Genomic DNA, 57059 nt, shown 5'->3' with positions numbered 1-57059 from the left:
ATAGCGAAGATTGGCAGCAATCCTTTATTGCAACTAATCTGCTGGTGTTAGGCTATAACGCTTGGGTTGGCTATCTGAATGGTGAACGAGGCGCAGTAATTTGTAGTCTTAATAACCCATTGATGGGAGTTACTGGTGAAACATTCCAATCGCATTTTGTTCCCCGCAGTCGTTTGGCTCCCTTTCTCAATGCTTGGTTATTGGCTCCCGACACCGCCATCCTGCAAAATCACCACATGAACGGTCATATTTTGCAAGCTGCAGATACCTATAACCCAAGTAAAGACATCATTCTGCTGCTGGAATCCGGTCGGGAAGTCACGTTCTTTTATCTGCGAAATCTACCGATTTCGCCCTCGCAATGTTACGAGCAAATCTGCAAAGGATGGGAAGAATTCCAACCTCAGTCCACCCGTTTGAACGAAGAAAATCTCCGATGCAATTGATTCAATACAAAGTTGCGATGGAACCAGTTCCAGAACGGAAGCTAGAGGGTTTTTTAGCGTTGGGGTTTCGGTTGGCGATCGGTTTGGCTAGCGGTGCATTGTTTGTCCCAATAGCAATAGTGCGATCGCAAATAGCAAAGCTGCATCTTCCTAAACAGGATTCTCTACCTAAACGATCTGACTAATTCAGGACTGACACATCAAGACCAAAGAAACCGGGTTTTTTAGCTAATCTGTTGCGCTCTTCTCACGGCTGGAAATACTGTCGCTTTTGATTTTATGCTACTAATTTAGTACCGCAAAACACTAACAAAAGCATCGCAGAAACCGGGTTTCTTGGATGTGCGCGGGGTGTCAGAAACCCGGTTTCTTCCTCAATTTTGGTGGGGATGCGTAAATTATTGCAGAAACCGGGTTTCTTGGATGTGCGCGGGTGTCAGAAACCCGATTTCTGGCGATCGGTGCATCCAGGACTATATCGATCGCCCTACTGGTACAATAGAATGTACAAGATCAGCAAATTCAACCGCTACTCGAAATCATGTCCGCAAATACCGCGCTACCCGCAGCCCTAGCTAAAATCGTCCAGCGCTTCCAGCGACACTCCGATCCGAAACAGCGCTACGAACAACTGCTGTGGTATGCAAAGCGACTCCCAGCATTTACCGAAAGCGATAAACTCCCAGAAAACAAAGTTTCTGGCTGCGTATCGCAAGTTTATATTACCGCCAATTTGACTGACGGAAAAGTTTTGTATCAAGGCGATTCTGACGCTCAGTTAGTCAAAGGATTAGTTGGCTTGCTCGTGGAAGGTTTGAGCGGATTGACCCCTGCTGAAATAGTTAGCATTACCCCAGATTTTATTCAAGATACGGGATTGAATGTGAGCCTGACACCTTCCCGCGCTAACGGATTTTATAACATCTTTCAAATGATGAAAAATAAAGCAGTGGCTTGCGAATTGAGCGCGCAAGCAGAAGCAAACTAACCGGAAAAACAGCCATGATTCAGACTGCCGATTTAACCAAATCTAATTCTAGCAACTATCCCGCGACAGTTCAGAAATATCTCTGGAACTGGAAAGAAACACAGATTGAAGTTATTTACGAAATCAGAGGAGAAGGAAAACCCGTATTGTTGCTGCCGGCTTTCAGTACGGTTTCAACGCGGGAAGAAATGCGTCCTTTAGCAGAGTTTTTAGCTCCAAATTTTCAAGTTGTGAGTGTAGATTGGCCTGGTTTCGGCGAATCTTCGCGCCCGCGCACCGACTACGAACCGCAATTATACCATCAGTTTTTGAAGGATTTTGTAGAGTCAGTTTTTAACAGTCCTGTGGCTGTAGTTGCGGCCGGTCACGCTGCGGGTTATGCGATGCAATTAGCGCAATCAAAGCCGAATGTTTGGTCGAAGATTGTGTTAGCTGCACCGACTTGGCGCGGGCCTTTGCCGACAATGAGCAAACAGCCAAGGGGTTGGCACGGAATGGTGAGAGAATTAGTACGATCGCCCTTAATCGGTCAATTCCTGTACAAACTGAACACTGCGCCGTCATTCCTGAGTTTGATGTACCGCCGCCACGTCTACGCCGATGACGCCAAAGTCACAGCGGATTTCATTCAAAATAAGCGGAAAGTCACTCAAAAACCGGGGGCGAGGTTTGGTTCGGCGGCTTTTGTGACTGGTGGTTTAGATCCGGCAAAAACGCGGGAAGAATTTGTCGCCAACTTCCAAGGATTAACAGTACCGGTGATGGTTGTAGTTGCTGAAAAAGCGCCGCCAAAATCTAAGGCGGAAATGGAAGTATTAGCTCAATTACCGGGAGTGGAATCGCGAGTTATTCCGGGAACTTTGGGTTTGCATGAAGAGTTTGCAGAAGATTTGGCAAATGCGGTTAAGTCTTTTATTTAAGAGGTAATGAACCGCAGAGGACGCTGAGGGCGCAGAGGAGAGAAGCAAAGAGGGGATGAATGCAGGCTGTTTTTTTACGTTAGTTTTAATTTTTTGCTATTGGTTTTGTCTGCCAGTTTATGCTGTCGGACAGTTGCAGCCGATGGACTCACAAAAAAGTATCATTGAAGGTGCGATCGACTTTCACATCCATTCTTCTCCTGATGTGATTCCCCGCAGGTTGGATGATTTTGAGGTAGCTAAATTTGCCGCCAGCGCGCACATGAAAGCAGTTGTCTTAAAAAATCACTATGGCAGCACGGCAGCGCGGGCAGTTTTGGTTAATAAAATTGTACCGCAAATCGAAGTTTTCGGGGGAATTGTTCTCAATCATTCCGTAGGCGGGATTAATCCCCAAGCTGTAGAAGCAATGCACCGCATCGGCGGCAAATACGGTAAAGTAGTGTGGCTGCCAACCGTTGATTCCGAGCATCATTTAAAGGTTTTTCACAAATCGGGAATCGGGATTAAAGTAGCAGAAAACGGCCAACTTTTACCAGAAACAGCAGCGGTACTCAAGATAGTAGCTAGAGATAATTTAGTATTGGAAACCGGACACATTTCCTCAGCAGAAGTTATGGCAGTTGTCCGGCAAGCCAGACTTCTCAACATTAAAAACATCCTGATTACCCACGCAATGGCCGATGTACCCGGTTTGTCCCTAGAAAATATGCAAACAGCAGCTCAGATGGGAGCGTTTCTAGAATTAGCATTTGTCAACGATTTGATGGGAGAAAATGCCGCCGATGACGGACACAAAAACTGGCATCACGTTTCGATTAATCAGATGGTAGCAGCCATTAAACTCATCGGAGCCGAGCATTTTGTTCTGAGCACAGATTTGGGAAGAAAACCGGATCCTTTACCTGCCGAAGGTTACAAATTATTTGTAAAAAAGTTGATGGATGAAGGCATTTCTCAACCTGAAATTGATTTAATGATGAAAGAAAATCCCGCTCGCTTGTTAGGAATTTAGAATTGTTAGCTGTTAGCTGTTGACTGTTGACTGTTGACTGTTAGCTGTTAGCTGTTAGCTGTTAGCTGTTGACTGTTGACTGTTGACTAATGACTAATGACTAAGGACTAATGACTATTGCCAACTCCCAACTGCCAATTACCAACTACCAACTACCAACTACCAACTACCAACTACCAACTGCCAATTACCAACTGCCAACTACCAACTACCAACTGCCAACTGCCAACTGCCAACTGCCAACTGACTACTGCCTTCTTCTATTCTTGATTATTTTTACCGCGCACGTATCCGTTATCTGCAATCCGCCAAGCACCGCCAGTATTACCCGTTAAATCGCAATCATCTACTGTAGCAATGCCATCTCTGTAAACTACAATCGCCTCACCTTCATTACTATTAATCCGACAGCGGCGCACGATCAATTTTCCTCCCAATCCGACACCGATTCCCAGACTGCCGTTATTATAAATATTGCAATCTTCCACCGTTGCTTTCCCATTATCCGAGATAAAAATCCCGTTCCATATTGCATCGTGAATTTGACAGCGGCGGATTACCGAACTCGCCTCGGAGCCACAAATTACCACCACAGAATAGTTGGCAGAAGTGATGTCGCTGTCTTCTAAAATTAACTCGCCTCTACGAATATCTACAGCATAATATTTCCCCGTGGCGATCAGTGTCAAACTTCGGACTAAAGCGCTGTCGGTTTGCATTTGAATGCAGTTTGAGTCGGTGCTTTCCACAGTGACGCTACCCGCTTCTGTGCTGCCGATAATTTCCACAGATTTGTCGATGATTAAACTTTCTCGATACAAACCGGGCTGTACGTAAATGCGCGTACCAGAAGCCGCATTTTTTACCGCTTCGCTAATAGTAGTATAATCGCCTTGACCTTTTTGGCAAACGACAAGGCCTTGACTTTTATCAACTATTGGTTGTGAGGTGGATTCTTCAATTTGGTCTGCTAATTCAGCCTGGGGAATTTCTCGATCGCCCTTTTCGACAATTGGCGATTGTAACTCCAAGCTTTCTTGATTGACTGTTCCTAACTGATGTTCTAACTCAGATTCTTGACGTTGCAATTGAGCTTGATTCTCGTTGGCTGTCTCGATTTGACTTTGAAGTTCTGAGACTTGAGCATCAAGTTGCGATCGTTCTCTGTTAGCAGTTTCTAACTGAGATTCCAATCGTGAGCGAATTTGAGTCACACTTTCTAACTGACTTTCTAACTCGGATATTTGAGATTGTAGTTGATTTTGATTTTGGTTGGCCGTGTCAATTTGAGTTTGAAATTCCAACTGTTGAGCTGCAATCTGAGATGCCAATTCTGAGCGAATTTGACTCGGGCTTTCTAACTGACTTTCTAACTGGGATATTTGAGACTGTAGTTGATTTTGGTTTTGCTTGGCTGTGTCAATTTCAGTTTGGAATTTCGACTGTTGAGCTGCAAGCTGTGATTCCAATGCTGAGCGAATTTGACTTACACTTTCTAACTGAGTTTCTAGCTTGGATATCTGAGATTGCTGTTGATTTTCGTTTTGGTTAGCTTGCTCGACTTGAGTTTGGAATTCCGACTGTTGAGCTGCAAGCTGTGATTGCAATTCTGAGCGAATTTGAGTCACACTTTCTAACTGAGTTTTTAACTCGGATATTTGAACTTGCAGTTGATTTTGATTTTTGTTGGCTGTGTCAATTTTAGTTTGGAATTCCGATTGTTGAGCCGCAAGCTGTGATTCCAATTCTGAGCGAATTTCCGTCACGCTTTCTAACTGAGTTTCTAACTTAGATATCTGAGATTGCAGTTGATTTTGGTTTTGGTTGGCTTGCGCGACTTGAGTTTGGAATTCCGACTGTTGAGCCGCAAGCTGCGATTCCAATTCTGAGCGAATTTGATTCGGGCTTTCTAACTGACTTTCTAACTGGGATATTTGAGATTGCAGTTGATTTTGGTTTTGGTTGGCTTGCGCGACTTGAGTTTGAAATTCCGAGAGTTGAGCCGCAAGCTGCGATTCTAATTCTAAGCGAATTTGATGCGCGCTTTCTAACTGGGTTTCTAACTCGGATATTTGAGATTGTAATTGATTTTGATTGTGGTTTGCTTGCTCGACTTGACTTTGGAACTCCGAGAGTTGAGCCGCAAGCTGTGATTCCAATTCTGAGCGAATTTGATGCGCGCTTTCTAACTGGGTTTCTAACTCGGATATTTGAGATTGCAGTTGATTTTGGTTTTGGTTTGCTTGCTCAATTTGACTTTGGAATTCCGAGAGTTGAGCCGCAAGCTGCGATTGCTCAGTGTTAGCAGTTTCTAATTGAGCTTGCAGTTCCGATAATTGAGACAGAAGTTGGGAGTTATCTCCCTCGCTGGGATTTACTTGAGCCTGCAATTCTGACAACTGCAAAAGCAGTTGTTCTCGCTCTCCAATAACTGTCTGTGATTGATTTTGTAGCTCAGATAATTGAGAGTTTAACTGCATTTTATCTCGATTGGCAGCTTCTAACTGTGTTTCCAACTCTAATAATTCAGATAGAGGTTGTTCTGCTTGTTGGCGGGCGGTTTCCAATTGAGAATTGAGTATTTCTTGTTCTTGTTCTGCACTTTCCAATTGAGCTTGCAAATTCGACAGTTGAGAATGCAGTTGCTCCCGTTCTTGAATTGAGCGCTCGAACTTAATTTGAATTTCCGACAACTGGTACTGTAGCTGCAATTTACCTTGACTGGCTGTTTCTAACTGACTGCCAAATTCCGACAGCCGATCGCGAAATAGAGCACTCTCTGCATCCAGCGCCTCTCGCTCTGCTTGCATTTCCAGGATTTGAGCTACAAGTTGCGATCGCTCCAGATCCGCAACTTCTAGCTGATTTTGAAGTTCCGCCAATTCCGGTAACTGCGACTGAGCTTGCCCTGCGCTTTCTAACTGAAACTGCAAATCAGCAATCAAAGCATCAACTTGCGATCGCTCTTCAGCAATTTGGGCCATAAACCCTTCCAATTCCGACACCTGATTATTTAATAAATCCTGCTCGCTAGTGACACTTTCCAAGCGATTTTGCAACTGAGACAATTCAGAATTAAGCTGATTTTCCATCTCGGTTTTTTGGCGCAATTCCGAAGTTCTGGCATCCAACTGCGACGCTAACTTCGATATAGCCTCCTGCGAGCCGTGCATCCGCACCAAATTTCGTGAATTTCGCTTATTCAAAATTAGCCAGCAGACTAATGCCCCGCCTCCAAATCCTATTAATAAAAGTAATGCTTCCATTTGGTTTATCTAATCTATATAAATTGAATTGCCCTGATGCTTGCCCAAAAAATGGACATCCACAAATCGTGTTCTTGCTCAAAGCTATCACAACTTGCGCGCATTTTTTTTACTTGGCTCGGCAATTTATATTTATTTACATAAATGCAACAGGTAAGGTGTCTGTTGCATTGCTGTCAAGTCAACCCTAAAAACCTTTGTATTTCTCGTTGATACGCGCGTCTCGCTCCCCCTCCCATACCCCCCTACTCCCCCGGATAGTCTGGGAGTAGGGGTTGACTTTGATATTTTCCGCTCCCCTTTTCGATGCGGGGGCACCGGGGGAGCGAAGGCATAATCCTCCAACAGTAGATTGGCAATAAATTTGAATGCAACGGCGTACAATGCACGCCCTACAAGATGTTTTGTCAAAGTTCAATTAGCGAAGTAAATCCACAATATGAGGAATAATCGCGATATGTTGAGTCAACAAATAATCCAACCGATCCGCCAGCAAACTAAAAATTAAATCGTTATAACTCATCGCGTATTCCGCCAAGCCCAAAGTAACCAAACTTGTCACATTTTCGTCTGGATGTTTTAGATCCGGCTTCGGATTTGCTTCCAAAACATAAAGTGAACCCTCAGCATCACTCCTGACATCAATCCGCACCAAACTGTTCAAACTAAACTCCCAATATATTTTGCAAGCTAACTCAATTAACCTTTGTTTGAGTTCTGGTTCTTCCTCCCCCATCAACCGCCCGCGATCTGCCGTAATCGCCTTTTGATCCATAGAAGTAAAGATGCGTTCCTCCGGTTCAAAAACTCGTTCTACCGTGGAAAAGGCAAAGGGTTTTGGATTTTTGGTAAAACAGCCTTTAGCATGAGTTACATAACCACAAACCGCTACACAAAATTCTCTTCCTGGCAAATATTTTTCAATTAAAGCCGTATTATGAGTTTCTCGATGAACTTCTGAAACCGCCTGAGATAAACCCTCAATTTTGTCAATAAAATGAACCTGCAGCGAAGCCCGGCCGGATACTGGTTTAACAATAAAAGGCCCTCGATAATCACCGAAGACTATGGCAAAACGCTCGTGCAAATTAGGTTTAAAAATTCCTTGGGAAGGGTGCCAAGTCATAAACGGAGCAGTTTTTATTCCGACTGATTGCAGTTCCCGTTTAAAAGCGTGTTTGTTGTCTAAAGTAGAACTGTTTAAAGGATTGTGACCGACATAGGGCATTCCCAACATTTCTAACAAGGCGGGAGTGTGACAAACAGGATTGTAGCCCTGCACTCCGCCCGTATTTAGCCAGACTAAATGGATTTTTTGTTCTTTTAGTTGTGCGGGCAAGTTCATGTCATCAGGGATGACAAAGACTTGTTGAAAGCCAATTTCGGTTAATGCTCTGGCAATCTCGCGGGCGACGATTTCGTAGCTTTTCCAAGAACGGGGATTGTGCGTTTTGTAAATTACGGCTCCCTGGCGATCGCAGTTACCGCCGAACACCACAGCAATCCGCAGTTTGGCAAACAGCTTTTCTAAGTATTGAGGGAGCAAACTCAATTCGTAATGCCAGGAATTTATGCTGGTTGATGTTGCTACCATTTAAGTTGTTTCCTTTTTTGTTTTATTTGCGATCGGCATATTTGCTCGATTTGGCTAAATATATTCCAGCCAAAACTACAGAGAAAGCAAACCAATTAAACAAGCTCAAACTTTCCGAAAATAGCATCCAGGCAATAATCGCCGTAATTACTGGTTCTAGCAGCAGAAAAAGGGCGACAAATCCCGATGACAAAGTGCCGAGACTGTGGATGAGAAGTCCTTGGCCAAAAGCTTGACAAATCACGGCTAAGGCAATTACAGCCAGCCATCCTTCCCAAGAATAAGGGAAAATTCGATCGCCCTCCAGCAAAACCAAGGGCAAAATCAAGAGGCTACCAATCAAACAGCGCCACATCAATATAGTTGTCGCCGGGAACTTGGTTCGCAAATCTTCCGCAATCAGCAGATTTGCTGCATAAAACATTGCGGATAACAAAGCAGCAATGTCCCCGGTAAAATTGTCTCCCGCGATTTGTAAGTCGGTAGTGCCGATCGCAATTGCGCCTGACAAAGCCACTACCAATCCCAGCAAAAACCTGCTGTCAAAATGCCGTCCCAACAGCAGCCATCCCCCCAAAGTAGTAAATAAAGGAGTTAAGTTGCGAAGTACGGTAGAATTAGCGACATTAGTTTGAGTTAGCGACCAGGCCCAGAAACCGAGAGAAGCAGAAGAAACCACGCCGACGGCTGTTAATAACATCACATCCTTCAGAGTGTAGTTCGATCGCGCTTCAACTACATTCCCAGACATTCGGCGGCGCGCTTCCCCCGCCCCGTTCCAAATTCCAAATACCGCAGTTGCTATCCACAAGCGGTTAAAAACCGTAGCATTCGGACTGATTTCCCGTTCGCTCAACCGAATAAAAATGGCCGCCAGGGACACCGCCAGCAGCGCCGCAGACAGCGAGACGATCGCCCAAATTTTACTTTGACTGTCGTCAGCTAATTCACCGTTGTTTAAATTGTCCGGGTTTCCAGAAACAATCGTTGTTTCTTCTGCTATTGACGCAGGTATTAACTGATTATTTGCCAAAATATTGTGCTGTATGTCAATATTTTCTTCGGCTAATTCCAAGTTTTTTGACATTATTGAAAAGTCCCACCAAGGCTGAAAGTATAAATTAGAAGAATGCCAAAACCCGGTCAGGAATTACGCACTCCTTACTTAAGAAACCGGGTTTTTTGTTGGCATCAAGGGCTACAACCAAATTTTTGGCAAAAAACCCAGTTTCTGGCGACCCGTGCAGGACTATATTTTTGGTAGTTAACAGCAGCTTAGGTTGAAGGTTTAACAGAAAGTTTTGTCAAAGCTTCCTTGAGCGCCGGCGGCAATTGGCGGATAATCTTGCCCTTGTCCCGATCGACACCAACCAAAGTTACCTGCGCCGTCACGTATAATTCCTGCGTATCGGGCGATCGAATTTCGTAATCCCAAAGCAGCCGCACACCCTCACTCGCCGCCACCCGCGTTCTGACAGCCACCAATTGACCCATTTGCACAGAGCGGTGGTAGCGCAGCGAAAGCTCCACCACGGGCAATTCCAAACCCTGCGCCACCCACTCCGCATACTCAATACCGAGAGAGCGCAAACTTTCCACCCGCGCTTCCTCCATCCAAGCCAGATAAGTCCCGTGCCAAACCATACCCGAATAGTCAGTATGGTGAGGGTAGACTCGCACCAAATATTCAAACCAGCCCTCAGAGTCCATACCGGGTCGATTTTGAATAGCACCAGTCGGTGCGAGTTCTGGTTGAGTTCGATCGTTCTCTAACACGTTACAAATTGTTCCAAAACGCTACATTTCTACAAATCATAAAGCAAACTTCAGGCCTATGCTTGACATTGACCCCCTAGAGTACCAACGCTCTAGTGAGAGAGTCGCACAAGAAAACTCAACTGTTTTTACTGCAAAAAACAACCATGATAGAAAAAATTTTAGTAGCCGTTGCCGGTCGTGGCTTGTGCGAAGAGATGTTTAATATGTTGATGGACATCCCTTCCTTGCAACAAAGCTCTGTCACCGTATTGCACGTCGTGCCGCCCCAAGTGACATCCGACGGCATGGCCCAAAAGTTGGAAGAAGGAGGCAAGATTTTAGCACAAGCAGTCCAGTCCTTAAAAATCGATCCCAACAAAGTCAATCCCCGGCTGAAACAGGGAGACCCAAAAACCACAGTTTGCCAAGTCGCAGAAGAAGAACAATCCGACTTAGTGATTATGGGTTCTCGGGGATTGGGACGGCTGCAATCGATTTTGGAAAACTCAGTCAGCCAGTACGTTTTCCAGCTAACATCCAGACCGATGCTGTTGGTCAAAGACGACATCTACGTCAAAAAAATCCGGCGAGTCATGGTGGCCATAGACCCATCTGAATCCGCCAAACAATCCTTAGAACTAGCCCTATCTTTTGTCAAAGAAGTCAGCGGCGGACAGATAATTTTAGTGCACGTCACCAAAGATTTGACTGGAAAATCCACCGAAGATGTAACAGCAAATGCTGAAAAAGACCCAGTATTAGCTTCCGCAGTAGCCCTCGCGAAACAACTGGGAGTTAGCTACCGCTGCGTGAGTGCCACAGGTAAGCCCGGGGAAGAAATTTGTCGGATTGCAGACGAAGTGAATGCCGATTTATTAGTAATCGGTTCCCCGGATCGGCGGCCCAATGTTGCCAAAAACTTTTTGGATCTCGATCGACTCCTAGGAAATTCTCTCTCGGACTACGTGAGAGTCTACGCCAACTGTCCCGTCTTGCTAGCCCGCACAGTCGTCGGCTAGACTCTCATCGCCAGCGGTGGGGTGCGGCGAGTGCGAGTAATTCTCGATCGTCCGCGAGCAATCTCAAAACCTCAGCACCATTTATTCCCGGCGTGCGTCAGTTTTGAGATTGTCAAGAAAGTAGCTAAAATCTTCCTAGGAATGCCAAGCAAATCGCTTAAGCGATTTGCTTGTTTTGATTGTTAGCGACAAAAGTCTGGTAACGAGCAATTACTAAATTGTATTCCTAAGTAATATCGTTTCCGGCTGCATTGTCAGGTGATAACTTAGAGAGAAATTCATGAATGATTTTTATAAGTCACCACCTATCTCGGTGCAATTTTCAGTTGTTCGATTCACAGTCAACAGTCAACAGTCAACAGTCAACAGTCAACAGTCAACAGTCAACAGTTAACAGTCAACAGTTAACATCATGAGGAGTGCAACCGGAATTGATATAATTAAATTTTCGTTTCCAAACAGTTCACAAAAAAAGCGCCCCAGAAAAAAACTGTTGGCGCTTTTTTTTTACAACTAGCTTTTGCCAGACAAAAATAGCAGCAATTGCTATTCTTTTCCACCTTGACGGCTAGCCGTTTGAATGTACAGAATGATGAGAAAAACGCTGGGAACCAATACAAACAGAATGGTTGCCACAAAACCTAAATCATTAACTTCCATGAAGACCCCCGCCTCTATCAAAAAAATAGGAAAACACACACTACTAGGATACCACTCAAAGGCCAAAGGAAAACTCGAAGACAGAAGGAGCCTCGGAGCCTCGGAGAACCCGAGAACCCGAGAACCCCAGAAGTCTACAGCTTCTTCCCTCTTCCCTCTTCCCTCTTCCGTCTTCCTCCTTCCTTCTTCCTTCTTCGTCTTCCCTAGAACTTGGCAAACCCTAGCTACGGCTTAGTCTTCACGCTCACCGGGCCGTTGACGGTAGTTTGACAAGCCAACCGATAGTTTTCGGGCTTTTTCTTGAGCTTGCGGTTCTCAAAATCAGTACGGGGCGAGAGGTTTTCACTTCCCTCGACAATTTCCACAATGCAGGTGCCGCATTGACCGTAGCCCCCGCAATTCATCATCTTTCCCGAAAACGTGTACAAGTCGATGCGGTTTTCTAGAGCTTTGAGCCTCAAATTGGCTCCATCTGCTGCGATGACTTCCTGATTTTCCTTCACAAACTTGATATTGGCCATTACCGATTCCTTAACGCAGTTGACATGGAGCTCTCTAACCAAATATTAACTAATGTGTCGGACGTTTCATACCCGATGTCTCATCCTTAACGATTAAAGGTCGATCGCCCCAACCCAACCCAAGCCAACCCAACCCAATCTCATAGCATTTGAGATTTGAGATTTGAAAATTGGGAATGACCGATCGGATATGGGTTTGGAGTTAACCTACAGTGGCATTTTTTGGGGCAAACTCCTATCAAGGAGCATCCGAGAGGTTATTACTGGGAAGATTGCTCACAGCCCGCTGGAGAGACGAAAGCCCCAGGTTGTAGGTGACAATTGCCGACAATCGGTTTCTCTCAGCCCTAGTCAAATCAGTTTCTGCCTGAATCACATCCGTCTGAGTACCCACACCAGCTTGAAACCGCAGTCTCGCCAGACGCAGAGCTTCCCTCGACTGCAAAACTCCCGCCTCAGAAGTTTCGATATTCTCAAAACTCGACTCCAAGCCAAAATACGCTTGTTCCACTTCCCGGCGCACTTGGTTGCGGATTTGGTCAAATCGAGTTTCGGCGATCGCAATATCAGCATCCCGCTGTTTGATCCTCGACCTCACCGCACCCCCATCAAAGATATTCCAAGTCAAATTCGCTTGCAGCGCATAGCCGCTCCCCCAGCCGCGAGTTGAAAACGGGTCTGGATTGTCAGAAGTGACCCCCTGGAAGTTGTAGGAACCGCTGACACTGACTTGAGGCAGTCCCCCCGCCCGAATCGATCGCCTTTGCTGCTTGCTGATATCCCTCTGTACCAACTGCTGTTCCAACTCGGGGCGATTCTTAATAGCCTGCACAATACTCTCTTCCAAAGACAGCCGCCAAGAGCCAGCTTGCTCCACCGGGTCAGCCGCCGTCAAGTTTGCTGACTGGCTGATATTCAAAAGCTCAGCCAGCCGGCGCTGGGCCACTCGCTGGTCGCGGCGGGCCACCGAGAGTTGCTGCTGTTCGTTAGCCAAATTTGCCTGAGCTTGCAATACCGCAAACCTGGTTCCTACCCCGGCCCGTTCCAAAGCTTCAGCATCCCGCAAACTTTGCTGGGCATTTCTCACAGAAGCTTGGCGGATAGCAACTTGTCCGTCGGAGTTTTGCAAATTGTAATAAGCCTCAGAAGTGTCGAAGCGGAGTTGCTCGGCTTGGCGCTCGAAATCCAGTTCCCGAAAGCGCAACTGTTCCCTAGCCGCGCGGATGTTAGCGTTGCGGCGGCCGAAAATGTCGAGGTCGTAGCTCAACTGCAAACTGTTGTTGAGACTGATGCTGCCGAAATTGTCGAACTCGGGAGAATTCGCCGGTAGTTGTTGGTTGGCCGGCAAAGTCTCATTGCGACGCAGCCGGGACTGCACTCCAATCTGTCCGCTGGCGCTGACTTGGCGACTCGCGTTCATTTGAAAAGTCAGGTCTGGAAATAAAGCAGCTTGTTGTTCGCGCACGACCGATCGACTTTGTTCGACTTGCTTCTCGGCGATTTGCAAAGTTTGGCTGTTGCGGCGGGCGATGTCTATAGCCTGCTGCAAGGTAATTGACTCTGTTTGCTCGATTCTGACATCCTCCGGCTTGGTCGGAAACTGCAGCGGATTCGGGTTGGGTTCTAGGGAAGCCGGAGGGTTGGTTTCTAAAATGCCCTTCGGGGTGACTGGGGGGAAACTTTCGATGGGAGTGCCGCGGGGAGTTAGTGCTGGCAAATTGGGCGCCGGAACACTGTTTGGGCCGCTCGGAATTGGCTGCTGAGAGACTGTATTTGCGGGCGTTCCAGACTGCGCCTTCTGTGCAGGCGCATTGGAAGGGGAAGCCGGAGCAGCCTGTTGGGGCTTTGATGCTTGCTCGGGCTTGGTTGGCTCAGTTGCTGCGATATTTGCTTCCCCTTGCGGAGCCGCCTCGGAGGTTGGGGGGTTAAGGGCGATCGACTCTTCGGGCTCTGATGCTGGTTCTGACGCTGTGTTCGAGGTCGATCGAATATTCGGGCCTAATTCGAGCTGATTTAAGCTGGCAGAGCTGTCGAGAGATTGAGCCGGGGGCTGGGCCGAAGCAGTTTGTGCGGCGTTGCTGAAAGTAATTGCAGCGCCCACTCCGACCACGACGATTTGACGAAAAACACGCATAATTTTTTAATTACTGCAATTCTAGAGACAATTTTAGAGCAAGATTGAGTTCTCAATTTTCGAGTCTGTAGCCGGGACTAAACATTTACAAGTCACAATTACCTACTCATCTTAAACTTTTGAATGCTTGATTCAAAATTTAGAATTGAACTTCAGCAGTTGCCAGACCGATCGCCCCTGAGATTAGTTCCTCTACTCCGCTCACCGGCAAAATCCGGGTTTTCAGCGAGCTAGCTAGCTGTTCTACGGTCATGTCATCGAGAAAACGAGGTTCACCCTGTTTTAGCATAACCGAAGGCAGCAAGATGCCATCTCCCAAGTCTCGCCCCTGCAAAGCTTCCAGCAAATCTTGCCCAGTGAGCAAACCCGTGACGGTGATACTTTGTCCCCAGTAGCGGCTGGAGAGTGCGGCCATGTTGACCGACAAGCCGGGAATTTGGTTTAGTTGTTGTACGATCGGCTCAAAAGCCTTTTCAACAGCATTCCCCACCACCCAAACCAACTGGCGCGGCCCAATAACCGGCAGCGGTTGCAGCTTAGCAAAAGCCGCTTCAAACTGCCCAATAAACTGGCGGATAGAACCCACACCGTTACCAATTTGGGGATAATCTTCATAATCAGCCGCCGACGGCAAATCCAAACCCGCGATTAAAAACCATTCATCAGCCAGCCAAATACAGCCAGATTTTGAATTCTTTTTCTTGGCTTTTCCGCCACCTTTACCCTGACTCAAAACCCCTTGAATTTGATGCACTTGCGCGATGACTTCCCGCGCTTTTTCCGCAGTTACTGCAATTAATTCATCTTCGGCTGGGCGAAACCGAGTTAAACCCACCGGCACTACAGCCACCGATGCTACAGCCGGGATATTTCCGGTATGAAACTTTGCCAAATCTAACAAAGTGCGTTCCAAATGTTCGCCATCATTAATTCCCGGACAAACCACAACTTGAGCGTGAATTTGCAAGCGGCGCTCTTGAAACCATTTAATTTGCTCTAAAATTTTCCCAGCCCTGAAATTTTTCAGCAACCGAATTCGCACGTCCGGTTCAGTAGCGTGCACCGAAACATAGAGAGGAGAAAGCCGCATTTGTTCGATTCGGTTCCACTCTTTTTCAGTCAGATTGGTGAGAGTCAAATAGCTGCCGTAAAGAAAACTGAGGCGGTAGTCATCATCTTTGAGATAAAGAGTTTCGCGCTTTCCCGGAGGCTGCTGGTCAATAAAGCAAAAAGGGCAGCGATTGTTACACTGAATTAGTCCGTCGAAGAGGGCTGTTTCAAATTCTACGCCCAAGTCTTCGTCATACTCTTTTTCTATTTCTAATTTGTGAGTTTTGCCTTTGGCATCTAAAACTTCTAGTTCCAGAAATTCGTCGGCGCACAGAAATTGATAGTCGATCAAGTCGCGGGGTTTTTGGCCGTTGACGGCGACGATGGAATCTCCGGCATCAAATCCCATTTCTGCTGCGATGCTGTCGGGAATAACTTTGGTAATTCGGGCTGGTTTGGTTGAGGATTCGCTCATAGGATCGCGCTTGCATTTTCAAGTTTGATAAATTGCTATTCAAAAATTAATTTTCTATTTTAATCAAGTCTCAACTCATATCATAATTTATACCATTTGTCAAGCAGGATGCCTAGTAAAAAATATGTGTTTGTGAAGTGCGATCGACCCACAATCCACAAGCTTTCAAATGATTTATTGTATTTATTAAGTCACATTAAATCTGTATCATTAATTGAATTATGACAATTTTATGGCAGTTAGCGTAAAGGTAAAAATCGCACTTGTCCTTCCCATTCTCCTTCCAGACTGCACTCAGAAATCAGCAAAATTTCCTCAATCGCCAAACCCACTGCAACACGGCGGCTGACTTCAAATAACCCTGGCATCGCCAAACCTGCTTCGATTCTATCGTAGGCAAAGTTTGTCATGGTTGCTACATCATGAGTTAGTACAACCCGCCCTTGCAGCGCAGCCCATTCTAAGACTGTTGGATCGTCTGCTTCTCTGAGTCCTATATCTTGAACGCGGACAATCTCAACATCGGGATTCCGCCGCAAAACACCCCGAACAATTTGATTGTTAAAGTTTTCATCAGCCAATAATCGCAGCATATAAAACTACCCTTTTTGGTTGCGTCTTGCTAATAAGCGATCGCGTATTCCAACTGGGTTAAAACGCTTTTCTGCTTCCTGCTGAACTTCTGCGGCAAGACGTTGACGTTCCATCAGATAAGCATCAACTTCGGATTGGTGTCGCAAGTAGTAGCCGATCGCAAAATAAATATCCGAAAGTTCAAGAGACGGGTACTGTTCCCGGATTTCTTCTGCTGTGGCTCCTTCTAGAAAAGCTGTAAGGACTGTATCTAAGGTGACTCTGGTTGTGCTAATGCGGATGACACCGTTTGCATCAGCCACAAGCGGAATTGGTTCAGCCGTAGGAACGAGTAGCATTTTGAGATTGAGGGCGGTGTGAATTTTCTATCTTCAGCATAGCCGATCGACACTCCCGGCTCTAATATATTTTTTCTGCACATCCTCCTGCAATCTGCACCTGAAAAGTTATTCCCGATCGCATTGGCTGCCATCCGAGTTGCACCGCTTGCCGTATCCATTGTGCTACATCAGAGGGTGTTACTGGCATAAATGTACAGTTAGTTGTTGGATTCCAACCTTGAGAATGAGCTCTATCGGTGATAATAACTAACACCGATCCCGATCTATCAGCGTGTTCGACAGCAACATGAAGATTTCCCGATTCTGCTTGCATATTAGCAGCTTGTCTTCGGATTAGCCAGATGAAAGGCTCCCCATCAACTATAATTTTTCTTGTTCCTTTTTTCGGTATTGACATAGTTTGCTTCCAGCCAGTTTACTCATGGGATTATAACGAAAAGACTAAAGCATCTGATTCTTCAGAAGTTGTGCTAAACCCTCCTAAAGTTGAGAAAGGGGTAATGTTTTTCCAGTCATGGCTTGCTGCCAAGATTGGCGAAAGCTTGCTATTGAAAAATCTGTATCTTCCTCTGTTGTTGCAGCTTGAGTTTCCAGAGAATGGGTGCGTTGAATAATACCGGATAGTGTTTTAAGTAGTTCAAGCTGTTCAGTCAATGACAGTGACTGAGCAAGATCGATCGCTTGTTGAAGTTGTGAATTCATAGTAAATCCTCCTGGTTTTATTTTACATTAGTTACCCACGATCGCATACCACAAACTCACCATCAGACACAAACTCGCTAAATGCTGAGGAATCAAAGATTTAATCGATCGCTTAGCAATTTTTTGAGTCACAAATATCGTCACCAACAACGAGACAATCAAAGTAAAACCTTGCAAAAAGCTAATCACCGCTGGATCTCCTACAAAACTAGGCAAATCATCTCTAATTTGTCCGAAAGTGGCAAAAGTTACCGGAATCAATCGCCCGCCTTCCTGCAAACCCAATCGCCAATAGTGAGCCAAACTACCGCCCCAGACTAGGGGTAGATATCCATAGGCAAGAAAGACAAATGAGAGAGGTTTATAGGTTGTAAATGGAATATTTTTTGCTTGTCCCAATTGGTAAATTGCCTGCATGACGGCGTAAGCTACTAACGGAATCAGCGGCGGAATAATTAACACCGCGAGCGACATTCCTAAGTGAGGTAAAAATTGCTCTAAATTGATGCCCAACCCCAACAAACTATCGATTTCCGGCAAGCGATGGAGATAGATACCGCCTAATAATAGAAATAACAAGGCAACTTCATAACCGTGAGGAACGTGGGTTGTCCATAATTCGATTCCCGGAGGACGCACATTTAATTCTACCGATCGATGGGGACAAGCTTTTAAGCAAGTCATGCACAAGACGCAATCTTTATTATCAGTTAATTGGGCCGGATGGGAATAAATTGGACATCCATTAGTGGTTAATCCTTCCCCCAAGCCCGGGCCGCCTTTATAGCATTGGTAGGTGGTGCATTCCGCCGCGCAGGTTCCTTGTTGGGCGCGCAATTCGACGATCGAAAGTTTAGCAAATAATCCATTCATCCCTCCGATGGGGCATAAATATCGACACCAAAGCCGCCTTTCAAAAATTAGCGAAAAAATTACCGCGCCCGCCGTAATCAGCAATAACAAACAACTGGATAAATAGGCGGTATTTTCTAAATTCCACAACTCTTCCCAGAGAAAGATTAGGGTAAATAGTCCGAATAGAAACCAACCACCCCATTTTTCGGCTAATTGGCGCGGCCATTTTTTGAGAGTTCGCGGGAAAAATTTTAGCGATAGTTTTTGGACGATTTCTCCATAAATCATAAAGGGGCAAAAGGCACACCACAATCGCCCGACTAGGGGAAATAATAATAACATCAACGGCCACCACCAGGCCCAGAAAATGTTCAGAGCAAAATTATGCTCTCTATCTTGGGGAGCAACAAATAGGATAATTACTACTAATGCAAATACCCAACTGGTAAACCAATAATTCACGCGATCGGGATACCAATCACTCCGTAAAAATTGCCTAAATTTAGGATAGATATTTAATAAATTCAGGCGAAATCTTTGTTTTTTTGCCGCTTGGGCCCAAAATACTTCTTCGGTTAGTACCTGACTTCCTTGGGCTTGAACTAAAGCGCGATCGACCATTCCCTGCAATTCCTGCAAATTACCGGGGAAATCGTAGGCTTGCAAGCGGCGAATTGCTTCTGGTGTGACTTGGGGCTTGACTAATTTCTTTTTGCGACCAATGATATTGAGATAATAGTTGACTTGTGCTTCTAAATCTGTTTTTCGCACCCGCAAGGATGGGACTTTAATCTTGTGTTGTGTCAGCTTATCTAGCTTGGGCTGCACAATTTCTGAGATTAAAATAATGCGGGCATTAGTAGAACGCGGTGGCGGTGGTATTTGTCCTTCTTTGACTACTAATGTATAGGTTCCTTCGGTTAATAGTTGCTGAATTTGGGGGCATAATTGAGCTGGTAATTCTTGCACGTCATTGAAAATTAACGTCCCTTCGCCCAACCATTCCAACAATCCCGGTTTGCCGCCCAAACGCCCGAATAATTCTGCTCCATTAGCCTGCAGCAAGGCACTTTTGATCTGAATAACTGGCTCGTTGCGGCGGTGGGAACCGAAATGAATTAAAGCTGCTAAATTATCTTTTTCTAAACCAGGTTCGCCAGAGATTAATACCGATCGATTGTCACTCGATGCTGTGCGAATTTGTTGGCGCAATTTCACTGCATAACGGCTATTTCCAATTACTCCGCGTTTCGCCCTTGGTACTAGATAGCTGCGGAGGGCGTTTTGACGCTCTCTTTCGTAGGCGATTTCTGATTCTAGCTGCTCTAATTTCGCGGCCAAGCGTTGAGCGTAGGCTTCGGTGATGCGTGGATATCTTTCTAGCAAACTGCGCCAGCGCGAGGCACTAATTACCCAAAATTGACATTCTGTACGGGCAATAATTCGACTATCTGCCGGTTGCGATCGTTGGAGGGCGGATAAATTGACGATCGCCCCCGGTAACAAACTACTCCCCCACATTAAACCGGGCTGTTTGCGCCGGTAGCGATCGGCTTGTCCACTTTCTAGGATGTAGAGATTGGTGACGGGCGTATCTTCGATTACCACTCGAAATCCCGTGGGAAAAGTTGCCATTTCCATTTCCAGCGCGATCGCCTGTAAAATCTCGCGGGATAATATGCCTAATTCGGTGTTTGATTCGAGCCAGTTAACTAATTTTTCGGTAGACATCGCTTAGCCTCGGCGAAAATAGAATTGTGCTGCTTGGTGTAGGATGAATTATTTAATTTTAATTGATTTTTGCCACCAGTAGGAGCATCTCAGTTTTACATTTATAGTGCGAGCGTCCCCGATCGCGTATTGTACTACTCGCGAACTCTTAAGCTCGCACGCTCAATAAAAAAAATCTTTTTGCCAAACTGAGATTCTCCCTTTACTTGTTAACTATCACTTTGCTTTTTCCCCCACAATCACAGCGATGGGAACCGCATAATGAATTGCATCGCCTCGCAAATGTGTGCCAATCCCCAGACTGTCAACACCAATATCATCTCTAAAAATTTGTCGCAGCTTATCGCCGTCGCCTGGGTTTGGGAAAGAAGCGGCTAACTGCTGTTCTAGTTCTAATTCTACTTTGTAAAATGCCAATTTGACATTGTGAAGGTTGGCATCAGCGACTAATTTCGGCAACTCTTCCAGAGTCAAAGCGCGAGTGTGAGATGGATCGCGCAGTTTTTCAATATAGTTGTAAGCATCAACTTTTTCCGGCGGCATTACTACGTCAGCAATTAGAACGCGATCGCCCGCGCGACACACGCGAACCATCTCCGAGAGTACAACATCGGGGCACAAAAAATGATGGAAAGCGTAGCGACTCAGCACAATGGAAAAACTATTATCGGGAAACGGTAGCGTTTCGATATCGCCTTGCAACCACGAGAGATTAGTCAAGTTTTTTTGCTCGGTCAAAATCTGGGCTTGTTCTAGCATTGCTGGTGTTAAATCGATGCCAGTAACGCTGCTGGAAACTGCCGCAAAAGCACAAGCAACAATACCGGGGCCGCAAGCAACATCTAGAACTGTATCCTTGTCAGATACGTTGGCCATTTTTATCAATAAATCTAGAGATTCTTGATTTGTGTGGCCGTACAAGTTAGAGAATGGCACAGCCTGACGGGTGAATTGGTCGATGATGGATTTTTGATGTGCGCTCATAGTTTAATTCTATCCTTTTTTGCTGCTATTTTGTAGAGCAGGAGCGGCTTAATTCGCTCCTACTAAGCTTATTTCACCAGTTAACTATTTCTCAATGCCCCACCTGCAAGCGCCGTCAAAATAGCCACGCCAAAGGCGAGTCGATACCACACAAATACCCACGTATTCTGAGTTTGCAGGAACTTCATCAGCCACGCGATCGACAAATAAGAAAATACAAAGGCAGAAATCGTTCCTATTATCAAAGCGACAAGTCCAGCTTCGCCGATTCCCGAACCCAAAGCACCCTTCAATTCCAATAATCCAGCCAGAGTAATTGCCGGAATTCCTAATAAAAAAGAAAACCGCGCGGCGGCGGCTCTTTCCAATCCCATAAACAATCCTGCTGTTATGGTGGAACCGGATCGCGAACACCCCGGAATCAACGCCATTGCTTCACCTAATCCCATCACAATACCGTCTTGGACGGTTAATTTTTCATAAGTGCGATCGCGCGTGCCAATTTTTTCGGCTATTGCTAACAGCAGCGACATGACGATCGAAGCAATGGCGATGCTAGCCAAACTCCTCAGCGGCGAGTTGTCAAAATCTGGAACCAATATCTTGATTAGCAGCCCAAAAAAGACTATCGGTATTGTTCCTAAAGCAATCCCCAAAGCCATTTTAAACTCTTGTGATTTGTAGTCGCGCTGCACCACAGCGTTGACTGCACCCAAAGTTATATTTGTCAAGTCTTTCCAGAAATACCAAAGCACGGCGACAATGCTGCCTAACTGAATCACAGCAGTATAAACAACCCCCGGATCGCCCCATCCCAGGGCGATCGGCACTACCTTCAAATGAGCACTGCTACTAATTGGTAAAAACTCCGTTAATCCCTGTACAATTCCTAAAACAATCGTCTGCACCAAATTGAGTGGAGCGGGCCCGCCAACCTCAGCAGCGGGGGTTTGGGCGAGGAATGCGTCAAGCAAAGCTATCATTAGTTGTCTGTTTCTAGTTATTAGTTGAATCTTACATTTTTCACTATTTTTAGAAGCTAGAAGTCTAGCCCACAAAAAATAATTTTTATTGTGGTGCGGGAACTTCCAGCCCTAGGCTGAAAAGCCAAAATAGCGATATTCTGTCAGTTGAATCGGCTTGTCTGTAGAGTAGCATCTCAGTTTTGAGTTGGTAGTTTTGTCCCGCCCGAAGGAGAATATATAATCCTCCATCGAGGGGAGGGTACTATAACAACATACTTTTTGCATTAATTGAGATCCTGGCGGTCGATCGCAACAACAAGCAAATTATCATAGTCTATTCCAAACTACTTTAACCTAATCAGGAGCATTTGCATACATTTGCTGATAAACTTAAAAAAGTTTTTGTTTTTGATGAAGCCAGCTTACAGCAACTGCCAACAACCTATGATATTTTCTGCATCCAAAAAATTAACTGTTAATGCTGATTCTGGCATCCGCTTGCTGCGGCGAATCTTGTCAGCCAGTATTTTAACAGTGGCGATCGCCTTTAACTTGATACTGTTCGCCGGCACACCGCCAGCCTTCGCAAGTCTCACGGACGATCGCTTCGACGGCACTATCTATGCCCTCTACGCCGGCAACGGTTCCCTAGTTCCTCCTAAAGTCAAGCTTACAGATTCTTTCAAACGCAACAAACCGGCATTGTTAGTGTTTTACACAGACGACAGCAGCGACAGCAAGCAATACGCGATCGTCGTTTCTCAACTCCAAGAATTTTACGGTCGCGAGGCAGATTTTATGCCGATAAGCGTTGACTCTTTGCCTCCGCAACCGTCACCAGAACTCACCGAACCCGGTCATTATTACGAAGGTTTTGTACCTCAAACCGTCATCCTAGACCAATCTGGAAAAGTAGTTTTTAACGAGAAAGGACAAATACCGTTTGAACAAGTAGACGATGCCTTTCGGAAAGTATTTGATTTGCTGCCCCGAGAAAAATCCCTCCCGCTGAAACGCCGTGTAGTGAACGAACTAAACGTCGAATTGTCGAAGTAATATCTAATTGCCGACTGCTAATTGTTGCTGCAATTTTAAATGATTCCAGAAAGATATTTTTCGGTGTCATACTGGTGTAAGGTGCGCTGCATGGCAGGCAGAAAAACCGGGTTAATTCATTCTCCTTAAAGCTATAGCCAGCCAGGGTTTTACTGAACCAAAATCTTATAGTGAAAGTCGTCGGGAGCATCTGGTGTTTTGCATTTAATTATAGTGCTGTCCCCGCTCGCGAGGATATACTTGCGATCGGGATGCTCGCACTATAATAAAAAAATGCTTTTTACAAAAATGAGATGCTCCCAAGTCGTCGGCGGCTGACTATAAATCAGTATTTTAGTCGGCGACTGACGACTTTCGCTTGCAGACAGGAAATTTATTCCCTGGCGGGTTTAGTAAGAATTAATTGGCCCTGCCTAGAGAAAGTTTGGCCGAGAGCATCCGGTGTTTTGTATTGATCTATAATAGTGCGAGCGTCCTCGCTCGCGTATTGTAATCGCTGATTGCAATGCAGGAGATGCTCCCGTCTTGCCAGTCTCAAATGCTTGGTTGAAAGTTGATTTTTTCGTTTGAAATTTTGCAGTAAAATTCCGCTGTTATTATAATATAAAAGTGGGCTGGCGGTGATTGTAACTCTGGGCTGGAGTTTGTAACTGTGGTGACAATATTATGTTAATCAAAAATTAGGAGATGCTAAAAACCTAGTATAAGTGAATTTAACAAAAGAAGCGTAAGCTAACAATCCAATGTGATGAAACTCTGGGCAATTCTAGTGGCTGTATCCTAAAGAATAAGTTGTGGAGATGGTGTTATGGCAAAGATTTTGACGATCGCGGATGCTGCGACTTTTGAAGTCGTGCAAGAGTTACTGGAGAGGGAGGGACATCAAGTGAGAGTCGCCCTCGACGGTAAGGATGGTTTAGATTTGGCGAGGGAATTCTCCCCGGATGCGATCGTTTGCGACGGGAATTCGCCTCAAATCAACTGGTTGGAGATGTGCCGGTTGGTGAAAGCCGAGCGAGAATTGGCGGCTACTTATTTTGTGCTGCTGACAACACCACAGCAATTTGCAGAAGTTCAAGAATTGGAGGGGCTGATTGACGATTTCCTGTTTAAACCGATAGTTAAGCAGGAATTGTTGGGGCGGGTACGCGCGGGGAAGCGAGCGCGGGATTTGAGGCTGGAGTTGGATTGCACTCAGCAAAAATTGCAACTGTCGGGCGATCGAATGCTGCAAAATGAAAAAATGTCTAGTTTAGGGGAATTGGTATCTGGTATCGCCCACGATATTAACAACCCCATTACTTTTATTTACAGCAATCTCACTCACGTCCAAACTTACGCTACCGATTTAATAGAACTGCTGCGATTGTATCAAAAATACCTAGTCAATCCCGACTCGGAGATTCTGCAAAAACAGCAAGATATGGATGTAGAATTTGTACTCGACGATTTATTAAAAATTGTGAGTTCCATGCGAACCGGGAGCGATCGCATCCGGCAAATTATCTTATCGGTACAGGATTTTTCCCGCAGCGATCGCTCTGGCTGGCAGTTATTCGATATTTCCGACGGTTTAGAAAACACTCTGTTATTGTTGCAGCACCGCTTACCGGCCCGCGAGGGGAGGCGGGATATCAAGGTGATAAAGCAATACGGAAATCTGCCGCAAATTGAGTGTTACGCAGGTCAGCTCAATCAAGCTTTTCTGAATATTATCAATTACACGATCGATACTTTAGAAGAGTCTAGTCAAGAGCTGGACGAGTCGGAATTGGTCAACTTTAAGCCGATGATTGTGATTGGCACTAAGGTGATAGATACTCAGCGGATTGCTATTGAAATTGCTGATAACGACATGGCAACTAGCCCAAATATTGCCGCGCAAATTTCTGATTCATTTTTGATAACAAAACCTATAGAAGACAGCAGCATATTGGAACTTGCTGCCAGCTATCGGATAATTGTAGAGCAGCATAAAGGAGAGTTGAAGTATGTTTTTGAACCTGGCAAAGGTACTAAATTTACGATAGAGATTCCGCTCAGACACACTTAATTAATAGTTGCTGTCTCAAATTGGGTAACTGGGAAATTATGCTTTCAAAGCTGTCTCGTTCGCGAGTATAATCATCTCCGGTTGGTCGATCGCAATTAATAAGGTTCGTAGTGCGGACTTTAGTCCCTACTAAGTCCCACAGGTGATGGGTTAGACTGGGAAATCCAGAAAATACTTTAATCTTAAATACTTTCATAATGTAAAATTTTGTATAGTAAATGAGCGAAGTTATAAAAAATAGACGATAGTTGATATTTAAGAGATTTCAAACCTTCGCGAAAATAAGTTTAAATCAGGTAATAAAATGGTAGTAGCAGCACCTGTTCAATCCGGCAATCAGTCGATTTTTCAAGCTCGTTACGACAACTTTATCGGCGGCAAGTGGGTAGCGCCGGTGAAAGGGAAATACTCAGAAAACCTTTCTCCAATTACGGGAAAATCAATTTGTCAAATCCCCCGATCGAGCGCCGAGGATGTAGAATTGGCACTGGATGCCGCCCACAGCGCGAAAGACAAGTGGGGTAAGACGAGCCCAGCAGACAGGGCGCGGGTGTTGCACAAAATAGCCGATCGCATGGAAGAAAACCTCGATCGCCTCGCCATCGCCGAAACCTGGGACAACGGTAAACCAATTCGCGAAACCAGACTAGCAGACATCCCGCTGGCGATCGACCATTTCCGCTACTTTGCAAGCTGCATCCGAGCCCAAGAAGGGTCGATCGGCGAACTCGACGGCACAACAGTCGCCTACCACTTCCACGAACCCCTAGGCGTCATCGGACAAATCATCCCCTGGAACTTCCCCATCCTAATGGCCGCCTGGAAACTCGCCCCAGCCCTCGCCGCCGGTAACTGCGTAGTCCTCAAACCAGCCGGGCCCACCCCCGCCTCAATCTTGGTACTGATGGAAATCATCGCGGACTTAGTACCAGACGGCGTAATCAACGTCGTCAACGGGCCAGGTGCCGAAATCGGCAAAACCCTCGCCACCAGCCCCCGCATTGCCAAAGTAGCCTTCACCGGCGAAACAACTACGGGCCGGCTGATCGCGCAGTACGCCTCCCAAAACGTCATCCCGGTAACACTAGAATTAGGTGGCAAATCCCCCAACATTTTCTTTGAAGATGTCTGCGCCCAAGACGACGAATTCCTCGACAAAGCAGTCGAAGGATTTGTGATGTTTGCTTTCAACCAAGGCGAAGTTTGCACCTGTCCTTCGCGGGCGTTAATTCAGGAGTCAATCTACGATCGATTTATGGAAAGGGCGATCGATCGCATCCGCCAAATCAAACAAAACAACCCCCTAGATCCGACAACCGCCCTAGGCGCGCAAGTCTCCATCAACCAGATGGAAAAAATCGCCGAATACGTCAAAATCGGACACGCCGAAGGCGCAGAATGTCTAATTGGTGGCGAAAGAAACATCCTATCCGGCGACTTGCAAGAAGGCTATTACTTCCAGCCAACAGTCTTCAAAGGAAATAACAAAATGCGAATTTTCCAAGAAGAAATCTTCGGCCCAGTATTAGCTGTTACCACATTCAAAGACGAAACCGAAGCCTTAGAAATTGCCAACGATACCCTCTACGGCTTAGGTGCAGGAGTTTGGACTCGCGACATCAACACCGCCTACCGCATGGGCCGAGCCGTTCAAGCAGGCCGCGTGTGGACAAACTGCTATCATTTGTATCCCGCCCACGCAGCCTTCGGCGGCTACAAATCATCTGGAATCGGCCGCGAAAATCACAAAATGATGTTGGATCATTACCAACAAACCAAGAACTTATTAGTCAGCTACAGCCCCAAAGCTTTAGGCTTCTTCTAAGCAAGATAGTCTTGGACGCACGAGTATCCAGAAACCGGGTTTTTTGCGAAAATCCTTCGCCGCAGTCTGCAGATAAAGTAAAAAACCCGGTTTCTTGGCCGCAGTGTACAAATCCTAAGATAAATAATTTCTTCTTCCTTCTTCCTTCTTCCTTCTTCCTTCTTCCTTCTTCCTTCTTCTAAAATGGAAAATATCCAAAAAGTCACCGCAACAGAAGCCGCCTTAAAACTAATAGACTATCTCAAAACACAGCACGGACAATTGATGTTTCACCAATCCGGGGGCTGCTGCGACGGTAGTTCCCCCATGTGCTATCCCGATGGCGAATTGATAATCGGTGATGGCGATGTATTGCTAGGAAAAATCGGCGGCTGTCCCTTTTATATCGCAGCGCAGCAATACGAACATTGGAAGAAAACGCAGTTAATTATTGATGTAGCATCCGGGCCGGGAGGCAGCGATTTTTCCCTGGAAGGGCCGGATGGAGAGCGTTTTATTACTCGTTCCAGCTTGTTTGCTAATATTAATTAGCCTGTTTGTTAAAATCCGAGCGTTTATGGAGTAAGATTAAATGAACCGCGAAGGCGCTTTAGGCGAAGCCGCGCGTCAGCGCTAGAACGCGAAGGAAGAGAAAGAAAAAGATACAGTTTTTGTTGGGGCTACAAACGGATTTCTTCAATAAATGAGATTCCATCGAAAATGCCATTTTTAAATGCTTGAGTGCTGCGAACTCGCTGATTTTCGCTGAGTAATGTCATTGTTTCAACGAAGGTTATCAGTGCGTTATCTTGGGTTTTAGTGGCTCGAAAGCAAACGGTTTCTTGGCCTGCATCCCACGCAATTGCCGCAAAATCAGAATAACTGCTAGAAGACAGTTTCAAAATCCGATTTTCAAACTCTCCTTGAAAATTAAGCTGGAGGCGAGAACCGTCTGAGTATTGGTAATTATTAACTTGTCGGTAGTGACTTCCTTCAATCGTTATGGTAAAATTACCGAAGAAGCTGCGAGAAAACTGTCCGCGAGTATCGGTTTTAATGTACTCGCCTTGCCAAGTGCCAATGTGACGTGTGAAAATTTCAGGAACATTTTCTAAATCAGGAGGGTTAGATATATTTTCTGACATCGGGATACTCCTATTTGCTATTTCTAGCGGCGACCTATTTTCAGACTCATTTCACGGCTAGTACGTTGATATTCGTGGACTATTGGAAGTCTTTCGGTTTGGAATTTTTCTAGCGCTTCGGGAATATTCGCACTCTCTGCGAGATGTTTGGTTAAATACAAACCATCTTCCCAACCAGAAGTCATACCTCTAGCGCGTGTGGAACTTTTCGCGTGGGCCGCATCTCCTATTAAGATAACACGACCATCATAGATTTTTGGTAGGGGGTCAATGTCGTAGGAAAAACGACAGACAATGTTTTCTAAAGGGGTTGATTCAATCAGTTTTCTGGCATCGTCTGGGAGTTTTGCTAGTTCTTGGGGAGGAATGATAGTATTATTAGGTTGCAGTTTCCCGATTTCGGAGTCGGTGCGTTCTTTTTCGATAAAGAAACCCCAATGAGTGCGCCCTCCACCAATGTGAAAGAAGTTGGCATAAATTCCCCTACCGCGTACATAAACAAAAAAGTTGCCTTCTGGACAGAAGCTATTATCTTCGACTATTCCTCGCCAGACGATATCGCCTAAATAGAATAGTTCTACATCTGGAACTATAGATTGACGAACTTTTGAGAGGATTCCATCGGCACCAATTAACAAATCGCCTTCCCATTTAGTGCCGTCTTTAAAGTGGGCGATCGCGCTGTGCTCGGTTTGGGCGATCGATGCTAATTCTGCATTAAAATGAAGGCATTCTGGGGGTAATTCGTCGAGGATTGCTTCTAATATAGCTTTGCGGTGTACCAGCATTCCGGGGAGTTCGTTTTCTTCGTAGGTGACGGGATCGGAACTTATGACACCGCCGCGCAGGTTGCGAAACTCGAATACTTTGACAGCATCGCCTGAGTCGATAATTTTTTGGGTAATTTTCGGGTTTCCTTGATGCAGTGCTTGCATACCTGGTTGTACGATCAGGATACCGCAGCCATCGGTGCGCGGATGGGGTGCTTTTTCAAACAAATCAACCTGAAACCCTTGTTGAATCAGCAGAATTGCCAGATACGATCCTGATGTTCCTGCGCCGATAATACCTATCCGGGTCTGGGACGGAACCATTTGTGCTGCTCCTGATTTAAGATGGTCGATCGCTCCTCAAGGAATATTATAATTACTTGACACTCCTCGGCCTAAAGGCACGAGGATTCTTAAGACATTTGGGTCTTAATATCCCATGCAAGTGTGGGTTCCTTTCGCTGACTACGTTTGCAGCGTAGCTGCGTAGTCATATCTCCTCAAAAATGTTTTGGGCGTAGACTTTCCCCCAGTCCGGAGGTAGGTTTTTACATCTTGTCTGATTTATCTATTCTACCATATTTATTTGTTAAGATGGATTTGTTATTTTACTTAAAAATGGAAAAAAGCCGTCCTCAAAGGACGGGGTTTTCAACCCCATTTGCTGATAAAATAAGATTTGGGCAAAATCTCAACGGGCGATCGAGCTTTTGCTAATAGCGACAGGTTTCAAGCTGTCGCTAAAATCAGCATTGGAAGCGATGCAGGATTAATAATTAATATCATGTCAGCTTTAACGATGGTATTGGTTTGAGCCTTCGGATTTTAGTCTTTTTTTCCCTATAACTAACGTCCGAACGATCGAACCGTTTTGATTGCGATCGATCGACCGGACATAATATAATCGGTGAATTGAAAATTATCGAACTAAGGAACGAAAAGTTAATAACTTAAGCATCTACTACGCTTTTCTCTCTCCACAAGTTGCGAGGTAAAGAGAAGCAGAGCCTCCGCACCTGCATTACCAGGCTCTGCCTGGTAACGAGTAATAAAAAAAAATGCTTTTTTCCAAATTGAAAATTATCGCACTCAAAACTTAAAACCACATTAAGCTTTAGGACTGGTAATTAAAGCCAACTCAACTTTCCCATCAGGCTTTTGAGTGACTTGTGCATCCAAACCCGGGCCAAAGAATTTAGCTATTTTTTCTTGCTTTTCTTCCCAAACTTCGATCGGTATCAGCGGCGAATAAAACTCTAGAATTAACCCGTAAGCACCATCCACATCTACTTCCCGCAACCCTTGGAGGACAGGCCGTTCCTCGTCTGTCGGGGCCAGCCCCAAGCGCTCCAGAGCATCATCTAAGTGCGCGGGTTGGCCGTAGCGAAATCGGGTGATATCTTTGCGGACTTGGTTTTGAGTCTCCGTGGCTTGACTTTCTCGCAGAAGGAGAACTTCGGGAGAGGTGGGTTCGGTGAACTCGGCTGGTTCGAGTTCGGCTGCTTTCAGCGCCAATCCTCCCAACAACAGCGGAATTCCATAAAAAAAGCCGGCTAGATTTAAGGTAGGTTTGTCGGTGAAGTAGGCATAGAACCCGACTACTGCTAGGATACCGCCCACAACTAAGGCTAGGCTTGCTAAAGAAGTTTTACGTAACATATTCGTGAGGTAAGTAGTCCGACAGAAACAAGATACTTTAATTATTATCGGGCAAAAAGTATGGAAAAAATTTAGTTTTTTTGCCAAAACACCTGCGAAAACTGCTAGCGTCAATAAGGGCGGGAGGGCTGTGCGCGCACAATCTTGTCTCTCGCCGCCAAAACTTATCCCGCTTTCCCCAGCGGCCTTGCGACTGGTAAATATCCGTGTAAATTGTGTGGCGCGGGTTCCAGAAGGCAATCGAGATCGGCAGTATCATTAAAGTATAGAGATTTGAACTCGCGATCGACCATCTTGCCCTTTCAACCAATTTTCGGACATGATCAAAGACGAAGACAGAAAAACTGCGGTAACAAACAAGTCGGTTCTAGAGCAGATTAACTCGCTCAAACGCGAAGATGAAAGGCTTTATAATATCTTAGCGATCGATGTCTGGGCCCTAGCCAAGACGATGGACGAATATCAACCGGGATTTTGGTCGGCTTTTATGAAAAATCGCGAGAAAGCTCTGAAGCGATTTTTAACTGAAGTGATGAAAAACAAACCCGCAGATTCTAAGCGTCCGCCTTTTCTGCGTTGAAGTTTAGCTAATTTTTTGAGGTACAATCAAAATATAACACAGATTCAAAAACCCCGATCGCGTTCGTCACTTACAATATAAAAAACAGTGAAGGACGAACTCAGAAATCCATGTCGGCGAATTAAAAATTCTCGTCTGTTCGCAGGGGGAATGTCAAATATTTTTGTTAATAGTAGCAAAGGCGAAAAACAATGGATGCACAGACAATTAAAGAGCGCGTAGCAGAAATCGAAATCAAGCGGGAATCTCTCGTGCGGCTGTTAGACCGATCGGACTTGGGAGCTCTGAGAATCGATGTCAGTCAGGCGATCGAGGAAATTGACGATTTGTTAGAAGAATTTAAGCGTACTTTTAACAGTTAAGCAGTCAATAGTCAATAGTCATTAGTCATTAGTCATTAGTCATTAGTTGTTAGTTGTTAGTTGTTAGTCATTAGTTGTTAGTTGTTAGTTGTTAGTTGTTAGTTGTTAGTTGTTAGTCAACAGTCAACAGTCAACAGTCAACAGTCATCAGTAATTAGTCATTAGTTGTTAGCTAAGCGGCAGCGCATTTAATTTTTATAGTTATGTTAGTAAAAATTTTGTGGCCCCCAGAACCCGCCATGACATTGAAAATTAAATGCACAATAGCTTAGGTAACAAGAACAGACAACTGCTAACTGCAAATTTTACTAACAACTAACAACTAACAATCAACAACTAACCACTAACAACTAACAATCAACAACTAACAATCAACAACTAACAATCAACAACTAACCACTAACAACTAACCACTAACCACTAACCACTAACCACTAATTCATCGCCATATCCATCAAAATCTGTTGGGAACTAACCTCCGGGTTATTAGCAGGCGGCCGCCGCTGAGAATAGTGTCCCCCAGGCTGCAAATCCCAGGCTTGACGGTTATCCGCCAACATCACACCCAAAATTTCTTGTAACTCCATCACTATAGTCGGATCTTCCACTTGGACGATCGCCTCAACCCGTCTTGTAAGATTGCGCTGCATCCAGTCAGCAGAACCAATATACACCTCTTCGTCGCCACCGTTGAAAAAATAAAACATCCGCGAATGCTCTAAAAAGCGGCCGATAATACTGATAACCTTGATATTTTCGCTAACACCCTCAACGCCCGGACGCAAACAGCAAATCCCCCGCACAATCAAATCAATTTTAACTCCCGCTTGCGAAGCTTCGTACAAAGCAACAATGATTTGAGGGTCAACTAAAGCATTCATTTTAGCAACAATCCGGCCGCAGCTACCCATGCCGCTATCACCATTCGACCGACAGAATTCTGCCTCGCGGCGGATTAATGCTAAAAATCGATCGCGCATATTGACCGGCGCAACCAACAATTTTCGATAAGATATCTGCCGCGAATAACCGGTTAAATAATTAAACAAGTCCGTCAAATCCGCACCCAAATCTTCGCGACAACTCAACAAACCCACATCAGTATACAGTCCAGCCGTTTTCGGGTTGTAATTTCCCGTGCCGATGTGGACGTAGCGGCGAATAAATCCGTCCTCGCGGCGCACTACCATCACAATCTTGGTGTGGGTTTTTAGTCCAACCAAACCGTAAACAACGTGCACTCCAGCTTGTTCTAACTTGCGAGCCCAATTAATATTATTTTCTTCGTCAAACCGGGCTTTAAGCTCGACTAAAACGGCTACCTGCTTGCCGTTTTCCGCTGCTTCAATTAAGGCGCTGACGATCGGCGAATCACCAGAAGTGCGGTATAAAGTCATTTTAATGGCTAACACGGAGCGATCGTGCGCCGCCTCAGTAATAAACCGCTGCACCGTCGCCGCAAACGAGTGATAAGGATGGTGCAGCATCACATCTCCCTGGCGGATAGTCGTGAAAATATCCTCACCATCCTCAACATTCAACATCGATTTGCCTAAAACTGGCGATTGCGAATTCCGCAAGCGCGGCGGCACCACCGGAGTCCACGGGGGGTCTTTCAGTTCCGGCACCGGCAGCCCGACAAAAGACATCAAATCCTTGAGGCCTAGCAGCCCCTCTACGACGTAAACATCCTGCTCCCCGAGATCCAACTCATCCTTCAACATATCTCGCACAGCAGGCGGCATAACCGCTTGAATTTCCAGGCGCACCGCAGAACCTGTAAACCGACGCTTGCGGAGTTCCTGTTCTATAGCCAGCAGCAAATCCTCCGCCTCATCTTCCTCCACAGTCAAATCAGCATTGCGAGTAATGCGGAACGGGTGATATTCCTGAATGTCCATCCCCGGAAACAAAGCCTCTAAATTGTGCGCGATTACCTGTTCTAGAGGTACCCCCGTCCACACAGGAGACTTGCCTTTTTGCTGCCACTGCAAATCCCCCGGTAGCTGCAAAAATCGGGGCAAAACCTGCGGTACTTTGACGCGGGCAAACAATTCCTCGTGGGTGTTCGGGTCTCTGACAACAACTGCTAAATTGAGGCTGAGATTGGAAAGGAAGGGGAATGGGTGGCTGGGGTCAACTGCTAGGGGTGTAAGTACGGGAAATACTTGTTCTGTGAAGTAGCGGTGCAAGTAATTGCGCTGTTCTTGATTGAGGTCGATGTAGTCGAGAATGTGGATGCCGTTTGCTACTAATTTCGGCCGCAGAGTTTGGTCAAAATAGGCGTGTTGCTGAGTAACCATCGGCAACAGGCGCTTGTGAATGCCATCTAGCTGTTCTTGGGGCTTGCTGCCGTCGGAGGTCAATTTGCTGACTTTTGCTTCTACTTGCTGCTTGAGTGCCGCCACGCGCACCATAAAGTATTCGTCTAGATTTGAGCTAAAAATAGCGAGAAATTTGAGTCTTTCTAGGAGGGGCGTGCGGGGGTCTAGGGCTTCGTGGAGCACGCGGTTGTTGAATTCCAGCCAGCTTTGTTCTCGGTTGAAGTAGTATTGCGGGTCGCTGAGGTTGATTTCGGTGTAGGTTTTGGTGGTGGTCTTTTTTGGCTTGGACATGGTTTGGGAGTCTTGGGGGAGGCGGGCGTGATGGCTTTGGTGAATTAATATTGTAGGTTAAAGGATTTGTTCGTATCTGTTTTTGCTCGATCGCACTTAGGCATTGCACAACCCGAAAATCCGCCAGAGATTTCAACCCCTACCGAACTTTCGGAGTGCCGAAACCCCCAAAATCACGCACCAATCCCCCCAATCCCATCCTGCACCGCCTGCAACAAATCCTCTCCATCCACCGCCAAATTTGTTAGCGGCAATTCCAGCGGTGTATCGGTAATTAAGGCAATGTGCGGTTTTTGCTCCAGGTTTTTGAGCTGCAGAATTAATCCCTTGAATTCCGGGGCGTTGCGGATTGCGGGGATGTCTGGCTCTGCGGGGAAAATTGTTTGATATAGTTGGGTACAGAGTTCTATTAATTATTCTAGATGCTCATAATTTACACCTACTAATCGCTGCATTTCTTGGTTGTTTTTTTTTAAGTTCATTTAATAGACCTCTCATCTCCTCGCGGTCAAAACAACTAAGGATCGAAAACTTAATAACTTCAGCAACTCCTACAGTCCTCTCTCCCGTAAATTGCAAGATCGAAGGAGGCTCTTCATCGCCCCATAACAATTACCAGGAAGGGTTTAGTAACGAGCAATCACTTAAATTATTAAATTCTAATTCCTAAATTTATAGTATTTGACTACAACAATTTTCTAGTTTTGAGAAATAAATCTAAGAATTAAACAACTATGGTGCGCCTAGCGCACCATACATGATTTTTACATTTTCCTCTTCCTTATTCCTGATATAACCTTTCTCAAAAAAGTGAGGTATGCCCTATGCCCGGTTTGGCCTATGCCCTATTGCCGACAGTACCTCATCTTTCGCTCGAAAGGCTATATCAACTTTTCCTATCAACCATCAACCATCAAATATCACCTCTTCCTTCAAAACATCGGCATCAACTCAAGCGGGCCAATTCCCAGGTCTTTAGCAGATACCCAGCGCACCTCAAATAAAGCGATCATATCCTTAAATTGAGGCTGACCGCGAGAAGCACCCATCAAGCCTTTAGCAATCACCAAACCGCACCAACCGTTCGTTAACTGACAGCGGCGCTCCCATTTTTTGCGAGCTTCCTGATGCACCGGGTCGTTTTCATTAAACTCCCCAAATAAATAGAGTTCTCCATTTTGAGCTTGCAAAATACCCAAATCGTACTGCTCGTCTTGAAAAGTATCTTCGCCCGGATTAAAACAAATTGCCTTGACCCCTCCAGCTTCTTTCAAATCCTGAATCATAGTTTTTGCCTTCGGATTGGAAGTTTGGATCATCACCACAGGCAAACCGTCTCCGTCGGCATTAATATCAACTTCTGCACTTTGGTGAAACTGGGCATTTCCTCGCAGAAACTCTACCGTTTGCCAAGGTACGACACCGAGACTCAAGAATGAATTTGGCGGCACCAAATCGTCCCGCAACAGTGGCATTTCAAATTCATCATCCTCATCATCATCGTCATCGTCGAGCATCTCTAATAATTCGACAGATACCTCGGGCATTGTCGAAACTTTAACGGATATCTGCTGAATTTCTCCATCAGGCTGCGGAACGGGGATGCGGTAGCGGCTGCTGAGAGTGGGAAATGTATCTGCTCCCAATTTCCGGCGACTGTTGCGGAAAAAGCGATGAAATGCTTCGAGAGCAACTAACATCGTCAGAGCTTCTTCTTCGTAAAGAATCGATCGCAATCCTTCTAAAGGATGCAAATTACCAAAGTTCGGTTCAATTTCCGATGGAGGCAAATCGGCTAAATCAATTTCGTCGTCTTCATCATCTTCATCAAAATCGGCTGCACTTTCAAAGGTGAGAAACAAACAGTCCTGTCCTAAAAAAGCCTGTTCTAAATCTTCAAAAGATTCATCGTTGACGACTCGCTCTCGAAACCGCTTCAAGGATTCTAGAGAACGGTACAGCAAAACTCCGTAATCCATTCTGCCTTGTCCCAATACAGACACGTAGAGGCTGGCAACATCCCACTGATTGATTTCAATAGATATAATTTGGTGTTCTCTCAAAGTCCGCCACGGAGCATCATGCCAAATTTGAGCGGCTTTTTCCATGAGAACTTCGGCGTACTGAGGGGGTAATTCGGGAGGTCGATTCACAGCGACCTCTTCCATTCCCCGAAAGATTTCGTCAATTAGGGGCAATTCCGGTACGTAGTCAATGGAAATTGCCAAATCTTGAAGTACGCCGCGCAGGTAAAATTGAATTTCTCGGTTTTTGACTACTATTTTTTGGGGGCGGACTGCGGGAGCTGGACTTTGGGGATGTTCCATTGCTCGCAGCAGAGCCCGGACGATCGCCTCTGGGCCGGCATCTGGCCCTACCACGTCCATAGCCCTCACGACGCCTTCAGAGCCGTCCACCCAGAGAATGCACTCGCCACCAGCTTCGGGATCGTTGTCGTCCTCTAGCATCATGTGCGAGTCAGCATTAGATAAGGGTCGGCGGTCGCCCTCCCACACGCTGGGAATTTGAGGTAAGTTTTGTAACCGACGAAGAGTAGAGCGATTCAGCGCTGCCATAGAGTAAGCCCGTTGGGTGAAGCATTGTTGCGGTGCCGGTAGCCGGTCAACCGCTGCTTCTCAATCATAAACCCTATGGGGGGAGAGGACATCAAGCAGTTGGCAGTTGGCAGTAGTCATTAGTCATCAGTCATTAGTCATTAGTCATCAGTCATCAGTCAATAGCTTTCCTGTCAACCGTCAACCGTCAACCGTCAACCGTCAACCGTCAACCGTCAACCGTCAACCGTCAACCGTCAACCGTCATCAGTCAATAGCTTTCCTGTCAACCGTCAACCGTCAACCGTCAACCGTCAACCGTCAACCGTCAACTGCCAACCGTCAACTGCCAACCGCCAACAGCCAACTGCCAACTGCCAACCGACTACTGACTAATTCCCTGTACAATAGAGGGATAAGATTAAACTCTTAGCATTAGACAGTCTCAGGAGTTCGGCAAATTATGACTCAAGCCATTTCACAAAAGCGAGGGATTCAAATGACGGACTCTGCTGTCCGTCAAGTTTTAGCTCTTCGAGAAAAACAAGGTACAGACCTCTGCTTGCGGGTAGGGGTGCGCCAGGGCGGCTGTTCTGGTATGTCTTACGTGATGGACTTCGCAGACCCGAGCACTGTGAAATCCGACGATGAGGTGTTTGACTACGATGGTTTTCAGGTAGTGTGCGATCGCAAAAGCATTCTTTATCTCTACGGCTTGGTGCTAGACTTCAGCGATGCCATGATCGGGGGCGGGTTTAAGTTTACCAACCCCAACGCTACTCAGACTTGCGGCTGCGGTAGTTCTTTTTCTACCTAAACTTAAAATAGGGCGTGGCACCGAAAGTTATTAATTGTGCCATGCCCTGTTCGATCGATCCAACATTCCCAATCTCATATTCTCAATCTCAAATCGCATGACTCCAGAAGAATTGTTTAAAGAAGGTTTCGATCGCTACCAAGCTGGCGAAGCCCCTGCCAATCTGATCCCCGTGTTCAAAGAAGTGTGCGAAAAAGCTCCCAAAAATGGCAACGCCTGGGCTAGCCTCTCGTGGCTGTACCTCTTGGAAAATAAACCCACATCTGCTCAAAAGGCCGCCAAAACAGCCGTTAAACTGAACCCTCACGACCCCCAAGCTCGCATCAACCTGGCAGTCGCGATCCTCGACCTCAAAGAAAAAGGAGTGCGTCCCCACGTAGAAGTCGCTCAGCAACTTCTGATGGCTTCCGAAGAGTTGCTGGACGAAGTTAAAAAAAATTTTGAAGACGGATTAAGCAGAAAACCGGACTGGAAGAGTCTCGCCCGTGTCAAGCAGTGGCTTTTAGAGCCGTGACTGCGGATAAAAGCCGAGTTGTGAGCGGGGATCAAGGAAATAAGGTTGGGAATTTATTACGATTTCGTAATAAATCAATAAATAACTTTATGGAAAACTCAGAAAGTCAGTGCTAGTATTTGAAGACTTAGACGATCGACAAACCCGCTCAACGGTTTTTAGACTTGACTACCATAAATAACTAGGAGTTGTAACGATATGAGCAACGACAGCCACGTTAACATCAAACCAGCTACCCGCAACCACAAAGGTTTCTTTATTCAGCCAGCTTCTTACAAATTGATGAGCATCGATAAATCCGGCTGGGCCTTGATTTGCATGGACAAAGCAGTTTGTCACTATGTAGATCCTGATGACTTGCAATTGCCGAATAAGTCGGGAATGTCTGAAGGTTAATCTATAAGTTTTGAGAGACATTAAAATGCTTTATTTGAGTAGCTGCCCTCCCTGGAGAGGCAGCAACTTTTTTTTGAGAAGTTATTAGTTATTGGTTATTGGTTATTGGTTATTGGTTATTGGTTATTAGTTATTGGTTATTGGTTATTGGTTATTAGTTATTGGTTATTGGTTATTGGTTATTGGTTATTGGTTATTGGTTATTGGTTATTAGTCAGTAGGGGCGGTGGATGGTGCGTGCCCGCCCTCCTGCCGTCATCAGTCATCAGTCATTAGTCATCAGGAAGAAGGAAGAGGGAAGAAGTTGTGTACGGGATGTAACGGATCGAAATAAGTTGGGCAACGGATTTTGTAATGGATTTAATGGATAGAAAAATTACCAATTACCGATCGCCAATTACCAATTCCCGATTCCCAATTCCCAATTCCCGATCGCCTAATTGTGAGATTTTAAGGCAAACAGCATTTCAAGCTTAGCAGTTGTCGGTTCTGTCGAAGTTGTCGCTACGCTAACTCCTCGGAGAGAATTGAGCAAATCAGCCACTGGTGGCGAAACTAAATTGGGCTGTACTGCGAGTAAATAACGGTTGGCCCAAGACATGGCTTTTTCCATATCTATGTAAAAGTAACCTTGGTTGGCTTGCGGTAAAGAAGTGGCGATCGCCTGAAAACTCGGACTGCTGCTTAGCGGTTGCGGTGGCGCTGTCGTGATGACATCAATTAAAGGGCCGCCGAAAGCGACAAACATAGAATTTTCATTCAGCCAACCGTGGCCGAATAAAGTGCCTTGCTGCGGTATTTTCCACTCTGTAACTTCTTTTCCCTGAATTTGTCTGGGGGCGACGCTGACTGTAGGATTGCTTTTGGCGATCGCATCGAGTTTTTCGAGGGTGGCTTCTGCTGCGGGGCGATCGCTAGTTTCAAAAATCATCGCCGCCCCCATCCCCAACTGAGACAAAATACCTCGATCCGAACCGATCGCCCCGATCGCAAATTCCCCATTCATCCACCCAAAAACATCGCGATCCGCATCCAAATCCAACCGCTTAAAACTATCGCGAACCTGCTGAATACCCCGATCGACTTCCGGGCTATCTTTTGCCTCTGCCGTCGCCTGCGACCAAATTTTATCCAGTCCCTTACCGCCGACTAAAGCAATAGTTTCGCCGGGAAATCTCGACAACAATTTCGACGAGGTTGGCGAATTTTTCTCAGGTAATTTAGGGTCTAGCTGAGCGATGGTTTTTACCCTCAATCCCGAACTGTCCGCCCCTATTCCCGCAACCAAAGACTTGACTTGTTTGAACTGCTGCATCACGGTCAAAAGCGGTTGCCAATCATCGGAAAAATTAGCTTTCAACTGCTGCATGGAGGCTGAATAATCAGCAATGTAAATAGTTGCGATCGGATTCTTTACCCCAGCACTCTCGGAAAAAAACTTAGTTGTACTCTGCTGGGTAGCGAGGGAAGGTGCTCCTTTAAAAGTGTCGATCGCCAATTCCACAGGCTTTCTCAAAGGAGCCATCACTAATTGGTCGTTCAGCAAAGCCACACTGTAGCGCTTGCCGGTTGGCTCTGCTATTTCCGAAATTTTAACTCCTTTATACTCAGTTTCTTGAATTGTTGCACCTTGCTGAGATTTTAATTTATTCGCAAAATTCCAAGCGCTAATTTTATTTTTCACGCTGACTACAACCAGCAGTTCAGGAGCCTCGGTTTTGGCAGCAGCATCAGGCGGCAGCAAAGCCACCATCACCCCCCCCAACCACGGCTTTAAGTCCCTGTCAAAGTCGATTTGAGTGCCTGCCAAGCTTTGTTCTTGAAAGGCCTTCAAACCCTGACCGACCAACTTTTGAGCGCCCGGAGTACCAAATTGCTGCAACTGAGCCAGCGCTTGGGGATTGGGGGAGATGAAGGCGGCCATCGTTGCTTCGTCGGGTACAACTTTGGCACTTTCTTGAGGGTTTGATATTTGTTGGCTCAAACCCTGGAAGTAAAAGTAGACCGCGACGCTACCTGCTGCGACGGTGGCGGCAGCAATTAGAAGCTTTGGTTTTTTTGCAGGCATTGTTTTTGATTCTCGCGTCCTTTATCAGTTTAATGAAAATCTAGTTGGCTGGTGTGGAGGCGATCGAGGCTGCTCTTGATTTTTGTATAATTCAAAACAAGTTTGGACGATCGTGTAAACTGCTGTTGATATCAAGTGCGGGAAGAAAGATGAAAGTAGCGATCGCGGGAGCAACGGGATTTGTAGGTAGCCGGCTGGTGGAGAAACTGCAAGCCGCCGGACATCAAGTGGTGGTTTTGAGCAGGGATGCGGCGAAGGCTGGGCGAGTTTTTCCGCCTTCAGCTTATCCGAATTTGGAAGTTGTCGCCTACACTCCTGCGGAGTCTGGTGATTGGCAAAACTCGATCGCGGGCTGCGACGCTGTTGTCAATTTAGCTGGGGTGCCCATTGCGGAGGAAAAGTGGACTCCGGCGCGCCAGCAGGCGATTTTGGACAGTCGCAAACTGACGACGGAAAAATTGGTAGAGGCGATCGTCAATGCTAATCCTAAACCATCGGTGTTTGTTAGCGCATCGGCGATCGGCTATTACGGAACCAGCGAAACCGCTGAGTTTGACGAAACGAGCCTCGCGGGAAACGATTTTTTAGCAGCAGTTTGCAAAGACTGGGAAGCAGCCGCCCAACCTGCAAAAAATGCCGGTACAAGGCTAGCAATTTTGCGGCTGGGGATAGTTTTGGGAATGGGAGGTGCGCTGGCAAAAATGCTGCCACCTTTTAAACTATTTGCTGGCGGCCCAATTGGCACAGGAAAACAGTGGTTTTCTTGGGTTCATCGCGAGGATGTGGTTGATTTAATTTTGTACACCTTGCAAAATCCGCAAGTTGAAGGTGTTTTGAATGCCACAGCACCGAATCCGGTGCGGATGAATGAATTGTGTCAAACTTTAGGGGAAGTTTTAAATCGGCCTTCTTGGTTGCCCGTGCCAAGTTTTGCTTTAGAATTGCTATTGGGAGACGGTGCTAAAGTTGTTTTGGAAGGGCAGAAAGTTTTACCAAAACAAACTTTAGCTAGCGGTTTTCAATATCAGTATCCGACGCTTAAATTAGCACTCGAAGAGATTTTATCGGGAAGTTAGGAACCTACGGAATAGAACCCGCCGAATAGAATTCGGGGCTAAACAAACAAAGTCCGCCTGCGCGGACTCAAAAATTCCCTCGTTCCCAGGCTCTGCCTGGTAACGCATATCCAGAGGCTCCGCCTCGCTCCTTCCCTCGTCCCTTGTTCCCAGGCTCTGCCTGGTAACGCAGATCCAGAGGCTCTGCCTCGCTCCTTCAAATAAATAAATCATCCGACTCAAAAATCAATCAAATCAACTACCAACAATCCATCGCGATCGAGATAATTGCGATAACTAGAATATCTCCAACAAGCTGGAGCTTCCACATAGCTGCGCCTGACAGGATTATTGTAAATGTACTCCAATTTTTGCAACAGCATTTCTTCGTTCAAAATAGCTTGTGGGTGAAACCCTTCTTGCCATAGCTGGTATTTTTGGTTTTTTTTGTGTAGTTTTTTATAGAATTCGAGTTGATCCAGGATGTTGGTAGTTTTATTTTTTTCAAGCAAGTCAATTATGGAGCGAGCAGTAAATGATTTAAAATTCCTCATTTGCGTTGACAGTTCTGAAGAAGTTACGATTAAATGCAAATGATTTTCCATCAGTACGTAACCGTGTAAAGCTAAGCGCTTCTCCCGTTGCATAAAACTTAAGGAATCTAAGACTATTTGTACTATTTCTGGCTGAATGAATACAGGAATCCAGTTGATAATTGTACAGGTGACAAAGTGCGGTTGGTTCTCGGAATATATTACTTTGTATCTACTTCTTCCCATTATGGCGATCGAGGGTTTTTTAGATGGTTAAGACGAGGCGGAGCCTCTGGATATGCGTTACCAGGCAGAGCCTGGGAACGAGGTAAAACTAGGTAAAACTAGGTAAAGGGTTAAGACGAGGCGGAGCCTCGGGATATGCGTTACCAGGCAGAGCCTGGGAACGAGGTATTCAGGGCGGGCGAGACACCCCACTCATTGTTCGATCGTTTTTCGATCTACAGTTTAAATGCCACAACAGCTTATCACGCTGATCCTGATACAATCAAGTGAGATTAAAAACTTAAAATTTTTGTAATTCTACCATGACTAGCGCTACTGCAACCCTTTTAATTTCCTGTCCCGATCGCAAAGGACTTGTGGCCTTACTTGCTAATTTTATTGCTTCCCATAATGGCAATATTATTCATGCGGATCACCATACTGATTTTACCGCAGGATTGTTTTTAAGTCGTCTGGAATGGCAATTAGACGATTTCGATTTAAAAACCGAAGAAATTACACCAGCTTTTAGTGAACTTGCCAAGGATTTACAAGCAAATTGGCAATTACATTTCTCTTCAAAAGTTAGACGGATTGCGATCTGGGTAAGTCGTCAAGATCATTGTTTGTTAGACTTGATTTGGCGGCAGCGCTCTCAAGAAATCTGGGGTGAAATTCCGCTGATCATCAGTAATCATGAAAAATTAAAACCTATTGCTGCACAATATGGTATAGATTTTGAGTATATTCCCATCACTAAAGAAAATAAAGCTATTCAAGAAGCACGACAGTTGGAAGTTCTTAAAACTTATAACATAGATTTAGTGGTTTTGGCGAAGTATATGCAAATTTTAAGTCAAGATTTTATGATAAAATTTCCAAACGTGATTAATATTCACCATTCATTTTTGCCAGCATTTATAGGGGCAAATCCCTATGAAAGGGCTTATGAAAGAGGGGTAAAAATCATTGGTGCAACAGCTCATTATGTTACGCCGGATCTAGATGCTGGCCCAATTATTGAGCAAGATGTTGTGCGCGTGAGTCATCGCGATGCAGTGTCGGATTTAGTTCGCAAAGGTAAAGATTTAGAAAGAGTTGTTTTGGCAAGGGCGGTGCGATATCATTTACAAAATCGTGTTTTGGTTTATGGCAATCGCACTGTTGTTTTTGCTTGATTTTTGAACTTTACTCGCGTTTTTTAGGTGACTTCAAAGGTAAGGTGTTTTTTGCGACAAAGTAAGTCGCTTTGAGGCAAAAAAAACCGGGTTTTTTATTTTATTTTGCGACTATAAGCTGTGGATTTTTGTAAAAAAACCCGGTTTTTGACTGTGCTTGCGTCTAGCAGTTTCATCTAGAAAGATGCGCGTCGGCTTGAGACTAAGCAGAATAAAATCAGCAATCTTGGGAATGCGAGGTGCATGAAAGAGCTCCTCGCATTGTATTTCCTCGTTCCTCCTCGTTCCTCCTCGTTCCTCCTCGTTCCTCTTCGTTCCTCCTCGTTCCTTTTCGTTCCTTTTCGTTCCTTTTCGTTCCTCTTCGTTCCTCTTCGTTCCTCTTCGTTCCTCCTCGTTCCCAGGCTCTGCCTGGTAACGCATATCCAGAGGCTCTGCCTCGCTCCTTGAAACAAATCATCCGACTCAAAAATCAATCAAATCAACCGACAATAATCCATCCTGACCCATATAATTTCGATAACTAGAATATCTCCAACAAGCCGGATCGTCAACATAGCCGCGCCTAACAGGATTATTGTGGATATACTCCAATTTTTGCAACAGCATTGCCTCATCCAAAATAGCTTGCGGGTGGAACCCTTCTTGCCATAGCTGATATTTTTGGTCTTTTTTGTGTAGCTTTTTATAGAATGCGAGTTGATCGAGGATGTTGGTAACTTGATTTTTTTCAAGCAAGTCAATTATAGAGCGAGCTGTAAATGATTTAAAATTTCTCATTTGCGTGGACAATTCAGAAGAAGTTACGATTAAGTGCAAGTGATTTTCCATCAGGACGTAACCGTGTAAGGCTAAACGCTTCTCCCGTTGCATAAAAATTAAGGAATCTAAGACTATTTGTGCTATTTCTGCTTGACAAAATACGGGAATCCAGTTGATAATTGTACAGGTGACAAAGTGCGGTTGGTTGTCGGAAGATATTACTTTGTATCTGCTTCTTCCCATTGTGTCGATCGAGGATTTGTGAGTGGGTTTGGGCGAGGCGGAGCCTCTGGATATGTGTTACCAGGCAGAGCCTGGGAACTAGGGAAATGCTGGGGTTTGTTTGAGGGTTGGGGCGAGGCGGAGCCTCTGGATATGCGTTCCCAGGCAGAGCCGGGGAACGAGGGAAATGCTGGGGTTTGTTTGAGGGTTGGGGCGAGGCGGAGCCTCTGGATCTGCGTTACCAGGCAGAGCCTGGGAACGAGGGAAATGCTGGGGTTTGTTGGTGGGTTGGGGCGAGGCGGAGCCTCTGGATCTGCGTTCCCAGGCAGAGCCGGGGAACGAGGGAGTTTTTGTTGAAATTATCACAGGATCGTAATAATGGTGTCAATATAAAAATCTTAATACTCATCTACAAATTGCTCGTGAACCCATAGAAATTCGCGCCGTCTGTTCTGCACTCGAACCAAGCCACCAAAACCAGGATCTTTGGCTTTGAGCAGCGCGTGTAATTCTCGCAAAATTGAGCCTTTCGCCATGATTGCTGATTCGCCTTGTTGCCGATCGAGGAAATTACTTTCACTAGACAAATTAGTAGTTAAATCGCTTCCTTTCAAGGTAGATTCAATGCTTTTTTGTCCTAAATCTAGTTCCTCTTCAATGCCTTTGTAGGTGGCTTCATCTAGCATTAGCTTGGTTGCCGAGGCTGCGACAGGTAAGACTAGACTCAGGGTTCCGGTCAAAATTTTGAGATAGGGGGCTGCTTTGGTAAACCATTCGCGCGATACTTCCAATTCATACACTCCCTTCTTTTTGTCGTGAGGATTTAAGGCGGGAAGCGGTTGACGAGAGTGTTCGCACCAGAGGGTAATTTGCAATTTTGTACTTATCCATTTGGGGCGATCGAAAAAGCTTGGATCGACAGGCTTGAAACTGAACAGGCGCGGGCCATCTTTCGCTTCATCGCTGAGCATTTGCATCAGTGACGCAAATTCCTCATCGATTTGGCTGAGAATCTTACGCTGATCTTGAGACAATGACTCAAAACGTTCTTGACCTCGACGATCGACAATCACTAAATCTTTGCGGATGATTTTTAGCTCCTCTTTGACAATATTTTGCAATTGCTGAATGCCGATTTCTGGCGATGGGGGTTGAGCAGTCGGCGCGTTATTCAGCAGACGATCGATGTTTTGCCATTCACCACAGCCTGAAATGGGACAGGGATACTCATGACGATTCTTCTTTTTGCTCTCAATTAGTTTCTCAACCTCAAATAGCCCGTTTCCCGGCGCATTCATACCGCAAGGCGAAATACAGGGAACCATCACATTACATCGCAATCCTTCCCAGAAATTCTCGACTAGCCATTTAATCTCTTCCGTGAGATAAGACAAGAACCGTTCTGGATAAGCTGCCCGCACGGTAATTTTTACATCAGTGTTAACATATTCCAGCAAGGCCCGACCGTTGTAGTCGTTGTCAAGCATCAAACCCCGTTGCCAATGGATACTTTTTTCGTAATTGCAGCGCCCCAGTGAGTATTTGTGCAAGCGCACAATCAACTGATAAAACAATCCTTCTGCTACTGCAAGTTGTCCTCGCTCGTCCACAATCCGGCAGATTTGCACTTGTTGTCTGTCTCCGGCTTCCGGTTGCTCTCCCCAATTGGGCAATTCCGGGCGTGTATCGCGTACAAGTTGAGCAATCAAGCTGGTATTGCTGGGTTTAGCTGGGTCGAGCACCACCTGGTAGGACAAATCGAAGCGTTCCATCAGCTTGAGAAAGATGGGATGTAGTTCTTTCTTGTAGCCGTCCTCGCCTGGAAACGGGGGATTACTCCATAATTCGCCCAGATGCTCAAAATCTACTAAACCATTGCGGCGGCGGGTTGTTTCATCATCGAGTACGAAGCTGATTGCCTTTGCTAGCCAGTCGGGTTTGAGGATGACGATATCGCGCAGTGTGGGATCGTAATCGTAATGGATCAAATACCCCAACCTATGGGAAATGCGAAGGAAAAGTTCTGCTTGTTCCTTATCGATTCCGTGTCGATCGCAGATGGCAAGGACATCATTGTAGGGCAGATAGGCTTTGTCGTTTGTCTGCAAGATTTCCCGCACTCGCTGCCACTTGGCGGGAACGGAACGTCCCATTTCGGGAAGAGATGCGGCGACACTAGCAATCTTTTGTTTTAATTCTGCCAGCCCGGTGCAGGAGTTCAGAAGGTCAGGTTTGCTGTCTACATGGAAGAAGTCAAGCACCGTATCGCTGCCGAATCGATCCTGAATTTCCTGTCTGTCAATGTCCGGTTGTCGCTGTCCGGGGCCGCCGTGGGTTGCGACAACTAGCACCTTGGCATCCGGTGCGCGATGCTTGATCAGGGTAATCCACTCTTTGACAAAGCCCTGCTGGGGGCCTTCCCGCGGCTTCCACACCACCAGATACACGGCTGGTGCACTGAAAAACAACTGGTGCGTCGATCGATAAACCGGTTGACCGCCAAAATCCCAACCATTGAGTGATATCTCTGTGCCACTGTCGGGATGGGTGACAATAACTGGCTTAATTTCAATTCCGTGAGTGGTGGGACGACTTTCTAGCCATTCATCGTCCCGCAATGCCCCCAACAGACAACTCTTGCCCACCTCACCTTCACCAATCAAAATCAGCTTGGCTTCATTCAGCGTGATTTCTGCTTCTGCCTTTGCCCGCAGGTATTGCAAGACGGCTCCAGTGCCTTGCTCATAGGCAGCAGCGAGGTCAGGATTCAGAGGATTGTTGCTGAGGTAAATCCCTTGCAACTGGGTGAGGGATGCGAGCGCCTCTGGCAGTTCCCTCAGTTGGTTGTTGCTGAGGTTAAGCTCTTGCCACTGGGTGAGGGATGCGAGCGCCTCTGGCAGTTCCCTTAGTTGGTTGTTGCTGAGGTTAAGCTCTTGCAAATGGGTGAGGGATGCGAGCGCCTCTGGCAGTTCCCTCAGTTGGTTGTTGTGGAGGTTAAGTAGTCGCAACTGGGTGAGGGATGCGAGTGCCTCTGGCAGTTCTGTCAGTTGGTTGTTGCTGAGGTCAAGCCTTACCAACTGGGTGAAGGATGCGAGCGCCTCTGGCAGTTCCGTCAGTTGGTTGTTTTGGAGGTAAAGCACTTGCAACTGGGTGAGAGAGGCGAGCGCCTCTGGTAGTTCCCTCAGTTGGTTGTTTTGGAGGTAAAGCACTTGCAACTGGGTGAGGGATGCGAGTGCCTCTGGCAGTTCCCTCAGTTGGTTGTTGCTGAGGTTAAGCCTTTGCAAATGGGTGAGGGAGGCGATCACCTCTGCCAGTCCGCTCAATTGCAGGTTGCTAAGATCAAGTGTTATTGCTATCTGTCGCCGTGCCCGTTCAATGCGTCGCTGTGCTTCCCGATCGCCCTCAGTTTCTAACATTGCCAATTCCTTGTTTTGATTTTTTTATATAAGTACGATCGCCTTTTGAGATGACTCGGGCGATCGCCAGACATGATTTGATTTTGAATATTGCTTAATCTCACTTCAAAATAACATCAATATTTTGTCGATCGTGAGGTTTGAGTAAAGGAGAGAATGGAGGGTTTGTTAGAGGGTTAAGGCGAGGCCCAGCCTCTGGGAATGCGTTACCAGGCAGAGCCTGGGAACGAGCTAAACCGGGTTTTTGATACCCGCGCGATCGTGCGATTTGAGCAAAATCCCCACATCGGGCCCAGCGGGGATAATGCAGCCTGGATTCAACGGAAACAAATTGCCGTAATAATCGCGTTTTACAGCCTCCAAATCGCAAGTACCCGCAACACCCGGCAACTGATACAAATCGCGCAGATAAGCTCCCAAATGCTCGTAATCTTGAATGCGGCGCACATTGCATTTGAATAAGCTGTAGTAAACGGCATCAAAACGGAATAGAGTAGTAAAAAGCCGCACGTCTGCTAAAGTCACCCGATCGCCGCAAAGATAACGATTCATCGAGAGCGATCGATCTATCTCGTCTAAAACAGCAAACAATTCACTGCAAGCCGAGTCATAAGCAGCTTGAGATTGGGCGAAACCGCAGCGATAAACGCCGTTATTCACCGATTGGTAAATCTTCTCATTCCACTCGTCAATTTGCGATCGCAAATCCACAGGATAAAGATCGATTTGAGGATTGCTAGCAAACTCGTTAAACTCCGAGTTTAGCATCACAATAATTTCCGAACTCTCGTTATTGACGATCGCCTTTTTCGAGTCATCCCACAACACCGGCACCGTACACCGCCCCTGATAGCCCGGTGATGCCAACTGGTAAATTTGTGGCATCGTATTGCAGCCAAAAGTCTCCGACTCCAGCACCCACATCCCCCCTTCCGAAGGATAGACAACAGACACCGATATCGCATCTTCCAGCCCTTTAAGTGCTCTCGTCACCAGAGTGCGGTGCGCCCAAGGGCACCCTTTACCCACAAACAGGCGGTATCGTGCCGTGGCGGGCCCATAAGGGTTTTCTGGCGCTGTCGAGACAAAATTGCGGAAACTGCTGCTGGGGCGAATGTATGCTCCGGTGCGATCGGGCGGCGCTAGTTTTGACATCATTAATTGCCACATTGATGTCCAGACAAATTTGCCAAGCTTGACTGTTACTGATGAAGGGAGCGATTTGTTTTTCACAATGCGATTAAAAGAGGTTTGCTAAACATAATCTGCTTATTTTAACTCACAGCCGAAGGAAGAAGGAAGAAGGAAGAAGGAAGAAGGCAAAGTAAGCAATGGTTTCCCTCGTCCCCAGGCTCTGCCTGGGAACGCATATTTAGAGGCTCTGCCTCGCTCTTTTCCCTCACCTGGGAACGACTTTTCTAGTATCTGTCAGAGGCTATTTCGGCATAAGCTCGATCGATCAATTGGCGAGCAACCGTCTGAATTCCCGTATGTTCGTAATAATTGGTAGTCATGTCTAAAAACGCGGCGACATAATCCAATTTGTCATCGGTAATATCAATGTATTGCTTGAGATTGCCTAAAACTAGGGCGGGAGTTAAGCCGCGAGACTGTACTAAATTGTTCATCCAACCTTGCGCTGATGCGAAAGTTGTTGTCACAAATCCGAACTTTTGTGAATTATTTGCGCCGGGAATTAGGTTGCTGATATTTTGAAATGTTGAGTTTTGCTGCAAGGTTGAAGGATTTAATCCGCCTAGGGTATTTTGCGCTACTCGAATGAAGTCCGGGCCGAGGGGAATTAAACCGTCAGCGCATACTAATGCAGCCATCCGCATTAGAGATTCGTCTTTGTATTGTGATAAGTAATTGGAAAAGCTTCCCGCGTTGTTAAGGGAAATATTGTTAAGCTTGCAAAAGACTATGAGTTCGATCGTCACTTTGACGCATAAGTCGATCGTTTGAGTGGTGTCAGCCTTGGGAGTGAGGCGGCTCAGAAACGAGAGAAAGCCGATTTTTTCGCCGATTTTATTTGCCATAGCGGTTGCGCCCAAGGCACTGTCGGCGCTGTCTGCAAGCTGGTAAAGCTTGACTGCGCCTTGATAGGGCTCGTTGGAGTTGGCGTAAAGCTCGATCGCCCTGCTGCGAATTTTTTGGACTAATGCGCCATCTGTTTCCCCCGTGAGCGATCGAATAGTATTATCAAAACCCGTGAGATTGTTCCACTCGCCGGGAACCACAAAATCCAGGGATTTGAGCATCATCACAGTAATCCCAGAAGACGGCAAATTGTCAACCAATTCCACAATATACTTGCTCATCACAAACTCCTGAATAGCCAGATTTAAAAGTGTTCTTCCAAATACTCCAACTTCCATAAATCCGATTCCAGATTTCCGGTAAAATCCGCAGAATTAAGTAGACAAGTGCCAATAACAATTAAACAGCGAGAGCCAGTTTTGCACTACTCCTGTTTTTTATCTCCTCTCTAACTCTGCGTTCTCTGCGGTCTCTGCAGTTCATTTAAAAAAAGTTAAGTTTCATTATACATACCGACTAAAATCGTGTAGATATGTTAAAATTGATAGCGCTAAATAGAAAAACATAAAATATGACTGTTGCAGTTAACAAAACTCCGGGATTAGCATCGCGTTTAGTAAATGGCGTACTCTCCATCAAACCTTTGGCCGCTCTAGCCAAACACCAAGCGCGGGAAATGATGATTGGAAGAGCCGAAAAAATCGGAGTGCATTGGCGGCAGGAAGCCCAAGCACTTTTAGCCAGGAATTGGGATGCAGAATTGCTCAGCGTAGAAAATCCCGATCTTGTTTACCCGAAATATTATCTAACTTCATTTCACGCCTACGAAAAAGGTAATATGAGTTGGGAAGCTGCCACAGAAGTTGAAGTTGCAGCCCGTGCAGTTCATGCGGGAATTTGGCCAGAAGCTGGTGCAGAAGGCGATGCTAAACTCCGCGCCAGCTATCACGAAATCGTTAAATCTCAAATTGCCAAAACACCGCAAGATATTGTCGATTTGGGATGCAGCGTAGGAATGAGTACCTTTGCGCTTGGGGAGGTTTACCCGGAAGCAAAGATTGTCGGTGTTGATTTGTCCCCTTATTTTTTAGCAGTTGCTCAATACCGTTCTCAACAAAGAAAATCTGAATCTTTAAATCAAAAATCTCCGACTTGGGTGCACGCTGCTGCTGAATCTACTGGTTTACCTGCGGCTGCTTTTGATTTAGTTTCTATTTGTCTGGTTTGTCACGAGTTGCCGCAGAAAGCTGCGAAGGAAATATTTAGGGAAGCGAGGCGTTTGCTGCGTGTTGGCGGACATTTGACAATTATGGATATGAATCCTCAGTCGGAAGTTTATGCTAAAATGCCTCCTTATATTTTGACTTTGCTCAAGAGTACGGAGCCTTATTTGGATCAGTATTTTGGGTTGGATATTGAGCAGGCTTTGGTTGATTCTGGTTTTGGAATGCCGACAATCACTTGCAATACAGTCCGACACCGGACTATTGTTGCTGAAGCAGTAGATAGTTCGGTTTGATGTTGGAAAATCTTGGTAGTTGATGACATTTTTCAAGTGTCATCAACTATCTATTAGTCCCTCTCTGCTGGGACTTCATTTGTATAGGATCGGTTTCAACCGCCGGACTTTTTAAATCTGAGATTAACATATCGCGCTATGCTACCGTAGATACTTTTTCGTACTCTTCACTGTGTTTTTGCACTGCATCCCAGATATCAACTTTTTGCTGAAGATTTAGCCACAGTTGAGGGCCATTCCCCAATGCTTTCCCAATCCGAATTGCCATATCTACTGTAATTGGTCTTTGACCTAAAACAATTTCGTTGACACTACGGCGGGATACACCCAGTATCTCAGCAAACCTGGTTTGAGTCATTTCAATATCTTCAAGCACATCTGAAATGACCTCGCCCGGATGTACAGGTCTGACTTTCCTCCCTTGAATAATGTTTTGTATGTCTTTCATGCAACTCTCCTTTCGGTTTAAGTTAAATTTTTAGATTTTGTTTTATGGGCTAGTGATAATCTTCGAGAGCTATATCGTATGCGTTGTTATCCTGAAATGTAAAAGTTATACGCCAGTTACCTGATACCTTTATTGACCAAGTTCCCTGTCTATCACCTTTAAGCTCGTGTAAATCATAGCCTGGTATTCTAATATCATCTATAATTATTGCTGTATCTATTACTTCAAGTCTTGCTCTTGTCCTTTTTTCAAGTTCTTTAGGAATTCCTTTTGCATTACCTTCCCTTAATAATCTTTCTAATGCTTTATTTTTAAAAGTTTGTATCATGTGAAACAATCCTTCAATCAAGGCTGAATATCCAGTTCATAGCACTTATATATATTAATTAAAAGTTTTTGTAACCTTTAAGATTACTTTACCAATGTAACCTATGAGGTTACAAATGTCAAGCCTAAAATGATCGCAAAAGCAAAAATCGCTCCAATCTACTAACAGGGCTGGATCTGGGAGAAGGAAAAAGCGATCGTAGCGGCTGAGCTAAGCGGATGGTGTTGGCGGTTAATGACGCTCCAAAACTGGATTCGATCGCAATAGCGGTACAATTAAGCCTTAGACAACAGGCTAGAAGATTTCGATCGAACCCTAAAAGAAGGACATCTTCATGAACCCGACAGCCCCCTCTCAAAAAGTCCTCGATTGTTTGCAGGTTATTTTGGATGCCACGGCATCGAAAAATTACGAGCTTTTTACCACAGTCGGTGATTCAGGCTACAAAACGAGCATTACACAAAAAATGTTTGACGATGTTAGCGATCAGCTCGCTTCACGCCTGGAAAAGGGATATTCAATTAATTATTTTGGTGAGATAAAACAAGGTAATTATCCGATTTATTTGTGGAAGCTGAGTTTTGAAGATGGTGGAGATGAATTTGTGGCCCACATGACTATGAATGGAGACAAAGTTGCTGGGATTTTCATCGAATAATATACAGCATATTCCATGTAGATGTAGAGAGCGAGAAACCGGGTCTATTGAACAGAATTAGTTTATAGGCGAGAATTGTAAAGAAACCCGGTTTGTGGGTGTACTTGATAAACCTGGAATACGCTGTATATTGCTTGACACGGCGTTTTACTGAAGTGAATCTAATGCCGATCGCCCACAACGGTTAATCGAAACCGATCGGGCGGTACAAAGGTGATTCCCCGGCGGGCGGGACGAATTGGCCGATCGAGATTTGAGACAAATTCGCGCGCCGACAACACTGTTGCTAACACCAGCTTCATCTCAAACATCGATAGCGCCATCCCGATACAGCTTCGACTCCCGCCTCCAAACGGTAAATATTCAGACGCGGAAAACTTGCGATCTAAAAAGCGATCGGGATTGAATAAAGCCGGATTTTCGTAGGTTTCAGGGCGGCGGTGCGCCAAATACACGCAGGGAATTAAAATGGTTCCCGGTTGATATGTATAGCCTTGAAGTTCGATCGCCCTTTTCACCTTGCGCGGCTGCGAAATTAAGGCAATTGGATAAACCCGCAGCGCTTCCTTGCAGACTGCTGTTAAGTAGGGCGACTGCGAAAGTGCGACGGGATCGGGATTTTCTCCCAATTCATCCAACTCGCGGCGCAACTTCGCGAGAGATTCGGGAAACTGATGCAGCCAGTAAAACGCCCAAGTCAAGGCAGATCCGGTGGTTTCGTGTCCCAACAGCAACAGCGTCATCAACTGATCGCGCAATTCTCGATCGCCAATGGATTCGCCTGCTTCGTCGCGCGCCATCATCAACACTGACAAAATATCCGTGCGAGACGCATCGAGAGGGTGCGATCGCCTTTCGGCAATTTCTGCATAAATCAGCGAGTCAATCTGCGCCATTTGCTGCAAAAACTGCCCCCACGGACTCCAAGAACCCAAATTTTGCTGCAGCGGTTCAAAGAAAAATTGGATTGAGTACAGCTCAGAGGTAATTGCTTCTAAAAGTTCGCTGAGCAAGTGTTTGAGCTGTTCGTAGCGCTCTCCAGGCACCAATCCGAAGACGACTTGCAGGATTACTTGCAGCGAAATTTCTGACATTTCTTGCCGCACGGCGATCGCATCTTGGGCTTTCCAATTCTGTGTTTGCTTTCGCGTCAAATCCACAATCAAGTGCCCTTGACTGTGCAACTGTTCTCGATGCAGCGCCGGCATTAATAGCTGTCGCTGTCGCAGGTGTCGCGCCCCTTCGTTCATAATTAGCGATTCTGTTCCCACCAGCGGGCGAAATACGTTGGTGACTTTGCCAAATTCAAAGGCATCGGCCAAGGTGGTAAACACTGCCTGAACGGCTTCTGGATTGCCCAGGAACACGACGGGGGGCGAAGCGGGCCCCAGTACGCGGGCGGTAAATGTATCGCCGTATTTGGCTTGGTTGCGGTCGAAAAATGCGATCGGATCGGCTACCAGCGAAAGAGTTTGGAACAGGGCGGGAGAACGAGATCCGGTGGGCAATATCATTGCAAAAATTAGCGATACACAATACTTCTAGTTTATATCGATCGACCTTGCACCTGAAATTAATCTGCGATCGATGTCAAAGGCAAGTAGCAACAATAGTAATGCGATCGGGATCGATCGCAGATTGTACGGCTAGCTTCCCCGCCTAAACGGGTAAAAGTGTTGGCGATGTTTGGTTTGGCATTATGCTCAAGAAAATTAAATGAATTTAAGATACAATTGCTGTAAAAACTGGTAGCCTGTTGGCTGAATTTGTTATGACATTAACATCCCGTGTTGTTCATAGCGACCCCGATATTCTGGGGGGAACCCCTGTTTTTGTTGGAACTCGCGTGCCAATGATAACCCTACTTGATTATCTTGAGGCTGGTGATTCATTAGATGTATTTCTAGATCATTTTCCTAGTGTCACTCGGGAACAGACAATCGCAGCCCTTGAATTAGCCAAGGAAATGAGGTTCTTAAAAGTTTTTAGGCGACGCAGCACAACAACTCCCGCGCGCGATCGCACAGATGTTATGTGTTAGGAGCGGAGGTAGTCTGCTGCGGGTGATTGACACCGTTAGAGCGCTCTATTCCTGCGAGGGTAGTTCCGCAGATTGTACGGCTAGCTTCCCAGCCTAACATGACTGTTTTACGCTCTACTCCCCAGGCATAACCACCGACTTCTCCAGATTCTCGAATGACTCGGTGACACGGAATTAGATAGCCGATCGGATTTTTACCGATCGCATTTCCGACAGCTCTAGCAGCAGTTGGGCGTGCTACCATTTGAGCTATAGTTTGATAAGTTGCGATCGCCCCAAACGGCAATTTCAAAAGTGCTCGCCAAACTTGAATCTGAAAGTTAGTGCCTTTTACCAACAGCGTTAGTGGTTTTTGCTCGCTGAGAGTTTCTGACTTAAAAATCAGGTCGCGCCATGATTCAGTTGCTTCCTCATCGCAAATAATTTCAGCGTTTTTCCATGTTAATCGCAGTCTTTGTTCGGCAGTTTGTTCGTCTGCTGTATCCAAGAAATAAAGATTACAAATACCGCGAGTAGTTGTAGCAATTAGAGATTTGCCAAAGGGGGTATCATGAATACCATAACGAATTTGCAAACCTGCTCCGCCTGCTTTGAACTCCCCTGGTGACATTGCTTCTAAGTTCACAAATAAATCGTGCAATCGTCCGGGACTCGATAGCCTCACGTCCAATGTTAGGTCTAGAAGGCTTTTCGTCTGAGCGATTTTTGACTTGGCATATTCAACTGTCAGATATTGCAAAAACCGCTTGGGGCTAATGCCTACCCATTGAGTAAATAGCCGTTGAAAATGATATTCACTAAGTCCTATGTGTTGGGCCACAGTTGCCAGATTGGGCTGGTTTAGGTGGTTTTGTCGCATAAAGGCGATCGCCCGAGCAATCCGGTGATAATCTTCGCTAGCACAGACACTCGCATTTTTCATCGAAATCATCTAGTCTAAGTCAAGGGAATTTTGATGTTTCCTCACTTTAGCCATAGAGTACGCTCAAAGCCACCCGTTTCTTGCGGTGAATGCAGTCAGTCGATTTTAGATTTTAGATTTTAGATTTTAGATTGAAGAGATTGAATAGATTGAAGAAAGCGACCTCACCGATCGACCCGGGAACTTGCGATGAGGATTCAAAGCTTTTTTCTCGCTCTGCGGAGGCATCGGAGGGCTTGCAACCAAAATGCTTGATTGTCAGTCGATCGCCCGAACTTTCGTCCTCAGCCTCCGCGCAACTGCGTCACCAAGTGAACTAATTCCGGTAAAATCAGCTTTTCCACAGCTAGTTTCACACCATTGCTAGAGCCCGGAAGAGAAAAGACTAATTTACCTTGATACACGCCTGCAACTGCGCGAGAGGCGATCGCCCTCGAACCAATTTCTTGGTAGCTCAAAAACCGAAATATCTCCCCAAATCCCGGTAAAATCCTGTCTAGCAAACTCTCCATCACATCGTAAGTCGTATCGCGGGGAGCGATTCCTGTGCCGCCGTTAAAAATGATTGCGTCCACATCTTCGCGTTGGGAAAACGCCTGCATTTGCAAGACAATTTTTGCCGCATCATCTTTAACAACAGTGTAAGCTACCACTGAGTGCCCTGCATCTTTGAGCAGCTTCTTCGTTAACAAGCCGCTATTATCTGTGTCAGCAGAGCGCGTATCGCTAATAGTAGTAATCGCACAATTTACCACTATTTTTGATAAATCTGGGTGAGGAATTTGCGTCATAGTTTCTGGTTCTAAGTAATCGGCAACTGGCAACGGGCACTCTGCCAATCACCAATCACCAACTACCCATTATGCCTTGCTAAATGCTAAGCCGTTTGCTGCGGAGTAGCGTTCCATGAAACGCATAAAACGCTCCCATTCTTCAGCACTTCTCATCAGATAAAGAGCTTCTAAACCCGCAGGCTGACCATTTACGAACTTAGCATTAACCTCGCGAGTCATGATTTCGCCTTCTTCGTCGATCATGTACATTCCAGTAATCTCTTGGGTACTGGTGCTGCTGAGAGCCTTGGGATTTGCAAAGATAAATGTGGCCGTACCTTGAGCTCCGCTTTTAGAACGGGTTAGGCGAACTTCTGGCAGCACATCTTCGTCAATACCACGGGAAAATTGAATTTTAGCCATAATTTCACAGTCGAACCTTAAGGATTACTTAATTTCTTAACTTTTCACTTTAGTACATTGCGAGCCTTTAAAAAAGGGCTCGCAATGTTGAGTTCGACAATCATCAG

Annotated in this window: 55 protein-coding genes (1 of these 55 cut by a window edge); 22 read left to right on the top strand and 33 right to left on the bottom strand. The window is 45.8% G+C overall.

All coding sequences use genetic code 11. The annotated features are described in order from the left end of the window. From QUB13_RS01435 to QUB13_RS01415, 5 genes are all read left to right on the top strand, one after another. On the top strand, positions 1–446 hold the 3' portion of the coding sequence (locus tag QUB13_RS01435; RefSeq protein WP_228042705.1) for a hypothetical protein. Its footprint begins 19 nt before the window's first position; the window shows 446 of its 465 coding nt (coding positions 20–465); its start codon lies off the left edge, out of view; its stop codon occupies positions 444–446. Then, positions 437–631, top strand: coding sequence for a hypothetical protein (locus QUB13_RS01430; protein ID WP_333378077.1), 195 nt, complete (start codon positions 437–439; stop codon positions 629–631). The genes QUB13_RS01435 and QUB13_RS01430 overlap by 10 nt, the downstream gene beginning before the upstream one ends. Positions 632–987: 356 nt before the next feature. After that, a complete protein-coding gene (locus QUB13_RS01425; RefSeq protein WP_194066240.1) occupies positions 988–1434 on the top strand; it encodes a SufE family protein in 447 nt (148 codons plus the stop codon). Between the two features lie 14 nt (positions 1435–1448). Beyond that, entirely contained in the window at positions 1449–2354 is a 906-nt protein-coding gene (locus QUB13_RS01420; RefSeq protein WP_333378074.1) for an alpha/beta fold hydrolase, read from the top strand. Between the two features lie 55 nt (positions 2355–2409). Then, a complete protein-coding gene (locus QUB13_RS01415) occupies positions 2410–3369 on the top strand; it encodes a DUF6282 family protein (protein ID WP_333378071.1) in 960 nt (319 codons plus the stop codon). Positions 3370–3629: 260 nt separating this feature from the next. Here the strand turns inward: QUB13_RS01415 and QUB13_RS01410 are convergent, their stop codons facing one another. The 4 genes from QUB13_RS01410 to QUB13_RS01395 form a co-directional block, all read right to left on the bottom strand. After that, positions 3630–6635, bottom strand: coding sequence for a right-handed parallel beta-helix repeat-containing protein (locus tag QUB13_RS01410; protein ID WP_333378069.1), 3006 nt, complete (start codon positions 6633–6635; stop codon positions 3630–3632). 418 nt (positions 6636–7053) lie between these two features. After that, positions 7054–8229: a D-alanine--D-alanine ligase family protein gene (locus QUB13_RS01405; RefSeq protein WP_333378066.1), complete on the bottom strand. Its 1176-nt coding sequence runs from the start codon at positions 8227–8229 to the stop codon at positions 7054–7056. A 22-nt stretch (positions 8230–8251) separates the two neighbouring features. After that, positions 8252–9316, bottom strand: a complete 1065-nt coding sequence (locus tag QUB13_RS01400; RefSeq protein WP_333378063.1) for a DMT family transporter — start codon at positions 9314–9316, stop codon at positions 8252–8254. Positions 9317–9504: 188 nt separating this feature from the next. After that, on the bottom strand, positions 9505–10005 hold the full coding sequence (locus QUB13_RS01395) for an acyl-CoA thioesterase (protein WP_194012814.1): 501 nt from the start codon (positions 10003–10005) through the stop codon (positions 9505–9507). Positions 10006–10151: 146 nt separating this feature from the next. Between QUB13_RS01395 and QUB13_RS01390 the strand changes: the two genes are divergently transcribed. Next, the gene (locus QUB13_RS01390; protein WP_333378060.1) at positions 10152–11006 is read left to right on the top strand and encodes a universal stress protein; all 855 of its coding nucleotides are present in this window, start codon (positions 10152–10154) and stop codon (positions 11004–11006) included. A gap of 546 nt (positions 11007–11552) precedes the next feature. Here the strand turns inward: QUB13_RS01390 and psbM are convergent. The 11 genes from psbM to QUB13_RS01335 form a co-directional block, all read right to left on the bottom strand. Next, complete coding sequence (gene psbM, locus QUB13_RS01385) at positions 11553–11666, bottom strand: photosystem II reaction center protein PsbM (protein ID WP_193970859.1); 114 nt, start codon at positions 11664–11666, stop codon at positions 11553–11555. Positions 11667–11890: 224 nt separating this feature from the next. Then, a complete protein-coding gene (locus QUB13_RS01380) occupies positions 11891–12187 on the bottom strand; it encodes a 2Fe-2S iron-sulfur cluster-binding protein (RefSeq protein WP_194065444.1) in 297 nt (98 codons plus the stop codon). Positions 12188–12425: 238 nt separating this feature from the next. After that, a complete protein-coding gene (locus QUB13_RS01375) occupies positions 12426–14321 on the bottom strand; it encodes a TolC family protein (protein ID WP_333378056.1) in 1896 nt (631 codons plus the stop codon). A 139-nt stretch (positions 14322–14460) separates the two neighbouring features. Further along, complete coding sequence (locus QUB13_RS01370) at positions 14461–15846, bottom strand: TIGR03279 family radical SAM protein (RefSeq protein WP_333378053.1); 1386 nt, start codon at positions 15844–15846, stop codon at positions 14461–14463. Positions 15847–16085: 239 nt separating this feature from the next. Further along, positions 16086–16439 (bottom strand): DUF5615 family PIN-like protein, encoded by a 354-nt coding sequence (locus tag QUB13_RS01365; RefSeq protein WP_194066250.1) that lies wholly within the window; start codon positions 16437–16439, stop codon positions 16086–16088. Between the two features lie 6 nt (positions 16440–16445). Beyond that, entirely contained in the window at positions 16446–16778 is a 333-nt protein-coding gene (locus QUB13_RS01360; RefSeq protein ID WP_194066251.1) for a DUF433 domain-containing protein, read from the bottom strand. A 61-nt stretch (positions 16779–16839) separates the two neighbouring features. Next, positions 16840–17178 carry a hypothetical protein gene (locus QUB13_RS01355; RefSeq protein WP_333378050.1) on the bottom strand — a complete coding sequence of 113 codons (339 nt, stop codon included), beginning with the start codon at positions 17176–17178 and terminating at the stop codon, positions 16840–16842. 83 nt (positions 17179–17261) lie between these two features. Continuing rightward, entirely contained in the window at positions 17262–17483 is a 222-nt protein-coding gene (locus tag QUB13_RS01350) for a hypothetical protein (protein WP_333378048.1), read from the bottom strand. A 27-nt stretch (positions 17484–17510) separates the two neighbouring features. Then, positions 17511–20069: a sigma 54-interacting transcriptional regulator gene (locus QUB13_RS01345; protein ID WP_333378045.1), complete on the bottom strand. Its 2559-nt coding sequence runs from the start codon at positions 20067–20069 to the stop codon at positions 17511–17513. A 216-nt stretch (positions 20070–20285) separates the two neighbouring features. Continuing rightward, on the bottom strand, positions 20286–21053 hold the full coding sequence (locus tag QUB13_RS01340; RefSeq protein WP_333378042.1) for a class I SAM-dependent methyltransferase: 768 nt from the start codon (positions 21051–21053) through the stop codon (positions 20286–20288). A gap of 80 nt (positions 21054–21133) precedes the next feature. Further along, entirely contained in the window at positions 21134–22036 is a 903-nt protein-coding gene (locus QUB13_RS01335) for an undecaprenyl-diphosphate phosphatase (RefSeq protein ID WP_333378040.1), read from the bottom strand. A 426-nt stretch (positions 22037–22462) separates the two neighbouring features. Here QUB13_RS01335 and QUB13_RS01330 point away from each other — a divergent pair, with 426 nt between their 5' ends. Both QUB13_RS01330 and QUB13_RS01325 read left to right on the top strand, forming a co-directional pair. Next, positions 22463–23074 carry a thylakoid membrane photosystem I accumulation factor gene (locus QUB13_RS01330; RefSeq protein ID WP_333116901.1) on the top strand — a complete coding sequence of 204 codons (612 nt, stop codon included), beginning with the start codon at positions 22463–22465 and terminating at the stop codon, positions 23072–23074. Between the two features lie 808 nt (positions 23075–23882). After that, entirely contained in the window at positions 23883–25127 is a 1245-nt protein-coding gene (locus QUB13_RS01325) for a hybrid sensor histidine kinase/response regulator (RefSeq protein WP_333378036.1), read from the top strand. Here QUB13_RS01325 and QUB13_RS01320 read toward each other — a convergent pair. Further along, positions 25114–25323 carry a hypothetical protein gene (locus QUB13_RS01320; protein ID WP_333378034.1) on the bottom strand — a complete coding sequence of 70 codons (210 nt, stop codon included), beginning with the start codon at positions 25321–25323 and terminating at the stop codon, positions 25114–25116. The genes QUB13_RS01325 and QUB13_RS01320 overlap by 14 nt on opposite strands. 108 nt (positions 25324–25431) lie before the next feature. Here QUB13_RS01320 and exaC point away from each other — a divergent pair, with 108 nt between their 5' ends. Beyond that, positions 25432–26952, top strand: a complete 1521-nt coding sequence (exaC, locus tag QUB13_RS01315; RefSeq protein WP_333378031.1) for an acetaldehyde dehydrogenase ExaC — start codon at positions 25432–25434, stop codon at positions 26950–26952. A 183-nt stretch (positions 26953–27135) separates the two neighbouring features. After that, positions 27136–27483, top strand: a complete 348-nt coding sequence (locus QUB13_RS01310; RefSeq protein ID WP_333378029.1) for a DUF779 domain-containing protein — start codon at positions 27136–27138, stop codon at positions 27481–27483. A 128-nt stretch (positions 27484–27611) separates the two neighbouring features. Here the strand turns inward: QUB13_RS01310 and QUB13_RS01305 are convergent, their stop codons facing one another. From QUB13_RS01305 to QUB13_RS01295, 3 genes are all read right to left on the bottom strand, one after another. After that, on the bottom strand, positions 27612–28076 hold the full coding sequence (locus QUB13_RS01305) for a hypothetical protein (RefSeq protein WP_333378026.1): 465 nt from the start codon (positions 28074–28076) through the stop codon (positions 27612–27614). 23 nt (positions 28077–28099) lie between these two features. Further along, entirely contained in the window at positions 28100–29170 is a 1071-nt protein-coding gene (locus tag QUB13_RS01300; protein ID WP_333378023.1) for an FAD-dependent monooxygenase, read from the bottom strand. A gap of 783 nt (positions 29171–29953) precedes the next feature. Next, positions 29954–30505: a DUF2854 domain-containing protein gene (locus QUB13_RS01295; RefSeq protein ID WP_333378021.1), complete on the bottom strand. Its 552-nt coding sequence runs from the start codon at positions 30503–30505 to the stop codon at positions 29954–29956. Between the two features lie 319 nt (positions 30506–30824). Here QUB13_RS01295 and QUB13_RS01290 point away from each other — a divergent pair, with 319 nt between their 5' ends. Continuing rightward, entirely contained in the window at positions 30825–31085 is a 261-nt protein-coding gene (locus QUB13_RS01290) for a hypothetical protein (RefSeq protein ID WP_194011035.1), read from the top strand. 191 nt (positions 31086–31276) lie between these two features. After that, the gene (locus QUB13_RS01285; RefSeq protein ID WP_194061315.1) at positions 31277–31447 is read left to right on the top strand and encodes a hypothetical protein; all 171 of its coding nucleotides are present in this window, start codon (positions 31277–31279) and stop codon (positions 31445–31447) included. Positions 31448–31881: 434 nt separating this feature from the next. On the opposite strand, the gene ppk1 is transcribed toward QUB13_RS01285, so the two are convergent. Further along, complete coding sequence (gene ppk1, locus QUB13_RS01280) at positions 31882–34062, bottom strand: polyphosphate kinase 1 (RefSeq protein ID WP_333378017.1); 2181 nt, start codon at positions 34060–34062, stop codon at positions 31882–31884. A gap of 932 nt (positions 34063–34994) precedes the next feature. Next, the gene (locus QUB13_RS01275) at positions 34995–36638 is read right to left on the bottom strand and encodes a DUF6930 domain-containing protein (protein WP_333378016.1); all 1644 of its coding nucleotides are present in this window, start codon (positions 36636–36638) and stop codon (positions 34995–34997) included. 106 nt (positions 36639–36744) lie between these two features. Here QUB13_RS01275 and QUB13_RS01270 point away from each other — a divergent pair, with 106 nt between their 5' ends. The 5 genes from QUB13_RS01270 to QUB13_RS01250 all read left to right on the top strand — a co-directional run bounded on the left by QUB13_RS01270 (position 36745) and on the right by QUB13_RS01250 (position 38620). Further along, a complete protein-coding gene (locus tag QUB13_RS01270; protein ID WP_333378013.1) occupies positions 36745–37050 on the top strand; it encodes a hypothetical protein in 306 nt (101 codons plus the stop codon). A 30-nt stretch (positions 37051–37080) separates the two neighbouring features. Further along, positions 37081–37434, top strand: a complete 354-nt coding sequence (locus QUB13_RS01265) for a HesB/IscA family protein (protein ID WP_194011029.1) — start codon at positions 37081–37083, stop codon at positions 37432–37434. Positions 37435–37531: 97 nt separating this feature from the next. Continuing rightward, a complete protein-coding gene (locus QUB13_RS01260; protein ID WP_194066269.1) occupies positions 37532–37948 on the top strand; it encodes a tetratricopeptide repeat protein in 417 nt (138 codons plus the stop codon). Between the two features lie 198 nt (positions 37949–38146). Further along, positions 38147–38344 (top strand): hypothetical protein, encoded by a 198-nt coding sequence (locus QUB13_RS01255; protein WP_172187588.1) that lies wholly within the window; start codon positions 38147–38149, stop codon positions 38342–38344. Positions 38345–38395: 51 nt separating this feature from the next. Further along, positions 38396–38620, top strand: a complete 225-nt coding sequence (locus tag QUB13_RS01250; protein WP_442922120.1) for a hypothetical protein — start codon at positions 38396–38398, stop codon at positions 38618–38620. A gap of 160 nt (positions 38621–38780) precedes the next feature. On the opposite strand, the gene QUB13_RS01245 is transcribed toward QUB13_RS01250, so the two are convergent. After that, positions 38781–40412, bottom strand: a complete 1632-nt coding sequence (locus QUB13_RS01245; protein WP_333378010.1) for a DUF3352 domain-containing protein — start codon at positions 40410–40412, stop codon at positions 38781–38783. A 149-nt stretch (positions 40413–40561) separates the two neighbouring features. On the opposite strand from QUB13_RS01245, the gene thyD reads away from it, so the two are divergent. Continuing rightward, positions 40562–41488, top strand: a complete 927-nt coding sequence (thyD, locus tag QUB13_RS01240; protein WP_333378238.1) for a thylakoid membrane protein ThyD — start codon at positions 40562–40564, stop codon at positions 41486–41488. Positions 41489–41706: 218 nt separating this feature from the next. On the opposite strand, the gene QUB13_RS01235 is transcribed toward thyD, so the two are convergent. After that, a complete protein-coding gene (locus tag QUB13_RS01235; RefSeq protein ID WP_333378008.1) occupies positions 41707–42246 on the bottom strand; it encodes an REP-associated tyrosine transposase in 540 nt (179 codons plus the stop codon). A 302-nt stretch (positions 42247–42548) separates the two neighbouring features. Between QUB13_RS01235 and purU the strand changes: the two genes are divergently transcribed. Further along, on the top strand, positions 42549–43403 hold the full coding sequence (gene purU, locus QUB13_RS01230) for a formyltetrahydrofolate deformylase (RefSeq protein ID WP_333378005.1): 855 nt from the start codon (positions 42549–42551) through the stop codon (positions 43401–43403). Positions 43404–43865: 462 nt separating this feature from the next. Here purU and QUB13_RS01225 read toward each other — a convergent pair whose 3' ends face one another. From QUB13_RS01225 to QUB13_RS01210, 4 genes are all read right to left on the bottom strand, one after another. Further along, a complete protein-coding gene (locus tag QUB13_RS01225; protein WP_333378002.1) occupies positions 43866–44405 on the bottom strand; it encodes an REP-associated tyrosine transposase in 540 nt (179 codons plus the stop codon). A 377-nt stretch (positions 44406–44782) separates the two neighbouring features. Then, the gene (locus QUB13_RS01220; RefSeq protein ID WP_333377999.1) at positions 44783–47800 is read right to left on the bottom strand and encodes a COR domain-containing protein; all 3018 of its coding nucleotides are present in this window, start codon (positions 47798–47800) and stop codon (positions 44783–44785) included. Positions 47801–48031: 231 nt separating this feature from the next. Then, complete coding sequence (locus tag QUB13_RS01215; protein ID WP_333377996.1) at positions 48032–48970, bottom strand: glutathione S-transferase family protein; 939 nt, start codon at positions 48968–48970, stop codon at positions 48032–48034. A 248-nt stretch (positions 48971–49218) separates the two neighbouring features. Next, entirely contained in the window at positions 49219–50121 is a 903-nt protein-coding gene (locus tag QUB13_RS01210) for a hypothetical protein (protein WP_333378235.1), read from the bottom strand. Positions 50122–50411: 290 nt separating this feature from the next. On the opposite strand from QUB13_RS01210, the gene QUB13_RS01205 reads away from it, so the two are divergent. Beyond that, positions 50412–51359, top strand: a complete 948-nt coding sequence (locus tag QUB13_RS01205; RefSeq protein WP_333377993.1) for a class I SAM-dependent methyltransferase — start codon at positions 50412–50414, stop codon at positions 51357–51359. A 136-nt stretch (positions 51360–51495) separates the two neighbouring features. Here the strand turns inward: QUB13_RS01205 and QUB13_RS01200 are convergent, their stop codons facing one another. Further along, complete coding sequence (locus tag QUB13_RS01200) at positions 51496–51807, bottom strand: HigA family addiction module antitoxin (protein ID WP_333026536.1); 312 nt, start codon at positions 51805–51807, stop codon at positions 51496–51498. 49 nt (positions 51808–51856) lie between these two features. Further along, positions 51857–52135 carry a type II toxin-antitoxin system RelE/ParE family toxin gene (locus QUB13_RS01195; protein ID WP_333377989.1) on the bottom strand — a complete coding sequence of 93 codons (279 nt, stop codon included), beginning with the start codon at positions 52133–52135 and terminating at the stop codon, positions 51857–51859. Between the two features lie 334 nt (positions 52136–52469). On the opposite strand from QUB13_RS01195, the gene QUB13_RS01190 reads away from it, so the two are divergent. Then, positions 52470–52793: a hypothetical protein gene (locus QUB13_RS01190; RefSeq protein WP_194066278.1), complete on the top strand. Its 324-nt coding sequence runs from the start codon at positions 52470–52472 to the stop codon at positions 52791–52793. A 161-nt stretch (positions 52794–52954) separates the two neighbouring features. Here the strand turns inward: QUB13_RS01190 and QUB13_RS01185 are convergent, their stop codons facing one another. Continuing rightward, positions 52955–54307, bottom strand: coding sequence for a cytochrome P450 (locus QUB13_RS01185; RefSeq protein ID WP_333377985.1), 1353 nt, complete (start codon positions 54305–54307; stop codon positions 52955–52957). 257 nt (positions 54308–54564) lie between these two features. On the opposite strand from QUB13_RS01185, the gene QUB13_RS01180 reads away from it, so the two are divergent. Continuing rightward, positions 54565–54834 carry a DUF433 domain-containing protein gene (locus QUB13_RS01180; RefSeq protein WP_333377982.1) on the top strand — a complete coding sequence of 90 codons (270 nt, stop codon included), beginning with the start codon at positions 54565–54567 and terminating at the stop codon, positions 54832–54834. Here QUB13_RS01180 and QUB13_RS01175 read toward each other — a convergent pair. From QUB13_RS01175 to psb28, 3 genes are all read right to left on the bottom strand, one after another. After that, a complete protein-coding gene (locus QUB13_RS01175; protein WP_333377979.1) occupies positions 54824–55756 on the bottom strand; it encodes a bifunctional helix-turn-helix domain-containing protein/methylated-DNA--[protein]-cysteine S-methyltransferase in 933 nt (310 codons plus the stop codon). The genes QUB13_RS01180 and QUB13_RS01175 overlap by 11 nt on opposite strands. Positions 55757–56040: 284 nt before the next feature. Beyond that, the gene (locus QUB13_RS01170) at positions 56041–56547 is read right to left on the bottom strand and encodes a MogA/MoaB family molybdenum cofactor biosynthesis protein (RefSeq protein ID WP_194066283.1); all 507 of its coding nucleotides are present in this window, start codon (positions 56545–56547) and stop codon (positions 56041–56043) included. Between the two features lie 69 nt (positions 56548–56616). Continuing rightward, positions 56617–56952: a photosystem II reaction center protein Psb28 gene (psb28, locus tag QUB13_RS01165; protein ID WP_333092860.1), complete on the bottom strand. Its 336-nt coding sequence runs from the start codon at positions 56950–56952 to the stop codon at positions 56617–56619. Positions 56953–57059: the final 107 nt, after the last annotated feature.

Origin of the sequence: Microcoleus sp. B4-D4, from assembly GCF_036705185.1 — a bacterium.
Lineage (GTDB): Bacteria > Cyanobacteriota > Cyanobacteriia > Cyanobacteriales > Microcoleaceae > Microcoleus.
The sequence above is the reverse complement of the archived record's forward strand: the minus strand, read 5'-3'. Positions and strand labels throughout refer to the sequence as shown.

What these genes read in the sequence shown, in the direction of transcription:
- QUB13_RS01430 (WP_333378077.1), top strand. Translation starts at nt 437, where the DNA reads ATGCAATTGATTCAATACAAAGTTGCGATGGAACCAGTTCCAGAACGG.
- QUB13_RS01425 (WP_194066240.1), top strand. Translation starts at nt 988, where the DNA reads ATGTCCGCAAATACCGCGCTACCCGCAGCCCTAGCTAAAATCGTCCAG.
- QUB13_RS01420 (WP_333378074.1), top strand. Translation starts at nt 1,449, where the DNA reads ATGATTCAGACTGCCGATTTAACCAAATCTAATTCTAGCAACTATCCC.
- QUB13_RS01415 (WP_333378071.1), top strand. Translation starts at nt 2,410, where the DNA reads ATGAATGCAGGCTGTTTTTTTACGTTAGTTTTAATTTTTTGCTATTGG.
- QUB13_RS01410 (WP_333378069.1), bottom strand. Translation starts at nt 6,635, where the DNA reads ATGGAAGCATTACTTTTATTAATAGGATTTGGAGGCGGGGCATTAGTC.
- QUB13_RS01405 (WP_333378066.1), bottom strand. Translation starts at nt 8,229, where the DNA reads ATGGTAGCAACATCAACCAGCATAAATTCCTGGCATTACGAATTGAGT.
- QUB13_RS01400 (WP_333378063.1), bottom strand. Translation starts at nt 9,316, where the DNA reads ATGTCAAAAAACTTGGAATTAGCCGAAGAAAATATTGACATACAGCAC.
- QUB13_RS01390 (WP_333378060.1), top strand. Translation starts at nt 10,152, where the DNA reads ATGATAGAAAAAATTTTAGTAGCCGTTGCCGGTCGTGGCTTGTGCGAA.
- psbM (WP_193970859.1), bottom strand. Translation starts at nt 11,666, where the DNA reads ATGGAAGTTAATGATTTAGGTTTTGTGGCAACCATTCTGTTTGTATTG.
- QUB13_RS01380 (WP_194065444.1), bottom strand. Translation starts at nt 12,187, where the DNA reads ATGGCCAATATCAAGTTTGTGAAGGAAAATCAGGAAGTCATCGCAGCA.
- QUB13_RS01375 (WP_333378056.1), bottom strand. Translation starts at nt 14,321, where the DNA reads ATGCGTGTTTTTCGTCAAATCGTCGTGGTCGGAGTGGGCGCTGCAATT.
- QUB13_RS01370 (WP_333378053.1), bottom strand. Translation starts at nt 15,846, where the DNA reads ATGAGCGAATCCTCAACCAAACCAGCCCGAATTACCAAAGTTATTCCC.
- QUB13_RS01365 (WP_194066250.1), bottom strand. Translation starts at nt 16,439, where the DNA reads ATGCTGCGATTATTGGCTGATGAAAACTTTAACAATCAAATTGTTCGG.
- QUB13_RS01360 (WP_194066251.1), bottom strand. Translation starts at nt 16,778, where the DNA reads ATGCTACTCGTTCCTACGGCTGAACCAATTCCGCTTGTGGCTGATGCA.
- QUB13_RS01355 (WP_333378050.1), bottom strand. Translation starts at nt 17,178, where the DNA reads ATGTCAATACCGAAAAAAGGAACAAGAAAAATTATAGTTGATGGGGAG.
- QUB13_RS01350 (WP_333378048.1), bottom strand. Translation starts at nt 17,483, where the DNA reads ATGAATTCACAACTTCAACAAGCGATCGATCTTGCTCAGTCACTGTCA.
- QUB13_RS01345 (WP_333378045.1), bottom strand. Translation starts at nt 20,069, where the DNA reads ATGTCTACCGAAAAATTAGTTAACTGGCTCGAATCAAACACCGAATTA.
- QUB13_RS01340 (WP_333378042.1), bottom strand. Translation starts at nt 21,053, where the DNA reads ATGAGCGCACATCAAAAATCCATCATCGACCAATTCACCCGTCAGGCT.
- QUB13_RS01335 (WP_333378040.1), bottom strand. Translation starts at nt 22,036, where the DNA reads ATGATAGCTTTGCTTGACGCATTCCTCGCCCAAACCCCCGCTGCTGAG.
- QUB13_RS01330 (WP_333116901.1), top strand. Translation starts at nt 22,463, where the DNA reads ATGATATTTTCTGCATCCAAAAAATTAACTGTTAATGCTGATTCTGGC.
- QUB13_RS01325 (WP_333378036.1), top strand. Translation starts at nt 23,883, where the DNA reads ATGGCAAAGATTTTGACGATCGCGGATGCTGCGACTTTTGAAGTCGTG.
- QUB13_RS01320 (WP_333378034.1), bottom strand. Translation starts at nt 25,323, where the DNA reads ATGAAAGTATTTAAGATTAAAGTATTTTCTGGATTTCCCAGTCTAACC.
- exaC (WP_333378031.1), top strand. Translation starts at nt 25,432, where the DNA reads ATGGTAGTAGCAGCACCTGTTCAATCCGGCAATCAGTCGATTTTTCAA.
- QUB13_RS01310 (WP_333378029.1), top strand. Translation starts at nt 27,136, where the DNA reads ATGGAAAATATCCAAAAAGTCACCGCAACAGAAGCCGCCTTAAAACTA.
- QUB13_RS01305 (WP_333378026.1), bottom strand. Translation starts at nt 28,076, where the DNA reads ATGTCAGAAAATATATCTAACCCTCCTGATTTAGAAAATGTTCCTGAA.
- QUB13_RS01300 (WP_333378023.1), bottom strand. Translation starts at nt 29,170, where the DNA reads ATGGTTCCGTCCCAGACCCGGATAGGTATTATCGGCGCAGGAACATCA.
- QUB13_RS01295 (WP_333378021.1), bottom strand. Translation starts at nt 30,505, where the DNA reads ATGTTACGTAAAACTTCTTTAGCAAGCCTAGCCTTAGTTGTGGGCGGT.
- QUB13_RS01290 (WP_194011035.1), top strand. Translation starts at nt 30,825, where the DNA reads ATGATCAAAGACGAAGACAGAAAAACTGCGGTAACAAACAAGTCGGTT.
- QUB13_RS01285 (WP_194061315.1), top strand. Translation starts at nt 31,277, where the DNA reads ATGGATGCACAGACAATTAAAGAGCGCGTAGCAGAAATCGAAATCAAG.
- ppk1 (WP_333378017.1), bottom strand. Translation starts at nt 34,062, where the DNA reads ATGTCCAAGCCAAAAAAGACCACCACCAAAACCTACACCGAAATCAAC.
- QUB13_RS01275 (WP_333378016.1), bottom strand. Translation starts at nt 36,638, where the DNA reads ATGGCAGCGCTGAATCGCTCTACTCTTCGTCGGTTACAAAACTTACCT.
- QUB13_RS01265 (WP_194011029.1), top strand. Translation starts at nt 37,081, where the DNA reads ATGACTCAAGCCATTTCACAAAAGCGAGGGATTCAAATGACGGACTCT.
- QUB13_RS01260 (WP_194066269.1), top strand. Translation starts at nt 37,532, where the DNA reads ATGACTCCAGAAGAATTGTTTAAAGAAGGTTTCGATCGCTACCAAGCT.
- QUB13_RS01255 (WP_172187588.1), top strand. Translation starts at nt 38,147, where the DNA reads ATGAGCAACGACAGCCACGTTAACATCAAACCAGCTACCCGCAACCAC.
- QUB13_RS01245 (WP_333378010.1), bottom strand. Translation starts at nt 40,412, where the DNA reads ATGCCTGCAAAAAAACCAAAGCTTCTAATTGCTGCCGCCACCGTCGCA.
- thyD (WP_333378238.1), top strand. Translation starts at nt 40,562, where the DNA reads ATGAAAGTAGCGATCGCGGGAGCAACGGGATTTGTAGGTAGCCGGCTG.
- QUB13_RS01235 (WP_333378008.1), bottom strand. Translation starts at nt 42,246, where the DNA reads ATGGGAAGAAGTAGATACAAAGTAATATATTCCGAGAACCAACCGCAC.
- purU (WP_333378005.1), top strand. Translation starts at nt 42,549, where the DNA reads ATGACTAGCGCTACTGCAACCCTTTTAATTTCCTGTCCCGATCGCAAA.
- QUB13_RS01225 (WP_333378002.1), bottom strand. Translation starts at nt 44,405, where the DNA reads ATGGGAAGAAGCAGATACAAAGTAATATCTTCCGACAACCAACCGCAC.
- QUB13_RS01220 (WP_333377999.1), bottom strand. Translation starts at nt 47,800, where the DNA reads ATGTTAGAAACTGAGGGCGATCGGGAAGCACAGCGACGCATTGAACGG.
- QUB13_RS01215 (WP_333377996.1), bottom strand. Translation starts at nt 48,970, where the DNA reads ATGTGGCAATTAATGATGTCAAAACTAGCGCCGCCCGATCGCACCGGA.
- QUB13_RS01210 (WP_333378235.1), bottom strand. Translation starts at nt 50,121, where the DNA reads ATGAGCAAGTATATTGTGGAATTGGTTGACAATTTGCCGTCTTCTGGG.
- QUB13_RS01205 (WP_333377993.1), top strand. Translation starts at nt 50,412, where the DNA reads ATGACTGTTGCAGTTAACAAAACTCCGGGATTAGCATCGCGTTTAGTA.
- QUB13_RS01200 (WP_333026536.1), bottom strand. Translation starts at nt 51,807, where the DNA reads ATGAAAGACATACAAAACATTATTCAAGGGAGGAAAGTCAGACCTGTA.
- QUB13_RS01195 (WP_333377989.1), bottom strand. Translation starts at nt 52,135, where the DNA reads ATGATACAAACTTTTAAAAATAAAGCATTAGAAAGATTATTAAGGGAA.
- QUB13_RS01190 (WP_194066278.1), top strand. Translation starts at nt 52,470, where the DNA reads ATGAACCCGACAGCCCCCTCTCAAAAAGTCCTCGATTGTTTGCAGGTT.
- QUB13_RS01185 (WP_333377985.1), bottom strand. Translation starts at nt 54,307, where the DNA reads ATGATATTGCCCACCGGATCTCGTTCTCCCGCCCTGTTCCAAACTCTT.
- QUB13_RS01180 (WP_333377982.1), top strand. Translation starts at nt 54,565, where the DNA reads ATGACATTAACATCCCGTGTTGTTCATAGCGACCCCGATATTCTGGGG.
- QUB13_RS01175 (WP_333377979.1), bottom strand. Translation starts at nt 55,756, where the DNA reads ATGAAAAATGCGAGTGTCTGTGCTAGCGAAGATTATCACCGGATTGCT.
- QUB13_RS01170 (WP_194066283.1), bottom strand. Translation starts at nt 56,547, where the DNA reads ATGACGCAAATTCCTCACCCAGATTTATCAAAAATAGTGGTAAATTGT.
- psb28 (WP_333092860.1), bottom strand. Translation starts at nt 56,952, where the DNA reads ATGGCTAAAATTCAATTTTCCCGTGGTATTGACGAAGATGTGCTGCCA.